Source organism: Synechococcus sp. LTW-G, from assembly GCF_054459035.1.
Genome location: NZ_JBTKYW010000002.1, coordinates 1 through 57671, shown reverse-complemented (window position 1 = coordinate 57671; position 57671 = coordinate 1). Strand labels below are relative to the sequence as shown.

40 protein-coding genes, 1 tRNA gene and 1 pseudogene (1 of these 42 running past the window's edge) are annotated in these 57671 nt (G+C 56.6%); 29 read left to right on the top strand and 13 right to left on the bottom strand.

What is annotated here, in order from left to right:
* A protein-coding gene (gene rfbD, locus ACXIQ9_RS04290; protein ID WP_459015852.1) for a dTDP-4-dehydrorhamnose reductase crosses the window boundary here: on the top strand, positions 1-468 show its 3' portion. The gene continues 432 nt to the left of window position 1, outside the view; the window shows 468 of its 900 coding nt (coding positions 433-900); its start codon lies off the left edge, out of view; its stop codon occupies positions 466-468.
* A gap of 149 nt (positions 469-617) precedes the next feature.
* Here rfbD and ACXIQ9_RS04285 read toward each other — a convergent pair whose 3' ends face one another.
* Both ACXIQ9_RS04285 and ACXIQ9_RS04280 read right to left on the bottom strand, forming a co-directional pair.
* Entirely contained in the window at positions 618-1832 is a 1215-nt protein-coding gene (locus ACXIQ9_RS04285) for a glycosyltransferase family 4 protein (RefSeq protein WP_459015851.1), read from the bottom strand.
* Positions 1829-3109, bottom strand: coding sequence for a glycosyltransferase family 9 protein (locus ACXIQ9_RS04280; RefSeq protein ID WP_459015850.1), 1281 nt, complete (start codon positions 3107-3109; stop codon positions 1829-1831). The genes ACXIQ9_RS04285 and ACXIQ9_RS04280 overlap by 4 nt, the downstream gene beginning before the upstream one ends.
* Before the next feature lie 30 nt (positions 3110-3139).
* Here ACXIQ9_RS04280 and ACXIQ9_RS04275 point away from each other — a divergent pair, with 30 nt between their 5' ends.
* The 8 genes from ACXIQ9_RS04275 to ACXIQ9_RS04240 all read left to right on the top strand — a co-directional run bounded on the left by ACXIQ9_RS04275 (position 3140) and on the right by ACXIQ9_RS04240 (position 22288).
* Positions 3140-3937: a hypothetical protein gene (locus ACXIQ9_RS04275; RefSeq protein WP_459015849.1), complete on the top strand. Its 798-nt coding sequence runs from the start codon at positions 3140-3142 to the stop codon at positions 3935-3937.
* Entirely contained in the window at positions 3930-4859 is a 930-nt protein-coding gene (locus ACXIQ9_RS04270; protein WP_459015848.1) for an exostosin domain-containing protein, read from the top strand. Before ACXIQ9_RS04275 ends, ACXIQ9_RS04270 begins: the two co-directional genes overlap by 8 nt.
* Before the next feature lie 12 nt (positions 4860-4871).
* On the top strand, positions 4872-6086 hold the full coding sequence (locus ACXIQ9_RS04265) for a glycosyltransferase (RefSeq protein ID WP_459015847.1): 1215 nt from the start codon (positions 4872-4874) through the stop codon (positions 6084-6086).
* A gap of 266 nt (positions 6087-6352) precedes the next feature.
* Positions 6353-7237, top strand: a complete 885-nt coding sequence (locus ACXIQ9_RS04260; RefSeq protein ID WP_459015846.1) for a hypothetical protein — start codon at positions 6353-6355, stop codon at positions 7235-7237.
* Positions 7218-8468: a glycosyltransferase gene (locus tag ACXIQ9_RS04255; RefSeq protein WP_459015845.1), complete on the top strand. Its 1251-nt coding sequence runs from the start codon at positions 7218-7220 to the stop codon at positions 8466-8468. The genes ACXIQ9_RS04260 and ACXIQ9_RS04255 overlap by 20 nt, the downstream gene beginning before the upstream one ends.
* 108 nt (positions 8469-8576) lie before the next feature.
* Positions 8577-14327 (top strand): beta strand repeat-containing protein, encoded by a 5751-nt coding sequence (locus ACXIQ9_RS04250; protein WP_459015844.1) that lies wholly within the window; start codon positions 8577-8579, stop codon positions 14325-14327.
* Positions 14328-14340: 13 nt separating this feature from the next.
* On the top strand, positions 14341-16542 hold the full coding sequence (locus ACXIQ9_RS04245; protein WP_459015843.1) for an O-linked N-acetylglucosamine transferase, SPINDLY family protein: 2202 nt from the start codon (positions 14341-14343) through the stop codon (positions 16540-16542).
* Positions 16543-16579: 37 nt separating this feature from the next.
* Complete coding sequence (locus ACXIQ9_RS04240) at positions 16580-22288, top strand: beta strand repeat-containing protein (protein WP_459015842.1); 5709 nt, start codon at positions 16580-16582, stop codon at positions 22286-22288.
* 188 nt (positions 22289-22476) lie between these two features.
* Here ACXIQ9_RS04240 and ACXIQ9_RS04235 read toward each other — a convergent pair whose 3' ends face one another.
* A complete protein-coding gene (locus ACXIQ9_RS04235; protein ID WP_459015841.1) occupies positions 22477-24702 on the bottom strand; it encodes an O-linked N-acetylglucosamine transferase, SPINDLY family protein in 2226 nt (741 codons plus the stop codon).
* Between ACXIQ9_RS04235 and ACXIQ9_RS04230 the strand changes: the two genes are divergently transcribed.
* The 4 genes from ACXIQ9_RS04230 to ACXIQ9_RS04215 all read left to right on the top strand — a co-directional run bounded on the left by ACXIQ9_RS04230 (position 24681) and on the right by ACXIQ9_RS04215 (position 31694).
* The gene (locus ACXIQ9_RS04230) at positions 24681-26402 is read left to right on the top strand and encodes a tetratricopeptide repeat protein (protein ID WP_459015840.1); all 1722 of its coding nucleotides are present in this window, start codon (positions 24681-24683) and stop codon (positions 26400-26402) included. The genes ACXIQ9_RS04235 and ACXIQ9_RS04230 overlap by 22 nt on opposite strands.
* Before the next feature lie 339 nt (positions 26403-26741).
* On the top strand, positions 26742-27413 hold the full coding sequence (locus ACXIQ9_RS04225) for a peptidylprolyl isomerase (RefSeq protein ID WP_459015839.1): 672 nt from the start codon (positions 26742-26744) through the stop codon (positions 27411-27413).
* On the top strand, positions 27410-30424 hold the full coding sequence (locus ACXIQ9_RS04220; protein ID WP_459015838.1) for an ABC transporter transmembrane domain-containing protein: 3015 nt from the start codon (positions 27410-27412) through the stop codon (positions 30422-30424). The genes ACXIQ9_RS04225 and ACXIQ9_RS04220 overlap by 4 nt, the downstream gene beginning before the upstream one ends.
* A gap of 88 nt (positions 30425-30512) precedes the next feature.
* Positions 30513-31694 carry an HlyD family secretion protein gene (locus ACXIQ9_RS04215; protein WP_459015837.1) on the top strand — a complete coding sequence of 394 codons (1182 nt, stop codon included), beginning with the start codon at positions 30513-30515 and terminating at the stop codon, positions 31692-31694.
* Here the strand turns inward: ACXIQ9_RS04215 and ACXIQ9_RS04210 are convergent, their stop codons facing one another.
* Positions 31695-32939 carry a glycosyltransferase family 4 protein gene (locus tag ACXIQ9_RS04210; protein WP_459015836.1) on the bottom strand — a complete coding sequence of 415 codons (1245 nt, stop codon included), beginning with the start codon at positions 32937-32939 and terminating at the stop codon, positions 31695-31697.
* Between ACXIQ9_RS04210 and ACXIQ9_RS04205 the strand changes: the two genes are divergently transcribed.
* On the top strand, positions 32898-34022 hold the full coding sequence (locus tag ACXIQ9_RS04205) for a glycosyltransferase family 9 protein (protein ID WP_459015835.1): 1125 nt from the start codon (positions 32898-32900) through the stop codon (positions 34020-34022). The two genes, ACXIQ9_RS04210 and ACXIQ9_RS04205, sit on opposite strands and share 42 nt — an antisense overlap.
* 23 nt (positions 34023-34045) lie before the next feature.
* On the opposite strand, the gene ACXIQ9_RS04200 is transcribed toward ACXIQ9_RS04205, so the two are convergent.
* Entirely contained in the window at positions 34046-34912 is an 867-nt protein-coding gene (locus ACXIQ9_RS04200) for a hypothetical protein (protein WP_459015834.1), read from the bottom strand.
* A 4-nt stretch (positions 34913-34916) separates the two neighbouring features.
* Positions 34917-35783 carry a sulfotransferase domain-containing protein gene (locus ACXIQ9_RS04195; RefSeq protein ID WP_459015833.1) on the bottom strand — a complete coding sequence of 289 codons (867 nt, stop codon included), beginning with the start codon at positions 35781-35783 and terminating at the stop codon, positions 34917-34919.
* A gap of 42 nt (positions 35784-35825) precedes the next feature.
* Here ACXIQ9_RS04195 and ACXIQ9_RS04190 point away from each other — a divergent pair, with 42 nt between their 5' ends.
* From ACXIQ9_RS04190 to ACXIQ9_RS04165, 6 genes and pseudogenes are all read left to right on the top strand, one after another.
* Positions 35826-36767: a hypothetical protein gene (locus tag ACXIQ9_RS04190; protein ID WP_459015832.1), complete on the top strand. Its 942-nt coding sequence runs from the start codon at positions 35826-35828 to the stop codon at positions 36765-36767.
* Positions 36767-37270: pseudogene (locus tag ACXIQ9_RS04185) on the top strand (glycosyltransferase family 4 protein); the annotation flags it as partial. The gene ACXIQ9_RS04190 and the pseudogene ACXIQ9_RS04185, both read left to right, overlap by 1 nt.
* Before the next feature lie 24 nt (positions 37271-37294).
* Entirely contained in the window at positions 37295-37882 is a 588-nt protein-coding gene (locus tag ACXIQ9_RS04180) for a glycosyltransferase (protein ID WP_459016086.1), read from the top strand.
* A complete protein-coding gene (locus tag ACXIQ9_RS04175; protein WP_459015831.1) occupies positions 37846-38973 on the top strand; it encodes a glycosyltransferase family 4 protein in 1128 nt (375 codons plus the stop codon). The genes ACXIQ9_RS04180 and ACXIQ9_RS04175 overlap by 37 nt, the downstream gene beginning before the upstream one ends.
* Entirely contained in the window at positions 38970-39725 is a 756-nt protein-coding gene (locus ACXIQ9_RS04170) for an ABC transporter ATP-binding protein (RefSeq protein ID WP_459015830.1), read from the top strand. The genes ACXIQ9_RS04175 and ACXIQ9_RS04170 overlap by 4 nt, the downstream gene beginning before the upstream one ends.
* Positions 39726-39745: 20 nt before the next feature.
* Positions 39746-40537: an ABC transporter permease gene (locus tag ACXIQ9_RS04165; RefSeq protein WP_459015829.1), complete on the top strand. Its 792-nt coding sequence runs from the start codon at positions 39746-39748 to the stop codon at positions 40535-40537.
* Here ACXIQ9_RS04165 and ACXIQ9_RS04160 read toward each other — a convergent pair.
* A complete protein-coding gene (locus ACXIQ9_RS04160; protein ID WP_459015828.1) occupies positions 40534-41706 on the bottom strand; it encodes a glycosyltransferase in 1173 nt (390 codons plus the stop codon). The genes ACXIQ9_RS04165 and ACXIQ9_RS04160 overlap by 4 nt on opposite strands.
* Before the next feature lie 456 nt (positions 41707-42162).
* Here ACXIQ9_RS04160 and ACXIQ9_RS04155 point away from each other — a divergent pair.
* Both ACXIQ9_RS04155 and secA read left to right on the top strand, forming a co-directional pair.
* Positions 42163-42234, top strand: a tRNA-Gly gene (locus ACXIQ9_RS04155).
* A gap of 265 nt (positions 42235-42499) precedes the next feature.
* On the top strand, positions 42500-45367 hold the full coding sequence (gene secA, locus ACXIQ9_RS04150) for a preprotein translocase subunit SecA (protein WP_459015827.1): 2868 nt from the start codon (positions 42500-42502) through the stop codon (positions 45365-45367).
* On the opposite strand, the gene ACXIQ9_RS04145 is transcribed toward secA, so the two are convergent.
* The 3 genes from ACXIQ9_RS04145 to ACXIQ9_RS04135 are packed head-to-tail and all read right to left on the bottom strand — an operon-like array spanning position 45364 to position 48172.
* Complete coding sequence (locus tag ACXIQ9_RS04145; protein ID WP_459015826.1) at positions 45364-46356, bottom strand: glycosyltransferase; 993 nt, start codon at positions 46354-46356, stop codon at positions 45364-45366. The genes secA and ACXIQ9_RS04145 overlap by 4 nt on opposite strands.
* Positions 46357-46400: 44 nt before the next feature.
* Positions 46401-47159, bottom strand: a complete 759-nt coding sequence (gene cysE / locus ACXIQ9_RS04140) for a serine O-acetyltransferase (RefSeq protein ID WP_459015825.1) — start codon at positions 47157-47159, stop codon at positions 46401-46403.
* Between the two features lie 23 nt (positions 47160-47182).
* Positions 47183-48172 carry a GntR family transcriptional regulator gene (locus ACXIQ9_RS04135; RefSeq protein ID WP_459015824.1) on the bottom strand — a complete coding sequence of 330 codons (990 nt, stop codon included), beginning with the start codon at positions 48170-48172 and terminating at the stop codon, positions 47183-47185.
* Positions 48173-48278: 106 nt separating this feature from the next.
* Between ACXIQ9_RS04135 and ACXIQ9_RS04130 the strand changes: the two genes are divergently transcribed.
* Positions 48279-49028 (top strand): dienelactone hydrolase family protein, encoded by a 750-nt coding sequence (locus ACXIQ9_RS04130; RefSeq protein ID WP_459015823.1) that lies wholly within the window; start codon positions 48279-48281, stop codon positions 49026-49028.
* Here ACXIQ9_RS04130 and infC read toward each other — a convergent pair.
* Complete coding sequence (gene infC / locus ACXIQ9_RS04125; RefSeq protein ID WP_459015822.1) at positions 49025-49666, bottom strand: translation initiation factor IF-3; 642 nt, start codon at positions 49664-49666, stop codon at positions 49025-49027. The genes ACXIQ9_RS04130 and infC overlap by 4 nt on opposite strands.
* 42 nt (positions 49667-49708) lie before the next feature.
* A complete protein-coding gene (miaA, locus tag ACXIQ9_RS04120; RefSeq protein WP_459015821.1) occupies positions 49709-50623 on the bottom strand; it encodes a tRNA (adenosine(37)-N6)-dimethylallyltransferase MiaA in 915 nt (304 codons plus the stop codon).
* 183 nt (positions 50624-50806) lie between these two features.
* Here miaA and gyrB point away from each other — a divergent pair, with 183 nt between their 5' ends.
* From gyrB to ACXIQ9_RS04100, 4 genes are all read left to right on the top strand, one after another.
* Entirely contained in the window at positions 50807-52768 is a 1962-nt protein-coding gene (gene gyrB / locus ACXIQ9_RS04115; RefSeq protein ID WP_247476534.1) for a DNA topoisomerase (ATP-hydrolyzing) subunit B, read from the top strand.
* Positions 52769-53102: 334 nt separating this feature from the next.
* The gene (locus ACXIQ9_RS04110; protein WP_459015820.1) at positions 53103-54788 is read left to right on the top strand and encodes a glycosyltransferase family 4 protein; all 1686 of its coding nucleotides are present in this window, start codon (positions 53103-53105) and stop codon (positions 54786-54788) included.
* Entirely contained in the window at positions 54778-55146 is a 369-nt protein-coding gene (locus ACXIQ9_RS04105; RefSeq protein WP_459015819.1) for a fluoride efflux transporter FluC, read from the top strand. The genes ACXIQ9_RS04110 and ACXIQ9_RS04105 overlap by 11 nt, the downstream gene beginning before the upstream one ends.
* 4 nt (positions 55147-55150) lie before the next feature.
* On the top strand, positions 55151-55546 hold the full coding sequence (locus ACXIQ9_RS04100) for a FluC/FEX family fluoride channel (RefSeq protein ID WP_459015818.1): 396 nt from the start codon (positions 55151-55153) through the stop codon (positions 55544-55546).
* On the opposite strand, the gene ACXIQ9_RS04095 is transcribed toward ACXIQ9_RS04100, so the two are convergent.
* A complete protein-coding gene (locus tag ACXIQ9_RS04095; protein WP_459015817.1) occupies positions 55543-56010 on the bottom strand; it encodes a glutathione peroxidase in 468 nt (155 codons plus the stop codon). The two genes, ACXIQ9_RS04100 and ACXIQ9_RS04095, sit on opposite strands and share 4 nt — an antisense overlap.
* Before the next feature lie 72 nt (positions 56011-56082).
* Here ACXIQ9_RS04095 and mgtE point away from each other — a divergent pair, with 72 nt between their 5' ends.
* Positions 56083-57468 (top strand): magnesium transporter, encoded by a 1386-nt coding sequence (gene mgtE / locus ACXIQ9_RS04090; protein ID WP_296416638.1) that lies wholly within the window; start codon positions 56083-56085, stop codon positions 57466-57468.
* A gap of 83 nt (positions 57469-57551) precedes the next feature.
* On the top strand, positions 57552-57671 hold a 120-nt coding region (locus ACXIQ9_RS04085; protein ID WP_459016085.1), incomplete at its 3' end, for a sigma-70 factor domain-containing protein.

Below are 57671 nucleotides of genomic sequence, written 5' to 3'. Positions count from 1 at the left end.
CAGGCGGCGTCTGTTCTTGCGGCCGAGCGGCTTTGCATTATGCGCACCAGCTGGGTCTACGGCCCGGTGGGCCGCAACTTCCTGCTCACCATGTTGCGTTTGCTGAGGGAGCGAGAGGAGTTAGGGGTGGTCGCCGACCAGGTGGGCTGTCCCACTGCAACGGCCGGCTTGGCGCTTGCCTGTTGGTCAGTGCTGGAGCGTGAAATCAGTGGAATCCATCACTGGAGCGATGCGGGGACCGCCAGTTGGTACGACTTTGCTGTGGCGATTGCAGAGCTTGGCCAAGAATCGGGCTTGCTTACGAATCCGGCGCAAATCCGCCCGATCGGCACAGCGGACTACCCCACGCCAGCCCAGCGCCCGAGTTATTCCCTACTGGACTGCACGAGCACCCGTGATGCCTTGGCAATGGCCCCCTTGCATTGGCGCTCGTCCCTGCGGCAGGTGATCGCCGAGCTCATCCCATGAGCGGAGGTACGGCAAGCACCACTGCATCTAGTGTGCAAGCTTGAGATCAGACGCTAGGATTGGTAGATGGCGGTTCCCGCCTGGGTCCGGCGGAGGACAAACACTGACCCCACGATGCCAATCGTGGGGTTTTTTGTGTCTCCTTTTGGTTAGAGCCACAGCACGTCCCCATGGCTTTGGACCGTTTGGCTGAACAAGGCTTCCAGTTGCTGCGCTGAGGCACGCACTGAGAAACGTTCTTGAGCAACGCGTTCACCCTCTTTTGCGATGGCGATCAAGCGTTCCGGGTTGTGGCACAACCATTCGAGTTTGTTCGCAAGATCGTCGGCGTTTCCTGCTTGGAACCGCAGTCCGCTCACTTGATCGTCAAACAGTTCTGAGGCGCCTCCAACCCCACTGCTGATTAGGGCAAGTCCGCTCGCCATGGCTTCCGCTCCAACAATGCCGAAGGCTTCGGGATGAATCGAGGGAAACACGCACACATGGTGCAAGCGGAAGAGCCGAGCCAAGCTGTCTCGATGGAGTTGTCCAACCAGACGGACATCGCTGAGCCCATGGGCGTCCAGAACAGCCTGAAGCTGTTCGCTGTACCCGCTTTGAAAACGGCCACCGGCCAAATGGCCCTGCAGGTGTAGACCGCGTTTCCGCAGGAGTGCCAGGGCGGAGACCAGTGTGTGGGCACCTTTGCTTCCCATGAGCAACCCGGCAAAGCAGACTTTCAGCGGTTGGGCCCGTGTCCCGAGCTGGCCAGGCGCAGCTTGTCGTCCGTCAAGGGGAGGGGGCAGCGCCCGCCCCGTCGGCTCCTGGCCAAAGAGTTCGCAGCGTGCCCCTGGATAGACCACAGGCAGATCGGCGGGGAAGCCAGCGTGTTCCAGGGATTCGCGGACGCAGTGGCTCGCGGCGACAAGCTGGTAGTGCTGGCTTTTGGGAAGCCTTGTGGCGGGAAATGGAGCAGTCACAAATCCCACGTGGTGAAGCAGTGGGATACCGAATGGGAGTAACGGTTGAAGACTTTCAAGTCCTAAAAGATCGAGATTGCCGACCAACACTCCATCGAATGGCCCTGCTTTCTCGAACAACACCGAGATGGCGAGGGCATTGCTCTGATTGATCGCGGCACAGGCGTCTGGATCCTGTAGTGGGCTGACCCCGCCCTGGTAGGTCCCTTTCAGTCGCAGTTCACGATGCACCCTCTCCCCAGAGGGACCGTGCGTCGATCGCTCACCCAGGTGGGGCTCATCGCAGGTCAGCACTTCGAGATGATGCCCCCGCTCCTGCAGACCCCAAACAAAATCGGCGATGCATCGTCCATAGCCACCTAACTCTTGAGGTGGGTAGAGATTGGTCAGCGCTAGGAGTTTCATGCTGGGTATTGCTGTTGCCAGCTTGTCTGCATCGCTTGAATGACGACATCCCAACGACCGTGGGTTGGCTGACGGTAGAGCCGAACACTGGGGTACCAGGGTGTTCGATCACCGTGCAGACCCCACCTCCATTCTGGAATGTGGCGCAAAGCAACCCAAGTCGGGATGCCCAGTGCTCCAGCAAGATGCACGACACCGCTATCGGCGCTGATCACCAGATCACAATTGCTGATGATCGCTGCAGTGTCGATGAAGTCCATGCTGTGACTGACGCCATCTTGTCCTCTGACGAAAGGGAGCTGGCACGTGTCGGTGCGTTGTTCGCTGCCAAAACCTTTCTGAAGGCTGACAAATTCAACATCGTTGAGCTGTTTGAGCGGTTCGAAGTGCTTGAACGGCATTGACCGGCCTCGCGTATAGAGCGACCCCTCATGGTTTGGATTGCCTTGCCAATGCAAGCCGATGAGACGCCGTCCAGGTTGACGTTGCAGCCGTTGTCGCCAGAGCTCGACCATTGAGGGATCGACCTGGATATAGGGCCCATCAGAGCTCAGAGTGCTCGGATCAAGCTTGAGGCGATGGGGCAGGCTCAATAAGGGACACCAAAGGCTGCCGGGTTCCTTCAATGTTGGGTCGTTGCTGTTTGAGACCACAGCATCAATCCCCGTGCCCCGATCAAGCAGATTCACCAGTGCGTTCTGACAGACCAGCGAGACGGGCACGTCTAGGCGGTTTTGAAGTTGCGTCGCAAAGCGACAGAACATGAAGGTGTCTCCAAGCCCTTGCTCCGCAAACAAGACCAGTCTTGTGAGTGGACGTTGATCACAGACTCCACTCCATGGGGCATCGCAGCGTGAGTGAAAGAGGCTGTTTTGGCTTGTTCTTAGGCGATCCTCATAGCGTTGCCAGCCCTCCTCAAATTGACCGATTAAGAGAAGATCCTGTGCCAGATTACGGTTCGCTGATGTCCAGGTTGGACTGGGTCTCTCCTCATGCCCAGACAGTTGCAGAGCCTGCCGATAGGCGCGGATCGCCGCTGCGATCTTCCCTGAATGATGCAGACTGAGCCCAAGGTTGAAATAGGAGGTTGGCAAGGTTGGATCGATCTGGATTCCAACCCCGATGAGCCTGCTTGCGTCATGGGATCTCGACCCCAGTAGCGCCTCCGCCGCATTCACCCAGTTAGAGGCCGTTAGCGTCACCGGCAGAGACCTCCTTGCATGAAGATTCTGGTCGCCATCCTCCACCACTGGAACCCAGAGGGAAGTGGTCGCCATCAGTCCCTACGGCCTGACCCGGAGCCTCGCATGGCGGCTCTCCGTGAGCAGATTCTTGGCTTGTCACGCTTGGGTCGTTGCCAGTTCCATTTCCATCTGGCTGACCAGGCTGCCTATGCCGCCAACCATTCCCAGCGTCATGCTATTGATATTCATGTGGTCACTGACGGCAAAAATCACCTCGTCGACAAGCTTCACCCTAATTTTCGCAACCGTATTCAGCATGTTGTAGCTCAACCGAAGGATCCTCTTTTCCTTGGTTTTGAGCTGCAACGGCACCTGCAGAGTCAGCTTGAAGAGGACTACGATCTATACGCCTACTTTGAGGATGATCTGATCATCCATGATCCATTTTTCTTTATTAAAATCGCTCGGTTTGTCGACGTCCATGGCGCAAATTCCGTTTTATTGCCCCAGCGATTTGAGCTGCTCCCAATCCCGTCTTTCGTGGATAAGTTGTATGTGGATGGGCCACTGGCTAAGGCTGATCTTGATCCATTAAGGCTTCAATCTGCAGAGTCATTAACCCTTAATGATTCTTTCTTGGGTGAGGTCTGCTTTGAGACTCCATCGAACCCCCATGCTGGTTGTTTTGTCTTGACCCATGCACAACTTCAGCATTGGTCCTCCCAGGATTGGTGGCTCGACCGTGATTGTTCCTTTATCTCTCCGCTCGAAAGTGCGGCGACGCTTGGCCTCGTCAAGACGTTTCAGCTGTTTAAGCCCACCTATGCCCATGCTTCTGCTTTGGAGATCCAGCATTGGGGGGCTGGGTTTCTCAGCTTGATGGCCAATGCAAAACCGATGGCGCCTGCCGAGCATGGTTAACCAGGCTGACGTGCTGTCGGTGGTTTGGGGTTGTGATCCCACCCGGCAATTGGAGCGGGGCTGGATCAACGCACTCGTGGCCCCTGCTTCTGAAGAACAGCTGTTGACGGCGTCAGCTCGTTCTTCTGCCTTAGGCATGCCGGTCATTCTGGTTGAATCCGGTTTGTTGCGTCTACAGCGCGCTCCGGATCCCGCCCAGCTTGCGCACCAGAAGTCCCAACGCCATCAACGGATTCAGAGCCTGGCGTCGACGGGTCGCTTTGGCCTGATTCATCTCAGCGATGAGGAGGGTTTGGATGGAGATGACCTTTATCCGATGCTGCCTGAGGGAACGCCAATTTGGCGCAACTTTTCCTATCCCAGGCATCGCCACGCCCATGTCTTTCCCATCGGACCGCGCGTTGAGTTTCTCTTGCCAGAACTCGACCAACGTTCCCGGCGGCTTGCATCAGCAAGGCCCTACCCCTGGACGTTTATGGGGACGTTGTGGGCTAGCGGTCAGCGCCTCAAAGCAGCATCACTCTTCCTGAGGTCTCTTCCCCATGGTTATTTCTATGGCGGGAGAGGGTTTTCCCAGGGGTTGCCACTGCCTGTCTACCAAGAGCACTTATTCGAAAGCTGTTTTGCGTTGTGTCCCGACGGGGATCGTCATTTTGACACCTTTCGTTTGTACGAGAGCCTGCAGTGCGGCTGTATCCCTGTCGTCGTCGATCAACGGGACATGGCTTCTCTAACCCTTGGAGGGGCCAACCCCTTTCCTATTTTTAAAACCTGGGAGGAAGCCCTGATTTGGGTCCAGCAACTGCTGCAATGTCCCGAGCAGCTTGATGCGCTCCAGGCCCTGGTGCAGCACTGGTGGCGGCAGAACCGGACCAACCTCAGACTCGCCATGCGCCAAACTCTTGGCAGAACGTCGAGCTGAGCGCCCTGATCCGTGCGTTTGCTTCTGATCCATCAGAACTTTCCTGGGCAGTTCCGTCAGCTGGTCCCTTACCTCTTGCAACAGGGACATGAAGTGGTCGCGATCTGCTCGCACGAGCGGCCCGTTCACTTGCCTGTACGCATCCTCCGTTACGCCAAGCCGGCGAAGACCAACGGACTCAGTCATTTCGGCGCCACCATGTGGGAGGAGGCTCTCCTGCGTGCTGAAGCCGTTGCCCGTTGTGTCACGGGGTTGATAGCGGAAGGTTGGCTTCCAGATTGCGTGTTAGCCCATAGCGGATGGGGTGAAACGCTCGCGTTGCCCCAGGTGCTGCCGGGTGTTCCGCAGGTGATCTGGCCTGAGCTCTGGGTGAGGCCTGAGCATGGCGGGCATGGCATCGATCCACTCAAGCCCACTGTTGGTTTGGATCAGGAACTGGAGCAGGTTGGCCGGCATGCCCTGACCCGTGTGGCTTTGGATTTCGCTAGTGCCTGGATTTTGCCCACACGGCATCAGGCGAATAGTTTTCCGCCTGAGTTCCAGGGAGAACGCATGCATGTGATCCATGAGGGGATTGATGCGTCCGTTGCCAAGCCAAGGGACGACGTGAACTATGAAGTGCGTGGGGTTGCGATCAACCGTTCCGTGCCGACGATTACGTTTGTCAATCGCAACTTGGAGCGTCTTCGTGGTTTCGATACTTTCATGCGTGCGCTTCCACGCATTCAGGCCTCCCACCCAACCGTGCGCATCTTGATCGTTGGTGATAATGAGGCTGGCTATGCGGGGGGCACTGGCGCGGGACGTCCTCTGCGGGAAATGATGCTTCAGGAATTGGACGGTCAGTTAGACCTGAACCGAGTTCATTTCCTGGGCCGCATCCCCCACGATCAGCTCATGGCTCTGTTTCAGGCGAGCTGGGTGCATGTTTACCTCAGCTATCCATTTGTGTTGGGGTGGAGTGCCCTGGAGGCGATGGCCTGCGGCTGCTGCATTGTCGGCAGCAGCGGAATGCCCGTAGCGGAAGTGATTGAAGACGGGGTAAATGGAGTATTGATCCCGATTCAAGACCCCAACCGCTTAGCCGACCGTGTGTTGCGTCTTCTAGGTGCGCCTGAGCTCAGGCAGCGCTTGGGCCAGCAAGCTCGCCAAACAGCACTCCGTTGGGATCAGACGCAAACATTGCCGAAAATGATGGCGGTGATCAATCAGGTGGCGACGGCGTGACGATTCAACTCACTCGGCTTCAGCGGCTCCGCCATCGGCTGATAATCAGCCGATGGAAGCGATGGTTGCTGCCATCGCTTTGTGCCCTTCCCTATCTAGCCTCAATCGTTTGGCTAATCGTTCTCGGCGAGCTGTGGATTGCTCAAGTCTTGCTCGCACCCTTGCTGATGGGTCTCATGCTGGGGGCGCTCACCCTCTGGTTGGCCAAGCAGGAGTTCCGGCGATGAGGCCCTTACCCTAAAATCGAACATCATCGCGTTTGAACCGTGGAGCTCCCCACTCAGCCGTGGTACCTCGATTCAGGTAACGCTGAGAGTCGTGATGCTCTGATGCGGTTTTGGCTTGCTGCCCCATCAGATCGCCTGCAGCAGCTGTGGGACGGAGAATTTGGCAGTCGTACACGCTCCCTGGTTCAACAACTTAATTCCCAGTCCCAGTTCAATCCTGATCAGCTTCGTCTGCGCGATTCTCTGAATCAGTCCATTCAGCGTCTGGGTTTGTCGCATCCAATGGGGCAGCAGCTGTTGGTTGCAGCGTTTTTGTTGTCCCCTCCTGGATTATTCAAGGTTGCCAATCCCGAGCAACAATTGCCTGACTGGTTAACCCAGGCCTACCGCAGTCTGTACGAAGCAGCATCTCCTGCGCAAGCTCCAGCTTCGACTCCTGCGCTGCCCAAGCCCGACTTTGGCGCGTTCCCCGGCTCATTGGCTGAGCTGGTGGGTCATCGAATCCAGCTGAACCGCCTGCTGGGCTTGTCTAATCTCTACTACATCGATCCTGACGATCGCGAAATTGCATCTGAGTTGATCGAGTTGCGTCACTCCTTGGCACAACTTGTTGCTTCTGCTCCTCCCCATGACTTGGAGCGGATTTGGGCGACTGATTTTGGTGATCGTTACTGGGCACTCGTGCGCTCCGGCATTCAGAATGAGCCGCGATCCCCCCGTGATCAACAGGTCCTTGATCAGTCCTCTCAGTTGTTATCGGTTCATTCGTTTAATCACTCCCACTCCATCAACGCCCTGCTGGTGGTGATGATGTATCTCAAGCCCGGTTCCATGCGTGTGGAGGGTGCTATCCAGAAGCTTCCACAATGGCTCCTTCCGACGTATCAACAGGTTTTCGAACTCGTTGCTCCAGCTAGCGCCTAGCGAGTGTGGATCGTTGCGGTTCCTGTTTTCACATCACAACTATCCGGCTCAGTTCCGTCGGCTTGTTCCCGCCCTTGTTCAATGCGGCCATGACGTTGTCTTCCTTTGCCGCAGTAGGGAATGGCACGCGCCAGACGTGGATGGCGTAAGGATCATTCCCTACGAGCCCCACCGTGGCGGCGGTGGGGCTGTGATCCACCCCTATCTGCGGCGTTTTGAGGAGGCGGTTCTCCACGGTCAGGCTGCCTACCGCGCACTGCAGCCTCTGGTGGAATCCGGCTGGAAGCCCGATTGGATCGTTAATCATGTGGGTTTCGGCAATGGCCTCTACCTCAAGGATGTCTTCCCTGATGCCAAGCGCATTGGTTTATTCGAGTGGTACTACAACGCCAGTGGTTGCGATGTGGATTTTCTGCAGCAAGCGCCCGTCGACCCTGATCGGCGGCTGAAACTGCGGACCTGGAACGCCCATTCCCTGCTTGAACTCGCGGCTTGCGACTACGCCGTGACGCCAACGGAATGGCAGCGACGTCAATTTCCCCAGCGTCTTCGCTCTCTCCTTCAGGTCATCCATGAGGGCATTGATCTGCCGCTCATGCAGTCTCTGCGGCTTGATCCGCCTCCCCGTCCGAGTTGTCTACCTGCTGAGGGTGAGATCGAGGTTCTGACCTACGTCAGCCGCGGTTTTGAGGAATACCGCGGCTTTCCGCAGGCCATGCGCGCGATTGAGTTACTCCAACAGAAGCGCCCCAATCTGCACGTCTTGATTGTTGGACATGACGGTGTTGCCTATGGGGCGAACCGTCCTGACGGTCTGAGCTGGGGTCAGTGGGCGAAGCAGGAGGTCGCACTCGATCCGGCACGCACCCACTGGCTTGGCATCTTGCAGGACGCTGAGTATCAACAGGTGCTCGCCCACAGCACGGTTCATCTCTATTTGACTGTTCCGTTTGTGTTGAGTTGGAGCCTGCTCGAATCGATGGCTGCAGGCTGTGCGCTCGTCTCCAGCGCCACCCCCCCTGTCCAAGAGGTCCTCGAGCACAACAAGCAGGCGCTCCTGGTGGACTTTTTCGATGTGGAGGAGCAGGCCAATGCGATTGACCAACTCCTGTCTCAACCGGAGACCCGGTCGAGACTCTCGGCGGCAGCGCAGCGCCGTGCCGCTGACTATTCCGCCGAGCAAGGGCGGAGCGCCTGGATGGAGCTGTTCGGTCAGGGTCTGGTCACTTAAGGGCAGCTCCACAGCTGTCTGTATTGACCGTAGGTACATGTACGTCTATTTTCTTAGTCGTATGTGGACTTTTTGTCCTCAAACCCGCCGCCCCCTGTGTGGGAGCGGATGACCCGTCAACCGTTCCCGCACTCGATCCAACCTGAGATGAGCGACCACTTCAACGTCATTGAAGGCAACGACCTTCAGAACTACGTTTCGGCCACGCGAGGACAGTCCGACTCGATCCTCGTTTACAACGCAGACGACGTCGTTTCCGGCGTTTCCGAGGATGACCGCGTGGTCCTCGGTCTCGGCAACGACACCCTCCAAATTTTCAACGCGCCCGATCCGAACGGCTTTGCCTTCTCCCTTGATGGGGCAGAGCTGTACGGCGACGGTCAACCCAATTCCCAGCTCGGTGGCTCCGTTTCCACCCCGAGCGGCAATGACCTTCTTGATATCACCCTTCCGGGTCGTGGCCCCCAGGTGTTCCTGGGCGCAACCCGCACCCTGATCGATGCCGGTGCCGGCACCGACACGATTGATGGTTGGAGCAACCTGTTCGCTTCCACCCTTCGTGGCGGCGAAGGCACCGACAGCATCGGTTGGGGCTCCGGCATCACCATCAATGGTGACCGGATCAGCGTTTCGATCAGCGGCAGCTTGATCGAAGGTGGTCTTGGCGATGACACCACGACCCTGAGCGCCAACAGCGTCCTGAACACCACGGTGTGGGGCGCCAGCGCTGCCGATGGCGCCATTGACGGCGATGACAATCTCTTTGTGTACGGCTATTGCGGTACCAATGAAACAGTTAATGCTGTCGTTGACGGCCTAATTCTCAATGGCAATGCCGGGGCTGACAACATCTCGGTAGGCCTACTCCGGGTTCTGGGCGGCGCAGGCAATGATTCGATAGGAGCTCCGGCTGCAGCGCTGAACATCAACAACTCGTTGATTCGTGGCGGTAAGAACAACGACCTGATCACCGTTGGTGCTCGCTTCGACATCAGCAACAGCACCATCTACGGCGATGGCAATGCTGATGTTCTGCGGGTGAGCGCTGGTCGCGATATCCTGGCGAGCAGCATCTGGGGTGGCAGCACCACTGACACCACCAGCGATCTTGCTGACGAAGTCGTCATTGATGCCGCTGAGAACATTTCCGGCACCTATGCCCAGGGCAACGCTGGAAACGACAGCTTCACTGTCACCTCTGACTTCCTGCTTGCTTCCACCATCCGCGGTGGTAAGGACGACGACAACCTCACCGTTACTGCAACCACTGACATCAGCAGTGGCGTGGTCTTTGGTGACAACGGAAGCGACTCGCTGACTGTGAATGTCGGTCGTGACATCACCTTTAGCTCGCTGTTTGGCGGCAGCTTTGAGGACACCACCAACGATGGTGCTGACTTCATCCAAATCACTGCTGGCACCAAGGTCAGCTCGTCGGTGATCCGCGGCAATGGCGGTAACGACTCGATCGATATCAATAGCCCGCTGCTGAGCCGCTCGAGTGTTCAAGGCGGCAAGGACAACGACAGTATCGTTATCCAAACCGGCACGTCTAATTCGAGCTACGAGATCCGCAATTCGTCGATCTCTGGCGACTTAGGGAACGACACTCTGTATATCGGTGGTGCAACCACCGGCGTGATCAACACCAGCAGCGTCTATGGCGGTGTTGGCAACGACCTGATCACGATCCAGTCGTCGGTGACCCAGTCACTGGTCTCTGGTGGCGAAGGTTTAGACACCATCCTCATCAACAACAGCGTTGATCGCTCCACCATCGACGGCGGAGCCGGTGCTGACACCGTGATTCTTGGCAGTCTCACCAGCAGCTCGCTCTATGGCGACGCAGCTGATGACTCCTTGAATATCACTGGTGCCATCACTGCCTCGCTGGTGGATGCTCAGGCCGGTAACGACACCCTCGTGATCGGAGGCCGTATTGGTGGCTCGACCCTGATCGCGGGTGAGGGTGATGATTCCCTCAGCAATGGAAGTGGCAGCACTATCGGTGTGATGATCACTTCTTCTGTGATCGGTGGTTCCGGCAACGACACCCTGCAGTTCGGCCAAGTTGACCGCAGCACGATCGACGCAGGCATCGGTAACGACACCATCACCTTCGCCGGCAGCCTGACTGGCAGCTCGGTGGTTGCAGGTCTCGGAAACGACACCGTGGATGTCGTCTCTGACTTGCTCACCAGCAGTGTTGAGCTGGGTGAGGGCACCAACCTCATGGAGGTTGGTGGTGAGGTCAGCAGCAGCACCGTGACCGGTGGTGCTTCGTCTGACACCCTGCTCGTTACGGACGTTGTGACCAGCAGCTCGGCTGATCTGGGTGCCGGGGCTAACTACGGCTCCTTCACCGCCAACGTCCAGACCTCCACTGTTGTCTCGGGTTCTGGCGATGACACCTTCCTCTTCGCTCAGTCCATTACGAGCTCGAGCGTTTCAGTGGGCGATGGCACCAACCTGGTTGATGTGGGTGGTGAACTTCTGTCCTCGACGGTGACCTCCGGTTCCGGCGCTGACACCCTGGATATCGTCGGTGCTGTCACCAGCAGCTCGGCCAGCTTTGGGAACGGCAACAATTACGTCACTATCGGCGGCATCGTCAGCCTCAGCACCCTGACGGGCGGCACTGGTAACGACACGGTTCTGCTGGACAAGGCAGTTGACCGCAGCACCATCACCACGGGTGATGGCACTGACGTCATCCAGGGTGCGTCTTCGATCACGTTGTCCTCTGTGACGACTGGAGAGGGTGTTGATTCGGTCCTCTTCAGCGGCGCTGTGAGTGGCAGCACGATTGATCTGGGTGCAGCCAATGACACCCTGGCGATCGACGGCAATGTGGTCACTGCTGCTTCTACCGCTGGTATCAGCAGCATCACTAAGACAAGCAATCTGTTGCTCGGAGAGGGTGACAACTACGCCACCATCGGTGGCCTGGTGACCAGCGCTTCTGTGACCGCAGGAGCCGGCAACGACACCCTGCTGGTTGGCGGCCGCGTCGGCGGCAGCACCGTTGATGTGGGTGCTGGCAACAACACCCTCAACTTCTCCAACAACGGCCAAAGCAACGTCGCTGTGATCACCTCCACGGTGACGGGTGGCAGCGGCAACGACAGCTTCACGTTCGCTGGCATCGCTAGCTCCGCCTCTGTGGTGCTCGGCGACGGCGACAACGTGTTCACTGCCGGCACGACTGCTGGTGGTGCGATCCAACAGAGCACGGTGACCGGCGGTGCTGGCAACGACTCTGTGACGGCCGGCAGCCTGCTGAACGACACCCTGTCCCTGGGTGCTGGTGCTGACAGCCTGTCCGTCCTGAACGGCGTGTCCAGCAGCAGCATCACGATCGGCAGCTCCAGCTACGTGAGCGTCGGCGGTGTGGTGACGGCCACCACGATCACCGGTGGCAGCGGCAACGACAGCATGCTGTTCGGCGCAGCCGTGTCCCAGTCGGTGATCACCCTGGGCGACGGCGACAACCTGGCCCTGGGTGTGACCGCGAACGCCGGTCTTACCAGCTCCACTTTGACTTCGGGCTCTGGAGACGACTCGATCGTCTTCTGGGGTGGCCAGCGCAACTCCAGCGTTAATTCTGGTGCTGGTAACGACTCGCTGCACTACGGAAGCTGGGGCACTACTTCCTCTTCCGGTGACGGCTCCGTCTCGGTGAACCCAAGCTCGATTCAGACGGACCTGGGTAACGACACCCTGTCTGTTGTTGGCGGCATCAAGTTCACGACGATCGGCATGGGCGAGGGTGACAACAAGGTCACCATCGGAAGCTGGATCTCCAGCAGCACGCTGACGGCCGGAACGGGTAACGACACCGTTCAAATCGGCGGCGGCGTGACCGGCAGCTCGATTGCTCTGAGCACTGGCACCAACGTCCTGTCCCTGGCTGCGAGCGTGAGCAGCAGCACGGTGACGACCGGATCTGATGCCGATAGCTGGACCGTTGGTAGCGGCTCAAGTGACTACATCACTGCTAGCTCCCTGAACTCCGGTGGCGGCGCTGACACTGTTGTGATCAACACCGGCAACATCACCGCCAGCACCATTACCGCTGGCAGCGGCGCCGACACCCTGTTGGTCTCCGGTGGTGTGACTGCTAGCTCGATCACCTTTGGCGACGGCAATGCCTACGCCTCGATCGGTGGTCTGTTGACGAACTCCACGATCACTGCAGGAGCCGGCAACGACACCCTGCTGGTTGGCGGACAGGTCGCCGGTAGCACGGTTGATTTGGGTGCTGGCAACAACACGCTCAACTTCTCCAACAACGGTCAATCCAACGTTGCTGTGATCACTTCCACGGTGACGGGTGGCATCGGCGACGACAGCTTCACGTTCGCTGGCATCGCCAGCTCCGCCTCTGTGGCGCTGGGTGATGGCAACAACGTCTTCACTGCCGGCACGACTGCTGGTGGTGCGATCCAACAGAGCACGGTGACCGGCGGTGCTGGCAGCGACTCTGTGACGGCCGGCAGCCTGCTGAACGACACCCTGTCCCTGGGCACTGGTGCTGACAGCCTTTCCGTCCTGAACGGCGTGACCGGCAGCAGCATCACGATCGGCAGCTCCAGCTACGTGACCGTCGGCGGTTCCTTCATGACCTCCACCTTGATCGGCGGCGACGGCACTGACACCTTCGCCTTCGGCGCAACGGTGACTAACTCGGTGATCGCCCTCGGTGACACCGGCGCCAACGTTGTCAATGCCACCCTTGGCATTATCAAGACCAACATCACTGGTGGTAGTGGTGCCGACTCGATTACGGCGGCTGCTCTGGACAACGACACCATCTCCCTGGGTGCTGGTGCTGACAGCCTGTCGGTCACTGGCGGCGTCACCCGCAGCAACATCACGATCGGCACCTCGAGCTTCGTGACGATCGGCGGCAACCTTGTCACCAGCACCTTGACCGGTGGCGACGGTATTGACACCTTCTCCTTCGGTGGAACGGTCACTAGCAGCCGCATATCCGTCGGCAACACTGCGGCAAACACCATCAACGGAGTCACCTTTGCAAAAACCACCTTCATCGGTGGCGATGCGAGCGACACCCTCTCGCTGACAGGTACCTCATCCGTTGACTCCCTGACCCTCGGCGCTGGTGACAACTACGTCACCATCGGTGGCACCGTGAGCGCCACCACCCTGATTGGTGGCGGTGGTGCAGATCTGGTGAAGTTCGCGGCGACAAACACCTCGAACATCCAGTTGGGCAGCGGTGCTGACTCGCTGTACTTCAACGGATTCCAGACCGGAGTTCGCGTGGAGCTCGGGGCTGGTGCCGATTACATGACCGCCTCTGCGGTTGTGAACGGCGGCACCATCCTTGGTGGTGCTGGTGCTGACACCATCGGCTTTGGGGCGGCAGTCACCACTTCTCTGTCGATCGACGCCGGTACAGACGCCGACAGCCTCTACTTCGGCAGCGCAATCTATGGTTCGACCGCCAGTAACACCATCCTTGGTGGAAGCGGCGCTGACACCATGACGTTTGCTGCAGGTGCGACCGGCATCATTGCCGGTGGTGATGGCGCTGACTCACTGGCGTTCACCTCGGTTCTCAGCCAATCCGCTTCTGTCACCTACTACTTCGGTGGCAGCGACACCGGTATCGACACCATCTGGCTGGGTGGTTTGTCAGAAACCAACGGCAGCATCACGGTTGCTTCCTACGGCAGCGATTCACTTGCCATCAACTACCAGGGAACCTTCTCCAGGTCTCAGGTCCAGTTGACCAATGCCGCTGGCGACACGAGCACTGTTGGATACGTCTTCGGCGTCACTGCAGGTTCTGTTGCGACAACAACGCTCGGCTCACTTCCCTCTGTGTCCTGATCACACTGACAACTTGCAACTCCTGGGAGGGCTTCGGCCCTCCTTTTTTCTTGCTATGTGGTTTGAGCATCTGTTCCAGTGGCCTGATGAACTGCCAGAGCAGATCAGTGTTCCTCAGCTTTCATTGGAAGCTGTGGCCATTGATCTAAGGCAGTGCCGCTACTTGGAGGCTGAACGCAGGCTTAGGGCTTTGGCTGTTTGCCGTGGCTTAATTAGCAGTGCTGAGTTGCTGCTGGCCCAGGCTTGTCTTTCCTTCAGCCGTGGCCAGTTTGCGAGTGTTCTTTCACTCCTCGAGGCTCCTGAGTTTCAGGAGACCGATGCGCCCCTTCGGCGCCTGTTGTTCTACATGCGGGTTAACACGTCTCTTCAGCACTCGCGCCCGATCGATCCCTCTTGGATGAGCTCGCGCGTCTGGGCGTGCGATCTTCATTGGCCACCGTTTCTAACGACCCAAGCCGCCATCGCTCTGAGGACCGGTCAGCTAGATCAATGTTCCCAGCTGTTGCAGAGTCTTGTTGGGCCCCTCTCGCTGGAGGCGGTTCGTCTGAAGTCAGCCTTGCTTATCCGCCGGCAGCAGGCCGTGGAGGGCTCGCAGCTGCTTGAGCAGGCTGTTCAGCGTGCACCCCTTGACCTTGAACTCCGGGCTGACTACCTCAATTCCTTACTTGAGGCACGCTCCCAACAAGGCACAATTCCCGCGGCCCGCGAGGCACTTGCCCGTTTCGGTGAACACCCGCGTCTGCTTGGATCCCTCTGCACCATCAAGCTGCTACAGCGCCAGCCTTCACTGGCGTTGCGCGCGGGGTTGGCGCAGCGATTGTCTCAGCGTGCAGTTGCGCTTGATGGCATTCGTCTCTCCAATCTGTTTGTCGGCTACGAACAGACTGGACATCCCGATTGGATGCAGTTTCTCTCTGCTCAGGCACTTGAGAGCATTGCAGGTAACCTTTCGCTTCAGGAGAACAGGTGCTTGCAGCTCGCCAGTGTGCAATCTGATCTTGCTCCTGAACAAACGCGTCAGGTCGTCAATTCCTACAACACCCTCCCGCTGGGCCAGCCGTGGCGGCCGGAAGACTGCCCTCGTTCAGCACCAGATGAACCTCTGCGGATTGGCTGGGTCACAGGTGACGTTTGTCAGCACCCCGTTGCTCGCTTTCTACTCGGCTTCTTTGAGGCCTATGCCGGTCGTTCACGGCATACGCATATCCTGGTGAACCTCAAGGATCACGGCAACGAAAGCTATCAAGATAAATTTGCCAGTGTTCCTGGTTTGCATCTTTTAGATGCTTCTCAGAACGACAACCTTACGCGGCTTTCAACCATTCGTCGCGCCAAGCTTGACCTCGCGATTGATCTCTCCGGGTGGACCGGTGGTCATTTCATGCGCGGTTTCCTTTCGCGCCTGGCTCCGGTTCAGGTTAATTATCTCGGTTATTTCGCGAGCACCGGTCTTCCCAGCATGGATGCCTGGTTGGGTGACACCTCCCTCTTCCCGACGCCGATGGTCGAGTGGAGTTCGGAACGCATTGTCCGGTTGCCGAGATGTTTTATCGCCTGGCAGCCCAGTCGTCTGCTCGACGACTTTCACGCGCGGGTCACTGAGGCGCCCACAGGTGATATCAGATTCGGCTGCTTCAATCACAACCGCAAGCTCTCTAACGATGTTCTTGCTCTCTGGGGCCGTCTTCTGTCATCCATCCCCGGTTCGAGACTAGTCCTCAAAGCGAATGCGTCATCAGATCCCTACACGCAAACCCTTTTAGTGCGTCGTATGCGACGCGTTGGTCTTGATCCTGACCGGGTGATCTGGCTCCCCTTGGCGCCTTCGCATCGTGAGCATCTTGAGCAATACAGACATGTAGATGTGGCCTTGGATTCTTATCCCAATGGCGGCTGCACGACCACCTGTGAGGCCTTATGGATGGGCGCCCCTGTGATCACGCTGACAGGAACTCATTATGTGAGTCGCATGAGTACAGCTGTGCTCAACGGTGCCAATCTTCCGCACTTCTGTGCCTCTACGCCTGAGGAGTACATCGCTATCGCTCAAGATCAGGCCATGCGGCTGCATGAATTACGACAAAGTCGTGATCAATGGAGGCGGCAGATTCTGTCTTCTCCGCTTGGTGATGCTGCTGACCTGATGGGCCATCTTGAGGATGCTTTTAGTTCATTGGTGAACGTACAGCTTGCCAGCAATCGCTATGTAGTCTGATCCTTGATAGAATCGTCACTAAACATTGTTTGCTTTTGTGGCCGATTTCAACGTCATTGAAGGCAACGACCTTCAGAACTACGTTTCGGCCACGCGAGGACAGTCCGACTCGATCCTCGTTTACAACGCAGACGACGTCGTTTCCGGCGTTTCCGAGGATGACCGCGTGGTCCTCGGTCTCGGCAACGACACCCTCCAAATTTTCAACGCGCCCGATCCGAACGGCTTTGCCTTCTCCCTTGATGGGGCAGAGCTGTACGGCGACGGTCAACCCAATTCCCAGCTCGGTGGCTCCGTTTCCACCCCGAGCGGCAATGACCTTCTTGATATCACCCTTCCGGGTCGTGGCCCCCAGGTGTTCCTGGGCGCAACCCGCACCCTGATCGATGCCGGTGCCGGCACCGACACGATTAAAGGCTGGAGCAACCTGTTCGCCTCCACCCTTCGTGGCGGTGAAGGCACTGACAGCATCGGTTGGGGCTCCGGCATCACCATCAACGGTGACCGGATTAGCGTTTCGATCAGCGGCAGCTTGATCGAAGGTGGTCTTGGCAATGACACCACGACACTGAGCGCCAACAGCGTCCTGAACACCACGGTGTGGGGCGCCAGCGCTGCCGATGGCGCCATTGACGGCGATGACAATCTCTTTGTGTACGGCTATTGCGGTACCAATGAAACAGTTAATGCTGTCGTTGACGGCCTAATTCTCAATGGCAATGCCGGGGCTGACAACATCTCGGTAGGCCTACTCCGGGTTCTGGGCGGCGCAGGCAATGATTCGATAGGAGCTCCGGCTGCAGCGCTGAACATCAACAACTCGTTGATTCGTGGCGGTAAGAACAACGACCTGATCACCGTTGGTGCTCGCTTCGACATCAGCAACAGCACCATCTACGGCGATGGCAATGCTGATGTTCTGCGGGTGAGCGCTGGTCGCGATATCCTGGCGAGCAGCATCTGGGGTGGCAGCACCACTGACACCACCAGCGATCTTGCTGACGAAGTCGTCATTGATGCCGCTGAGAACATTTCCGGCACCTATGCCCAGGGCAACGCTGGAAACGACAGCTTCACTGTCACCTCTGACTTCCTGCTTGCTTCCACCATCCGCGGTGGTAAGGACGACGACAACCTCACCGTTACTGCAACCACTGACATCAGCAGTGGCGTGGTCTTTGGTGACAACGGAAGCGACTCGCTGACTGTGAATGTCGGTCGTGACATCACCTTTAGCTCGCTGTTTGGCGGCAGCTTTGAGGACACCACCAACGATGGTGCTGACTTCATCCAAATCACTGCTGGCACCAAGGTCAGCTCGTCGGTGATCCGCGGCAATGGCGGTAACGACTCGATCGATATCAATAGCCCGCTGCTGAGCCGCTCGAGTGTTCAAGGCGGCAAGGACAACGACAGTATCGTTATCCAAACCGGCACGTCTAATTCGAGCTACGAGATCCGCAATTCGTCGATCTCTGGCGACTTAGGGAACGACACTCTGTATATCGGTGGTGCAACCACCGGCGTGATCAACACCAGCAGCGTCTATGGCGGTGTTGGCAACGACCTGATCACGATCCAGTCGTCGGTGACCCAGTCACTGGTCTCTGGTGGCGAAGGTTTAGACACCATCCTCATCAACAACAGCGTTGATCGCTCCACCATCGACGGCGGAGCCGGTGCTGACACCGTGATTCTTGGCAGTCTCACCAGCAGCTCGCTCTATGGCGACGCAGCTGATGACTCCTTGAATATCACTGGTGCCATCACTGCCTCGCTGGTGGATGCTCAGGCCGGTAACGACACCCTCGTGATCGGAGGCCGTATTGGTGGCTCGACCCTGATCGCGGGTGAGGGTGATGATTCCCTCAGCAATGGAAGTGGCAGCACTATCGGTGTGATGATCACTTCTTCTGTGATCGGTGGTTCCGGCAACGACACCCTGCAGTTCGGCCAAGTTGACCGCAGCACGATCGACGCAGGCATCGGTAACGACACCATCACCTTCGCCGGCAGCCTGACTGGCAGCTCGGTGGTTGCAGGTCTCGGAAACGACACCGTGGATGTCGTCTCTGACTTGCTCACCAGCAGTGTTGAGCTGGGTGAGGGCACCAACCTCATGGAGGTTGGTGGTGAGGTCAGCAGCAGCACCGTGACCGGTGGTGCTTCGTCTGACACCCTGCTCGTTACGGACGTTGTGACCAGCAGCTCGGCTGATCTGGGTGCCGGGGCTAACTACGGCTCCTTCACCGCCAACGTCCAGACCTCCACTGTTGTCTCGGGTTCTGGCGATGACACCTTCCTCTTCGCTCAGTCCATTACGAGCTCGAGCGTTTCAGTGGGCGATGGCACCAACCTGGTTGATGTGGGTGGTGAACTTCTGTCCTCGACGGTGACCTCCGGTTCCGGCGCTGACACCCTGGATATCGTCGGTGCTGTCACCAGCAGCTCGGCCAGCTTTGGGAACGGCAACAATTACGTCACTATCGGCGGCATCGTCAGCCTCAGCACCCTGACGGGCGGCACTGGTAACGACACGGTTCTGCTGGACAAGGCAGTTGACCGCAGCACCATCACCACGGGTGATGGCACTGACGTCATCCAGGGTGCGTCTTCGATCACGTTGTCCTCTGTGACGACTGGAGAGGGTGTTGATTCGGTCCTCTTCAGCGGCGCTGTGAGTGGCAGCACGATTGATCTGGGTGCAGCCAATGACACCCTGGCGATCGACGGCAATGTGGTCACTGCTGCTTCTACCGCTGGTATCAGCAGCATCACTAAGACAAGCAATCTGTTGCTCGGAGAGGGTGACAACTACGCCACCATCGGTGGCCTGGTGACCAGCGCTTCTGTGACCGCAGGAGCCGGCAACGACACCCTGCTGGTTGGCGGCCGCGTCGGCGGCAGCACCGTTGATGTGGGTGCTGGCAACAACACCCTCAACTTCTCCAACAACGGCCAAAGCAACGTCGCTGTGATCACCTCCACGGTGACGGGTGGCAGCGGCAACGACAGCTTCACGTTCGCTGGCATCGCTAGCTCCGCCTCTGTGGTGCTCGGCGACGGCGACAACGTGTTCACTGCCGGCACGACTGCTGGTGGTGCGATCCAACAGAGCACGGTGACCGGCGGTGCTGGCAACGACTCTGTGACGGCCGGCAGCCTGCTGAACGACACCCTGTCCCTGGGTGCTGGTGCTGACAGCCTGTCCGTCCTGAACGGCGTGTCCAGCAGCAGCATCACGATCGGCAGCTCCAGCTACGTGAGCGTCGGCGGTGTGGTGACGGCCACCACGATCACCGGTGGCAGCGGCAACGACAGCATGCTGTTCGGCGCAGCCGTGTCCCAGTCGGTGATCACCCTGGGCGACGGCGACAACCTGGCCCTGGGTGTGACCGCGAACGCCGGTCTTACCAGCTCCACTTTGACTTCGGGCTCTGGAGACGACTCGATCGTCTTCTGGGGTGGCCAGCGCAACTCCAGCGTTAATTCTGGTGCTGGTAACGACTCGCTGCACTACGGAAGCTGGGGCACTACTTCCTCTTCCGGTGACGGCTCCGTCTCGGTGAACCCAAGCTCGATTCAGACGGACCTGGGTAACGACACCCTGTCTGTTGTTGGCGGCATCAAGTTCACGACGATCGGCATGGGCGAGGGTGACAACAAGGTCACCATCGGAAGCTGGATCTCCAGCAGCACGCTGACGGCCGGAACGGGTAACGACACCGTTCAAATCGGCGGCGGCGTGACCGGCAGCTCGATTGCTCTGAGCACTGGCACCAACGTCCTGTCCCTGGCTGCGAGCGTGAGCAGCAGCACGGTGACGACCGGATCTGATGCCGATAGCTGGACCGTTGGTAGCGGCTCAAGTGACTACATCACTGCTAGCTCCCTGAACTCCGGTGGCGGCGCTGACACTGTTGTGATCAACACCGGCAACATCACCGCCAGCACCATTACCGCTGGCAGCGGCGCCGACACCCTGTTGGTCTCCGGTGGTGTGACTGCTAGCTCGATCACCTTTGGCGACGGCAATGCCTACGCCTCGATCGGTGGTCTGTTGACGAACTCCACGATCACTGCAGGAGCCGGCAACGACACCCTGCTGGTTGGCGGACAGGTCGCCGGTAGCACGGTTGATTTGGGTGCTGGCAACAACACGCTCAACTTCTCCAACAACGGTCAATCCAACGTTGCTGTGATCACTTCCACGGTGACGGGTGGCATCGGCGACGACAGCTTCACGTTCGCTGGCATCGCCAGCTCCGCCTCTGTGGCGCTGGGTGATGGCAACAACGTCTTCACTGCCGGCACGACTGCTGGTGGTGCGATCCAACAGAGCACGGTGACCGGCGGTGCTGGCAGCGACTCTGTGACGGCCGGCAGCCTGCTGAACGACACCCTGTCCCTGGGCACTGGTGCTGACAGCCTTTCCGTCCTGAACGGCGTGACCGGCAGCAGCATCACGATCGGCAGCTCCAGCTACGTGACCGTCGGCGGTTCCTTCATGACCTCCACCTTGATCGGCGGCGACGGCACTGACACCTTCGCCTTCGGCGCAACGGTGACTAACTCGGTGATCGCCCTCGGTGACACCGGCGCCAACGTTGTCAATGCCACCCTTGGCATTATCAAGACCAACATCACTGGTGGTAGTGGTGCCGACTCGATTACGGCGGCTGCTCTGGACAACGACACCATCTCCCTGGGTGCTGGTGCTGACAGCCTGTCGGTCACTGGCGGCGTCACCCGCAGCAACATCACGATCGGCACCTCGAGCTTCGTGACGATCGGCGGCAACCTTGTCACCAGCACCTTGACCGGTGGCGACGGTATTGACACCTTCTCCTTCGGTGGAACGGTCACTAGCAGCCGCATATCCGTCGGCAACACTGCGGCAAACACCATCAACGGAGTCACCTTTGCAAAAACCACCTTCATCGGTGGCGATGCGAGCGACACCCTCTCGCTGACAGGTACCTCATCCGTTGACTCCCTGACCCTCGGCGCTGGTGACAACTACGTCACCATCGGTGGCACCGTGAGCGCCACCACCCTGATTGGTGGCGGTGGTGCAGATCTGGTGAAGTTCGCGGCGACAAACACCTCGAACATCCAGTTGGGCAGCGGTGCTGACTCGCTGTACTTCAACGGATTCCAGACCGGAGTTCGCGTGGAGCTCGGGGCTGGTGCCGATTACATGACCGCCTCTGCGGTTGTGAACGGCGGCACCATCCTTGGTGGTGCTGGTGCTGACACCATCGGCTTTGGGGCGGCAGTCACCACTTCTCTGTCGATCGACGCCGGTACAGACGCCGACAGCCTCTACTTCGGCAGCGCAATCTATGGTTCGACCGCCAGTAACACCATCCTTGGTGGAAGCGGCGCTGACACCATGACGTTTGCTGCAGGTGCGACCGGCATCATTGCCGGTGGTGATGGCGCTGACTCACTGGCGTTCACCTCGGTTCTCAGCCAATCCGCTTCTGTCACCTACTACTTCGGTGGCAGCGACACCGGTATCGACACCATCTGGCTGGGTGGTTTGTCAGAAACCAACGGCAGCATCACGGTTGCTTCCTACGGCAGCGATTCACTTGCCATCAACTACCAGGGAACCTTCTCCAGGTCTCAGGTCCAGTTGACCAATGCCGCTGGCGACACGAGCACTGTTGGATACGTCTTCGGCGTCACTGCAGGTTCTGTTGCGACAACAACGCTCGGCTCACTTCCCTCTGTGTCCTGATCACACTGACAACTTGCAACTCCTGGGAGGGCTTCGGCCCTCCTTTTTTCTTGCTATGTGGTTTGAGCATCTGTTCCAGTGGCCTGATGAACTGCCAGAGCAGATCAGTGTTCCTCAGCTTTCATTGGAAGCTGTGGCCATTGATCTAAGGCAGTGCCGCTACTTGGAGGCTGAACGCAGGCTTAGGGCTAAGTCACATCATGCGCAAGGCATGCTTCTTTGTAGATTCGCTCGAGCTCCTGGGAAACCCTGCGAGCATTGCAAAGATCTGAGCGAAGAACGGAATCCCGTAGGTCTAGTCTATCTTGGGTTGTTCGAACTCCTCTTTTGAAAAACTTGCCCGCAATCCGCAGGTATTCTTTGCTGTCATGGGCAACCATCTTTTTTAAGCCAGCAGAGTGAAGAATGCTGCTGCTTAGGCGACCAACCATGCCAGCACCGGCAAGCGTGACAACGGGTACTCCCATGATAAGTGCTTCGCATGTAGTTGTGGCTCCTCCATAGGGAACGGGATCAAGAACGAGGTCGATTTCGTTGTACTTCTCCAGATGGTCGCGTGCTTCTTTTGTTGGTTCCAATAGCTTGATCCGGCTTGAGTCGATTCCAAATCTTTCAAAACAATGCCTCACTCTTTGAGTTTCTTCTGGCTCAACAAAGGAAATGCTCTTTAGCCTCAGCTCGCTATCTGTGTACTTTTGCAGAACATCGGCGTAGAGCTGAACCGTTTCGGGAGTTAACTTCCTGGAATGATTAAAGCTGCCGAAGCAGAATCGCTTCCTAGAAGGAGTAGCGCAATCGCTGATGATTGGTGGATCTCCTAGTGTGTCATAAGCCATGTATCCCTTCTTGATATGCCAGAGCTGATGCGCCTCTTTTTCGCGCTGACTCAGGCCAGCGAATAGCTCCTTGTCGCCGATCCAGCCGTCAATAGAATTCAGATAAGTTGGAGCAAAGTATCCCAGGTAGCTGAGCTGAATCGGTGCGGGTCTTTCGATGAGGCTCCCAAGTCTTGAGTGACCTGTGTAGCCACCTAGCTCGACAATCACATCGAGCCTTAGATCTGCCATCACGCGCGCTGCTTCAGTATCCGTCGCATGGCGGATATCGAGCCATTGATCGCAGTATGAGCGTGCTAGCTCCGAGAGTGAATCCTGCTTGGGACTGCTGCTGATTCCAAAGACTTCAACCTTTTCTCGATCATGCGACTTCAGTATTGGCAGCATAAACCTGCACACTGGGTGATTTGCCCAATCGGCAGATAAGTAGCCAACTCGGAGTTTTCTTTGATCGGGGCGATTGCGAATGGCATCTTTCCAGGCAGGGTAGATCTTGGTTGAGTTCTTTTGGTTCTCTTCCCACTTGCTTGCCATTAAAGCAAGCTCTCTTGGTTTAATGAGATGGTACGCCGAACCTAGAAACTGTAAATTAAACAGGTGATCAAGATTCTGAACTTCGCCGTCTTTGTTTGAACGTCTCAGGAGTGCTAGAGCGACTTTTGGATTGCCCAGCTCTGCGATGCACTGACCAAGAGCGTGTAACAGGCTTAGATTATCAGGACTTAAGACTAGTCCTTGTCTTAGGACATATCGAGCACTGTTGTTGAATCTGAGCTCTCTCAGGCATGCCCCCAGGTTTAGCCAGAGCCCTCCATCGCTTGGCTTCCGTTCACAGAGCGGTACGAGTTCATTTATAGCCTCCAACACTCTTCCCTCTGCGAGAAAGGCAGTTGCAGCGGCAGATCTAATTTCAGTAGAGTCGCGTATCGCCGGACTCAGTGAATCTAAGAGTTGTTGAGCATCCTGATACTTTCCCCTGTCTTTTAGAATGGTAAGCCGATTTGCCAGTGCGTTCTTGTTGTTTGGCTCTAGATCGCTTGCTTTATTAAAGGAGCCCAGTGCATCGACGAACTTTTCCTGTCTGTGCTGGCATAGACCTAACTCCATCCAACAGCTGACATCGCTTGGGTCTTCCTTCGTCAACTGGAATAGTTCCCTCTCTGCAGCCTGATGTCGCCCGAGATCAGACCAGCACCTTGCCAACGCCCATCGAGCCCTCCTCTCTTGAGGAAATCGTTTCAAATACTCTTGCAGCAGATCCGCGCTGTGCTGATGCTCCTTGAGGTCTTGAAAGCAGTTCGTGGCATTAAGAAGCAGATGAAGTTCATCAGGAAAAAGGGCTATGTAGTATTTGTACAGTCCGCTTGCTTCATTCAGTCTTCCTTGCTGCCTCAGCAATGCTGCCAGATTCAGAGCATCATCCGCTGCTGGCCGCGCCTCGAGCAGTTGTCTGTAGAGTGACTCGGCCCGACTCAGGTCACCTTCTCGATGAGATTTCCATGCATCATCACGTAATGGTGTGCTCATCTTCTCTGACTCCCTGAGCTCCGTCATCCATGATTCAACCATCATATCCATCGCTTCCACAAGATCCTGCTGACTGCCTGCGGTTTTTGTCTGAGCTGCCTGATGGATTTGATTTCAGTGGTGTTCTAACTCAATTGCAAGGTTTTATCAATACAACTACACCACCTTATTGGACAGCTGTTCTTGGATTCACATACTGGCGCCATGGCAATCCCGAGTCGGCCCTCGCGTCGTATGAAAAAGTGCGTAGAGAGCTCGACTCTGATTGCACGTACCAGCTCTTGCGTGGCATGGCCGCTAGAAAAATATCAGGCTGCGAACACATAGCGCACGAAGCATATTCACGTGCCGTCGAGCTAGATCCATGTCGTTCCGATGCATTGTATAATCTTGGCAACCTTATGCGAGAAGACTCGCCTAATAAAGCTGAACAATATTATTTAAGAAGTCTTAGGCTGGACCCCCATCAGCCAATGTGTTGGCATAATTACGGCATATTATTGCTCCATGCGTCACGTATTAAAGAGTCGCTCTTTGCTCTCCGAGTCAGCATAGTTCTGGACCCCAAGGTCCCATCGGTCTGGTGTAACCTTGCTCTAGCACTATTTGCCGACCGCAGTATTAGGTCGGCAAAATCATCATTGAACCAAGCCATTACTTTCGAGCCATCTCTAATATCACCTTCTGCAGCACAGGCTATCGAGGCCTGGGAGATCGGGCGCCCTCTTGCAAAAGATACGATCGACGCCATCTGGGATCTTGCATTAATCTCCCTCTCCGAAGGTGATTACATTAATGGCTGGCGGTATTACGAGATTCGTCCAAGTACTTCGAACAATGTTCCTTCAGAGGTTCCGTCTGCAGGGCCTCGACTGACCTCACTACAAGACGCACCGCGCCACTCTGAGCCCCCGTTGCTCGTCTGGTGTGAACAAGGGCTTGGAGATGCGATTCAATTCGGTCGATATTTACCAATTTTAGAGCAGGCAGGAATCTCATTCGAATTCCGCTGCCGTGAGTCCCTCTTCACCCTTTTCCGTGACTGGTTTTCCCTCGGTTCGAAGGTTGTTGTGGAATCGAAAGCGACCGATTCTCAGGATTTCCGACCGCATACCTCACTGATGAGCTTGCCTCATCTATTCGAGACAACTTTGGCCACTATTCCTGCCGTGTGTCCATACATCCGCCCTCCTTGCCCCTGTCCTGAACATCTCAAGGTAAAGCCACCAGCTGGAGGACTGTCTGTTGGGTTGGTTTGGGCTGCAAATCCTGTCAATAAAGCGATGTATTCCCACAAATCCATTGCCCTAGAGCTTCTAATGCCCCGCCTTTTGGATCTGCTTTCTATTGACCTAGTCGAGTTGCATTGCCTTCAGTTCGGCGATGACCAGAGGCAGCTCCATCCTTATGAAAAGCTCGAAAGAGTTCACGACTGGTCATCGATCATTCATGATTTTTCAGACACCGCATTCGTACTTAATCAGCTTGACCTAGTCATCACAATAGATACTGCTGTTGCCCATCTTGCCGGAGCCCTCAATCGCCCGACATGGCTGCTGCTTCATAAAAACTGCGATTTTCGTTGGCTGAACACGAGATCTGATTCTCCTTGGTACCCGGAAAGCATGCGCCTATTTCGGCAGCAAGAGCATGGTGACTGGAGCCATGTCGTCCACGACCTGCATGCTTCTCTTGACCAACTCTTCTTGCTTGATATTGAAAAGGTCTCGAAGGCATCGTTCTCAGGGTAGTTCGGGTAAGAACAACTATGAACACGCTCTTTATGCTGATCTTAGTAAAATCACAGGCTTGTTCTCAGTTGTAAGTCTTTTATCCGTTGAAAGCCTTCTTTACTGCTCCGCTACCGGCTCAAGCACCGCTTGATATCTATTGATAGGTCTGGATGTGGTTTGCGAGCGACTTGGCCCTGGTGCGTGCCCAGTGACCAGCTGTAGCTTCTCGCCGATTTGAGCAGGGCCCATCAACCCCCGTCTGTTGCGTGAGATAATGGACATTCTCGTTCTAGTTATTGGCTCTTGACCAACCAAAGCCCCCTGGATGCGCGGACTGTCGAGGGCTTGGTCCGTCGCATGAGTCTTTACCCCAGCTTGGTTAGACGTCTCGAAGAGGAGACGATTGCCGAAGTCGTCGCCCTTCCAGAAGAGTGGGTGCAAACAGCGATACGTGACACGCTTGGAGAGACCCAGCTGGATGCTTACCTTTCGGAGCGAGGATGGACTGAGGCTGATCTTCGGACCCAGGTCGTACTTGCAGAGTCCCTGCGAAGATTTTCTGAACAACGGTTTGGACCTGGAGTAGAGGAGCAATTCCTGGCGTCTCGTGGAGCATATGACACGATTATTTATTCCTTGATCAGATCTCGAGATCATGCGTTGATTCGTGAACTGTGGATCCGCATCGAGGAAGGTGAGACATCATTCGCAGAAGCCGCCAAGGCCTTTGGTGAGGGCCCTGAAGCGATCAGAATGGGATTGATTGGACCGTTGCCAATTGGCCAGCTGGCACCACCCCAATTTGCAGACTTCCTCCGCGGCCTCCAGCCGGGCAGTATTTCACCTCCGAAGCGCCTGGGTGACTGGTCCCTGCTTCTGCGCTTGGAGGAGCTGAAGCCCGCATGTTTTGATGCAGAGATGAGGAGTAAACTTGTTCGAGCCAGTCTGGATGAGTTCTTGGAACGGCGTGTCCGACAGCGCCTGGCTGGGGAGTCTCTTGAAACTTTGACGTATCACCAGGATCCATGACTTCCAGCCAAACCACGACGTTTCAAGCATTATTGGCTCGTTTCGCCGCATTTGGATCACTCGAGCCTGAAAATCTTGTTTGGCTAGCTGAGAGGGCTAAACCCTTCCACTGTTCCGTCGGGCAGGAGCTGCTTTTGCCCGATCGTAGTCCCGAATATTGCTACTGCATTGTTGAAGGCCAAGGCCGGGTCCTGCATAACGATCCCGGCTTGCAGCGTCCCGTCACACTCGCCTATTCCAGGCCAGGAGATCTGATCGGCTGGTCGGGTCTGGCTCGCCGTAGTCCTTGCGAATGGATTACTGCCTCAACCCCGATGCGGTTGATTGGCTTTTCGGCGGAGGACTTTTACGAGCTGGAGCGTCGATCCAGTCGCTTTAGGGATTGGATTGATTCCAACAATTCTCCTGCAGAATTGATGGCGGTGCTCGCACCGGCCTTGCATGCTCGGCCCCAAGCAGATCCACCAGAGCGCGAGGTACTTGGTCGATTAGTCCGAGGGATCCGTCTCATTTCTGCTCGAGAAGAACGCAATAGCCCTGTCAACGACGGTGCGATCTGGCTCTGGAACGCTCAAATATCAGATCAGGTTCTCCCCGTCGGTCAGCCGGTTGATCCCGACATTCTTTCTTCAATTCCAGTTGGTTTGCCATTAAGGCTCATACGCATTGATCCAGTGTTATGGGAAAGCGAGCTTAAGCCTTCCCTTGCTGAACCAGATGCCTCACCCTCCCTCACTTTAAATGACCCTTGGGGAGCGGACGATCGATATGCTGATCTTTTGGCCCCTGAACCTCAAGGTCAGCGTGCATTACAGGCCGAATTAACGGCATCCGATGACTCCTCTAGGACGATTGCATTCAAGGGTCAGTCACTACCAGTAGTAACCGGTGTTGGTTCTGTAGAGCAGGCTCTTGCTTGCCTTGAAATGCTTTCGCGATACCACCGCGTACCGTTCCGGCGCGATGTACTTGAGCGTGCAGCAAAAGAGTTCCTGAAAGGTAAACAATGCAGTCTTGAGCAACTTGGTAACCTCGCAACCTGGATGGGCTTTGTTGGAAACTTAGCCGATGTTCCTAGAGCTCAGCTCCATAGACTTCCTTTCCCCTGTTTTGCACTGGTATACGACCAGCCGGCCATCGTCTATGACATTGACCGGGATACCGTCAAAGCAGTGGTTCCAGAGTATGGAAGTCTGTCTCTCCCTTTAGATGAGATTCTTCACGATGAACCCGGCGTACGCATACTGACTCTGGCACCCGGTCGTGATGCTCAGCGCCAAAAGCTCAGTCTCCGCTGGTTTCTTCCTCAGATTAAGAAATATAGGCGAAGTCTGATTGAGGTCTTGGTTGCATCACTCATCATGCAACTCCTCAATCTCGCTCAGCCTCTCGTTCTGCAGCAGATCTTCGATAAGGTTATTGTTCAGCAAAACCTCGACACCCTTTACACACTCGGCATCATTTTGCTGGGTGTCAGCCTTGCCCAGGGCCTAATTGGTGCTGTTCGCACTTATTTGTTTGCTGATACCACGAATCGTATTGATATTGCTCTTGGTGCGCAGGTGATCCAACATCTTCTTCGTCTTCCCCTTCGATACTTCGATAAGCGTCCCGTTGGTGAACTCCAAACGCGTATCGCTGAACTTGGCAATATTCGTGGTTTCTTGACCGGCAGCCTGCTCACCCTCGCTCTTGATGCCTTGTTCTCGGTTATCTATATAGCCGTGATGGTTGTTTACTCAGGAGTTCTTACAGCAGTCACTCTTTCAGTTGTCCCTCTCTTCTTGGGGCTAACCATTGTGGCCTCGCCAATTATCAAGGGTCAGCTCCGTAAGGCAGCTGAAAAGAACGCCAGGACGCAGTCTTTACTGGTTGAGTCACTCAACGGAGTTCAAACAATCAAAGCTCAGAGTGCCGAAAATAGTGTTCGCTGGCAGTGGCAGAAGCGGTATTCCTCATACATGAGCGAGAACTTCCGCACCTTGATGATTGGCGTTTCATCCGGAACGATTGGTAGTTTTCTCAATCAGCTGACTGGCTTACTGACTCTTTGGGTCGGCGCTTTCCTTGTGATTAAAGGCGATCTTACGATTGGTCAACTCATCGCATTTAGAATTATCTCGGGATATGTTGTTGGCCCTCTTCTCAACCTTGCGACAAGTTGGCAGTCTTTCCAAGGCGTCTCCCTCTCGCTTGAACGCCTCAGCGATGTGATTGATGCAGAACCTGAAGGCTCTGATGATGAGCTTGATCAGCTCCCGCTGCCTCCAATCCATGGTGACGTTGTCTTTCAAGACGTCGACTTCCGATTCTCAGATGGAGCCGCTCTTGTCGTCAACAAAGTTGCTTTCACAGTTTCAAGCGGTTCTTTTGTAGGGATTGTCGGCCGAAGCGGCAGTGGCAAGAGCACCATCATGAAACTTCTGCCGCGTTTGTATAAACCTGAGGCTGGACGGATTTTAATTGACGGCTTTGATATTAATAAACTGCAGATGTCTTCAGTCCGACGGCAGATCGGTATTGTTCCTCAGGACTCGCTTTTGTTCGAGGGAACAATACGGGATAATATTTCTTTGACATCACCCGATTCAACCAGCGAAGAAATTGTTGAAGCAGCCAAGGTCGCATGTGCCCATGACTTTATTATGGAACTACCAGAAGGCTATGCAACGCGAATCGGTGAGCGTGGTGCGGGATTGTCCGGCGGGCAGCGTCAACGGATTGCTATTGCACGCTCAGTTTTGCAACGTCCAAAGCTTCTGATCTTGGACGAGGCCACCAGCGCCTTGGATTATCTCACTGAACGTCAAGTCTGCATCAACCTCAAGGAACACTTTATTGGTTCGACTGTATTCTTTATCACCCACCGCCTTTCAACTATCCGTGGAGCCGATCAAATTCTCATGATGGATTACGGATCCCTAGTCGAGCAAGGAACACATCAAGAGCTACTCGAGATCAAGGGACGTTATTTCGCTCTGTATTCCCAACAGGAGGCCAACATTGACTAACCAAAACTCACCTTCCGATTCACAGCAGAACACGAAACCCTCCACCCCAGCAAAGGGTAACTACGAGTGGGAGGGCTCCCTTGCAGTGGTGCAGCAGGGTCGTCACTGGTCATCCTCCCTGGTCTGGATCTCCTCTGGCTTAATCAGCGTTGTTTTCATCTGGGCGTTCACAGCCAAAGTCGATCAGACGATCAGTGTGCGAGGTCGACTTGCTCCGACAGGCAGTGTTCAAGAGGTGGATTCACCGAGTGGCGGCGTTGTCAAGAAGGTTTTCGTCAAGGACGGAGACCTCGTCACTGCTGGCCAGCCGCTTCTTGACGTTGAAGCGAAGGGTCTTGCTAGTCGTCGGCAGGCATTAGAGCAGACCCTCCAGATTCTGAAGCTACAAGTTGATTCCCTTCGAGCGATTGAGCGTAGCGGTGGAGACTATCGACAGATCAAGGAGTTGCCTCCCTTGCCGCCCGTTGATGACCCCGACCTCTCCACCAAACTCTCGACAGCTAGGAATCAGACCCTTCAGATCAAGGCCCAACTCAAGCAGATTGCGAGCAGGCTGGAGAGTCGCACTGAATCTCTTCGCATTCAGCAACGGATCACCGATGATCTCACCCCTCTCTATGAGGCGGGTGGTATGTCCAGAAACAACTATTGGTTGCAGTTAGACAAGATCCAAACTCTTAAGTCGGAAGTCTCCAGTCTTAAGGAAGAAAAGACCCGCATTCTTGGTGCTGCTGTTTCGCAACTGAATGACCTCAACCGACAAGCCATTACGCTTCAGTCTGAGCTTGTAGGTCTCAAAGAAACGATCGATTATCGAACCATTCTTGCCCCAGCATCAGGACGCATCTTTGACGCCAAAGTTGCTCCATTCTCAGTCGTCAATACCAATGAAGTTCTCCTAAAAATTGTCCCTGAGGACAAGCTGCAGGCCAACGTAGAAATTCCAAATGCTGATGTCGGCTTCGTCAAAGTCGGTATGCCGGTTTCAATCTCCGTCGATTCCTTCCCTTCCGGTGAATTTGGTTACATCAAGGGCACTCTTTCGAGTCTTGGCTACGACGCACTCAAGCCTGATCAATTGAGCCAGCAATACAGGTTTCCTGCGGTCGTTTCTCTCTTGCAGCAGCGCGTACAGTCCGGAGATCAGCAGCTCAACCTACAGAGTGGTATGTCAGTGACGGCAAATATCAAGCTTCGTTCTCGCCCTGCCATATCGATCGTCACCGATCTCTTTACGAAGCAGTTTGAGGGTGTCAAGAGATTTCGTTAATCATCCAACGATCTCTTGGTACATCCTCTCGGTTCGGTCAACGGTCACCTCCCAGCTGAATCTGGTTAGCGCTTTTCTCTTTAAGGAGAGTGCTCTTCCTTGGTTGCGCGGGCAGTCCCATGCTTTCTCGACAGCGCCACGAATGCTGTCTGGATTCGCAGGGTCCGCAAGCCAAGCATCATTCTCCAGGTACTCCAACTCATGACCGAACGTACTCCCAACGACTGGCGTCCCGCTAACGGCCGCCTCGAGGCTGACCAGTCCGCAGGTATCCATCCAGCTCACGAGACAATGCACGCGTGATGCGGCAAAGGCGGATGCCAGCATTTCCTGCGGGAGATGCTCGATCACCCGTAGCCGATCTCCGCTTATCTGTTGACACAGCTGGGTGTAACTTGGCCAATGGCGACTCGAACCAATTAGCACAATCGGCAACTGTGTCTCTCGCATCGCCCAACACAGCATCGCTTGGTTCTTTGCTGGTTCGATTCTTCCTGCCTGCATGACAAAAGGCCCATGGATTCCACTGAATTGACGGAACGGCTCCGGATCCGCATTCAGAAAGATCTTGGGGTCCACGCCATAGGGGGCAACGTCATAGCAGTCACCCCACCAGCCCAAATCTGTCTGCAAGGCTTTCAGCTCGAGCCAGCTATTTGGAAGCATCCCATGACAGGTCTTCAGCAATTGGCCAACACGCTCCTGCCAGCTCAGATCAAAGCTGCCCTGCCCCTGTGCATCGATCGTTCCCTGTGGCAGGGAAACCACCATTCTCCTTCCTATGAATGATTCCACTGATGCCGCTACCGCAGTCTGACCCTCTCTAGCGGCTTGTTCCAGAACTCCGATACTCCCGCGGCTGCCCCAAATTGCCCTCCCAATTGAGATCCAAATGGGTGAAACAACAATCGGTTTACCCGCTTCATGGCATCTCGCAACCTGCTGCGTAAACGAATGTGGAACCCTACAATTAAAAATATGTACGATATCCACATCATCGACCTCAGGCCGATCACTGTTTTGAATACTGACAGTGTGGCCGCGTTGCTTCAAGCGCTTCGCGGTTTCTTGGATCTGTACACTATCCCCGCCCCCCCATTCGGCGGCGCTTCCGTGATTGACAAGGGCAACACGCAACCTGGGAACCTGCTCTGTCACATTCATACCATAGATTGCTACGCTTAAACAAGCTTTCTGGCCGCTGTGCTTCGTTACGCTGGTGAGGACCTCGGCGAAAGACCACATATCGTTGTTCTTGGCTCCTGCAAGGTTGGCAATCTCATCGTTTCTCTTCCCGCACTAGAGGGTCTTAGACAGCGTTTTCCTGCTGCGGTAATTGGCTTCCTTGGAAGTGAAATTACAGCTGACTTTGAAGCGTCACTCAGCTGCCTGGACTGGAGGCATAGTTGGGACTCCTCATCATCCGGCTCATTTCAGAAGCTAGCTAGTTGTATTTCTGACCAGATAGGAATTAACGGCCGGGTGACCCTTGCCATCAACTTTGATGGTTTCAATCCTGTGACACAAGTTCTTGCTAGCTTTCTGGAGCCGACTTATATCTCTGGTCTCTCGTTGGATCCTAGCCGCCGTTCTTTCTTTGACCTTGGTTCTGATCCCTCTCAAGCATTTCTTGCTGACAATGACTGGGACTCCCCCGAATTTGCCGAGCGCTATTCTCCATCTATCCAAAGTAATTATATCGCAGAGCTCTTTTGCTTTCAAGCGGGCGTGATTCATAATTCTGATGTTACCTCTGTATGCATTCCTCATGAACAACCCGCTTTTTCAGTGCCAGATGTACTGATCCACTGCACAACTGCTCGCCAAGCCAAGGTCTGGCCTTTTGCGCATTGGAAGATCGTTGTAGACGAACTGATTAGCCGTGGATTTTCTGTTGGATTGGTTGGTGCCCCACCCAAGTCTCAGCAGGATCGCTATAACAGCGGCGACGGCGAGACCTGGCTCCTCAGTGCGACCCAACTCACTGACCTGCGGGGCCAGACAACCTTGTTGCAACTCGCCGGTGCCTGTGGCTTGGCTCGTGCTGTCATCAGTGTCGATGCCGGACCCATGCACATCGCTGCTGCCATGGGCACACCGACTCTTGCTGTTGTCGGCAACGATGCTGCCGGCGTAGGACCAAGCCCGATCCGCCTATGGTTACCTCGTTCACCGAACGTACAGAGAACCACGTCGGCGGTGACCTGTTCGTTGTGCGCTGATAATCGATTCAAAAATGATAACTGTCTCGCCGATGAGCATGACTGCATGAACGCTGTTGCGCCCAGTCAGGTCATCGAGTGGCTTAACAGTGTCTTAACCCAATAGCGCAACTGCTGATTCCTGTCTCATCACCCCACTGTCTCGAACTGGTGCCTCTTCCACAGTTCGTCCTGATGTCTGACCATCAAAAAACGATAATGTTCTGGTACCGGCTTCATCAACTTGAGTATCGGAAGCAACACGCCACTGCCGGCCTGCTCTAGCGGTCCTGACAGCACCATGGTGGGTTCCCAGTTGCAACCCTGCCAATAGGTACGAACGTTGACCGCCTGGTCACGCGTCAGAAAGTAGCAACCCGAATGCGGATTTGTTGCTCTGTAAAACCTTCTGGCGCCCAGCGGCCACGCAATTTCTATCTCCTCACCTGTATCCCAAAACAGGTCCGGCCTACCCCCATCCGGGTCCCCGGAGAGGATGACATCCCCTTCCCCCGGAATTTGCTCACATCGATGGGGAATAAAGGCGTATTCTCCTCCGGTGATGCTGACAAGTGCCCTGACTTTTTCAAAGAATTCTGGGTCTTCGATCACACAGTCATCTTCCATGTACCCAATGACGTCATAGTCTTCCGCCTGCTCAATGGCTCGGCGTGATGCGATGCCCGGTACTCTCTGAAGGTCGTCCACCCTTGTTTCGATGATCTTGAGCCCCGGCCCAGTTGTTTCCAGCTTGTCGCTGAGGGTTGCGGTTTTTGGCGTATAGAGTTGAATCTCGATGTCATGACCCATCGATGTGGATTGTCTACGGGTCACGACTGGCCTCCCCTTTCCAAGCGAGGCGTGAATACAGTAGTTCTGATGATGCCTGTCTAGGTTCTCTACTGTGGCTCTTTGTAGTGCTCTCGACTTGACTTCCCTCTTTGCTTCGTTCTGAGATGAATACAGCGAACCTTCGCTTGGTGCAAAGACGTGGGGAATCACGATCAGAATGCGCATGGTCTCAATTCACTTTCCAGCTGGCGCAGTCCCAGCCCAGCATTGATTCAAGCTCCTCAATCTCACTCTTGAAACGCTCTGTCAGCTTTTTATGAGTCTGAAGATCCATCTTGCGTTCGTAAGAGCCCAGATGACTTTCCAGTGGTCCCACTTTGCTGGTGCTTCCGACCCCGAGGTGCTTCCAGACCTTTATCAGGCAGTCATTTGGATTATTCCTTAACTCTTCTTGCTTGAGCGTCAAAACCCTCTCCTGGCCAAATAAGTGCCAAAGGCGCCTGATCTGCGCGCTGTAAAAACCACGGTCCACATATGAGTATATACGGTGTTGCATGGGTGTCTGTTCTCGGCAGCGCTCCTGCTCGTGATCTATCGCTTCTTCAAAAGAGAGGACTTCGTTGCCACGATTCTTCTCCATGGCCCAGTGTGAGTAGGCGCGATCAACTGGATTTCTCAATATTACGATTATCTTCATTTCTGGATTATATTCCCAAATGCGCCTTGGTGCTTCTTGCCAGTACATATAGATAGGAGTTGCTTCCCCGAGCATTGCATTCGGTGGCGCCTGTCTGAATTCCCTGTGGTATCGACCTTCATTCAAGCGACGAAAAATGCCCTTTCGATTCCATGAGAGCTCTTCGTTATCGAAATAATGGAGCTCCTTCCTGTCGGGTATGAATAGATCAGGGTGCTTCCTGATGTAGTCTGACAGTGCTGTCGTTCCTGCTTTCTGTGCTCCGCAGATTAGAAATGACACACGTTTACGGACGCCCTGCACCTCTTCATCACTCTTTCTCTTCCGCCGGGCCAACCGCTTCGTTTGCTTAGGTTTTCGATCACAGTTTAAACAATGGTATTCGTCACTGGCTGCCACCGGTCAGGCACTTCGCTTCTGGCTTCCATTCTTGTGGACGTGATGGGGCTGTCCCGCGAGGATGACCTCTCGCCCGCGCCTGACAATCCTGCCGGCTTTTTCGAGAGCCGCCAGCTCACCCAGTTCAACGACGAACTTCTTGCCATGCTCGGTGGCGACTGGTGCCACCCTCCTCTCCTGCGACCCCGTTGGTCAGAGCCTCCCCTGCTGGACCGCATTGCATCCCGTCGTGGGGATTTCCTCTCTTGCGCCAACATTGATAATTGGGTCGACAAGGACCCTAGGCTTTCACTGACTCTCCCCGCCTTTCAACATCTATTTCTTAAATCTATTCCAGTTCTCGTCTCTTTGCGTGAACCCTTAGCGGTTGCTCAATCTCTTCACCTTCGAAACGGGTTTTCCCTCGAACGTGGCCTCGTCCTTTGGTTTCTCTATAATCATCATCTCAGTCTTTCTCTCAGATCTACTGACCAAGTCCTCACCTACTCTGATCTCCTCTCAACTGTCCACGACCGATCGGCTTTTCTACGCTTCAGCGCAAGCCTGCAGTCCTTTCTTTCCGTTCATGTGCTTTCTTTTGTGCAGCCCTCGTCTTGGGAGGAGATCCTCAACCGACGTATCCAGCCTCGTCTGAACCGAGCAGAGTGCAGCGGCAGTGATACGTTCCCTGGTCCGGGTTCAAGCACCCCAGACCTGGTCGAGTTCGTTCAATCCTGTTATGCCTCCGCCGAGACCGGTCTGGACGGTTTTCGTAGTGCTTTCTCCTCACTTCCTCCGATCATTCTCGAATTCTGTGAAGTCCTGCAGATTTATGCGCCTGGTGCCCTGATGCATCAACGGTTTTCCTCACTTGAGCATTCACTTTCAGAAACCACCCAGGCTCTTCACCAGAATCAGCAAAGACTGACCGCCCTCGAACATTCAACGATCTGGAGTCTGGCATCACCTCTACGCCGGTTGATCGACTCCCGGCGCTCTCGCTGATGCTTCAGCTTCTCCGCGAGACTCCCCCCGGTTATGGCGGCGTGGAGAGGGTAGCCCACGAGTTGGCCAGTGCTTTCCACGCCCACGGCGATCTTTCTTTGGTCTATTGCTTGCGACCCCCTTCGCGCTCACAGGGTGACCCCCTTCCGGTTGCCTATCGAAGAGTGCCCTTGCCGAGTCTGGCCTTTGGTCAACTACTGCTTCCTTTGCCCACATCCCAGCTCCTGCACGTCCTGCTTGACTCAGAACCCTTGCATGCACATCTTCCTTGTCCGGCTGTTCTGTCACTGGCTTGTCTTGCAAGGCTGATTCGCCCGTGTCGTCAAATCACTATTCACTGGCACTCTTTTCTGGATCCCGCCCCAACTCCCTTCGGTCTACTCATTGCTCTTTATCAGAACCTGGCTCAACGTCTTCTCTCTCTTTTCTCTTTCACCGTCACCACCTCACCTGTTCTCCGGGACACGCTTGTAGACCGTGGCGTGAGGAGTCCTTTAATCCGGGTCCTCCCATGCAGCCTGCCTGCAATGTTTGAGCAACGGGCTGACCTGATCGCGATGACGCGTTCAGCTGCACTGACGTCCACTTCTTTTCGAGTGGTCAGTATTGGTCGCCTCACCAGCTACAAGCGTGTTGACTGGCTGATTCAATCCATTGCAGCTGTTTCTGATCTGTCCGTCACTCTTCATGTCGTCGGTGATGGTCCGGACCGCGCGTTTCTGGAGTCTCTTGCCGAATCCCTGATCCCTGGGCGAGTCCATTTTCACGGTGTCCTTGATGAAGCCGACAAGATCGAGTTGCTCAGCAACTCCGACCTACTCGTGCTTGCGGCCAATCGCTGCAACGAGGCGTTTGGCATTGTCCAGCTTGAGGCGATGGCCTGTGCTGTTCCTGCTGTGGCGTTCACTGTTCCGCTCAGCGGCATGGCCTGGGTCAGCCGACTTCAATCCTTGCCCTGGGCCGAGTCGAAGGCGGCATTACCGGCTCTGATTAGCCGTTTGGCGACTGACCCGGAACTGTTGAAGACCGTACGAAGCGAAGCACGCCAGCGTTATCAACTCGAGTTCCAGCGCTGTTTATGGCTTCAACGTTTTCAGCAGGTCTTCAGCATTTGAGTACTGGTCTCTGCTTGTTCAATCTTCTGCCTTATCGACCCAGCCCTACAGGTCTGAGCCGATACGTGCAACGCTTACTTGCAGCCTGGCCCGAGCAGCCCCTTCCTCAGCAGTTGAGGCTTGATGAACAGGGACACGCCGTCCTGAGCACGAGCAGTGAGCTCCCCCAGAAGCAGCATTCCCCCTGGATGCGCAAACTCCAGGCACAGGCTCTGGTGCAGCACGCTGTTCCCGTTCAGCGCCTTGTCCGGCATGCGTATCCAGACCGTATCTACAGCCCATACACCGATTGGCTTTGGGCTCTTCCGGAGGTGCCCCAGGTGATCACCTGCCATGACCTCACTCCCCTCCATTACCCCAATAGTCGACGGGCCTATTGGCGAAGTCGGCTCTGGCTTCCGCTTCATCTGCATCGAGCCCGTCTGGTTGTCGCCATTAGTCAGACCGTGGCTGACCAGCTCCTGCAATCCGGTATGCATCCCCGCCGAATTGTTGTGGTCCCCAATGGTGTCGAACCATCAGCCTCACCCATCAGCTCCCCTAGCGGTCACGACTGCGTCGTGATTGCTCGTCATGCCCGTCACAAAAACCTCAAATTGGCCCTTGATGGTTTTGCTGCCTTCCTTGCCTTGGTGCCGGACTGGCCTGGAAATCTTGTGGTTGTGGGCAGCGCTGATCGCTGCACAGCGGCTCTGTTGCGTCAGCAGCGTGAATTGGGTTTGCACAGCCGGGTGTTCTGGCTGGATCGTTTGAGTGAGCAGAGGTTGCACATGCTCCTGCGCTCGGCGTTCTGCCTAATCTCCCCGAGCTTGATGGAGGGTTTTGATTACCCCTTGCTGGAGGCGCAGGCCTTGGGCTTACCAACCCTCGCTAGCCGTATCCCCGTCCACGAAGAGCTGCATCGCGATGTGGCCTTGTTTTTCGACCTTCTGGACCGTGGGGATACGCTGGCCCATCAGTTGTCGCGCCTCTCCCGCGACGCTGCTCTTTGGCGGCAGCTCTCCTTAGCAGGCCTCTGCAATGCAGCGGCTCACACCACCCAGCGCCAAGCACTCTCATTGCGTCAGTTGTTGCAGGATCCGCTTCCATGAGCTCGGCACGCCCCGTACTGCTTCTGGAGAATGTCGGACTGCAGATTCCTGTCTTCAGCACTGAAACCCGTAGCTTGAAGTCTGCACTGATCCGCTCCGTCACCGGCGGGCAGCTCAAGCGGGGTCGCAGCGGTGCCGTGATTACCGCTCTCCAGAACGTTAACTGTGCGATCTTCGAGGGAGAGCGCGTGGGTTTAATTGGCCACAATGGTGCCGGTAAATCCACCTTCCTTAAGCTCATTTCAGGTATTTATACGGCCACAGCTGGTCGTCTAGAGCGAAGGGTGCACGTCTACCCAATGATCCAAAAAAGTTTCATTACCAGCCCTGAACTCAGTGGACTCCAGGCCATTAAGGCCCACTACCTGATGATGCAAGGAAGCCTCCGTGGATTTGATCAATTTTGCTCGGGTGTGATCGAGTTTTCAGGCCTCGGTGACTTCATTCACCTTCCTGTCAAAACCTACAGCGAAGGAATGGCCGCTCGTCTTGTTTTTTCGATTCTTACGGCCGGGCGGCATGAGTGCCTCGCCATGGACGAAGGCTTCGGTGCCGGTGATCTGAGTTTTTATGAGAAAGCACGCCAACGGATGCAGGATTTTGTGAATACAGCGGGAACCCTCTTGCTCGCCTCCCATTCGGATGCGCTCCTTCGGCAGTTTTGCACGCGAGGTCTGGTCTTTGACCAGGGATCGATCGTCTTCGATGGTGACCTTGGCTCAGCGCTTGATTTTTACCGCTCTCGTGTCTGATGCCTCGTAAACTTCTTGGAATGGCTGATTGGACCCTAGTGAGCACGCTTAGGGAAGCTTGGTCTTTGCGGCGTGTTTGGTGGTTCACGGCCACGGCCCGCACACGAGCACGATTTGCACGAACTCTGTTTGGCGGTTTTTGGTTGGGTTTATCAAATCTCCTATCGATTGCTGTTCTCGCTTTGGTCTACGGCACTGTGTTCAAGGTGCAAGACTTCAACGGTTACGTCGTCTATTTGGGCCTTGGCCTGGTGGCCTGGAATAGTTTGGCCGGGGCAATTGGTTCTGCACCAAACTTGTTCGAGCACAACGCGCAGCACCTGCATAATACAAATATCAATCCAATCTTTTACACGTTAGAAGAATGGGCCTTTCAGGTCCAAACGTTTCTTCAGTCGTTTCTTTTGGTCATCCTTGGCTTGTCTTTCTTTCAGGCCAATCTGATTCCAAACCTGCTTGTCGTGGGCTGGCTTCCTCTGATTAATCTGATGTTGTTTATCTACTGGGTGCCTGTATTAGTCTGCCTGCTGGGATCGCGATATCGAGATGTCTATCAGTTAGTTCCGATCGTCCTTCAGCTGGTGTTTCTGCTTTCGCCGATTCTTTATCAGAAGAAAAATCTAGGAGCATTGGCTTGGACTGCTGACCTCAATCCCGTCTACCGTGTCCTGAGCCCCTTGCGGCATGCTCTGATTGCAGGAGGTCTATCAGGATGGCAGGATGTTGTCCTTTTTGTTTCAAATCTTCTGGGGGTTTTGCTTGCAGTCTGGTTAGTCGACCGTGAGCGCAAGAATCTACCTTTTTTAATTTAGGCTCTGTCTTGGAAGCCGTTTAGAACTTGTTGGCAAACTTTCATTCTGAATTTCTCTGTTATGAGTTGGTTCAGTTCCTCGTAGCGTTCAAGGCGCATCTCTCGTTCTTGCTTGGGATTCTTGATCTGCAATAGTTGCGCGCGGGTCAAGTCCTTCATGGCAACAGCCCAGTCCATGGGGTCGCGGGTATCGCAGATCCAGACGCGTGACTGAAAGTCGTGCAAGCCTTGGATTTCTCGGTGAGACAAAGATGGGCTTGCGATGACGGGCGCACCAATGCAGGCTGCATCCAGTACAGGGATGCCGAAGCCTTCTACCAAGGACGGGCTTAACACCCCAAGGGTGTGCAAAAAGAGGTTGGCCTTTGTCTGTTCGTCGATGTATCCCGTCAGCAGTACCGAGTCATCGGCCTGCTCAGCGACTGCTTTGCTGTAGTCATCGCGTTTCAGCTGACCCGTGACGCACAGGCGAATTCCTTGCTCAGCCAGCCCTGACTGCCTGTAGGCACGGATCACAAAGAGAAGATTCTTTCTGGGTTCTACGGAAGAGTTGAATAAGAGATATCGGAAGGCATGCAGAGTATTGCCGTTGGCCTTTGCACGTCGCGAGGGATGGAGAACATCACTCTCTAGCAGTCGTCTTTGATGCGGCTTGGGCATCTGCAGTGATGGCGGCTGAATGACGACCGCTGAGGTTGTACTTGCGTGATGTTCGAAGCAGGCTTCATATTTTTGGCGCGTCGAGCTTGAGACGAATAAGCGTTGAGCTTGGTTGCAGCTAGCCAGCCTTCTGCTGAAAGCACCGGCGTGATCCGTTGTTTGGACAAATTCCAGTGGGATCAGATCGTGCACCGTTTGCACGAAGCTTTTTGAATCCTCAATGTGCAGATGAAGCGGGCAGGTTGTGATGAGCCCATCAAAGCTCCCGAGCTGAATTCGGATCGGTTTCGCCTGCTTTCGCAATGCTGCCCTGAAGCTGTTGACGAACACATTGCGTGCACTGATGATTCCCGAGAGCTCATCGAGATACAACAGGCGCTCAACTCTGCTGTAAGGACTGTCCTGTAGCTCCGCTAAATCAATCGCTTTTGCGCGCTCAAGGTTGTAGGAGCCACGGAAGACCATCGCTCCTAAATCTTCGAGCACCTGCCAGCCACGCAGAAGCTTCATCAGCATCGGAAGACGTCCGACGGCGCGGCTTGAGGCCAGAGGAAAGGGCCTCGGCGGATAGCCCTGCCTCAAGCTCTCAAGAACCCTTGCGGCAAACACAAGCCGTTTAACGCCCCTTGGGGCTGCCTTAAGGCTGGAACCAGTCAGCTTTGGCTCAAAATCCGTGAGCAGCCAGAGCTCAGCACCCGACTCTCGCAGGGCCCTCAGAAGTGCCTTGCTGTAGACGGCGATGCCTCTGTGCTCAGCCTGTTGAAGGTCTAGGCCTGTCACCACCAGACGCAGGCCCCGGAGGGGTTCAGCGGTTGTGGCAACGGGACTTTGGCTCTGCGTCAACGGCTGGTTGTGGCTCTGCTCAAGGTCAGCCTAAGGGGCTTTCAGTGCCGGGCTTGACCCTGGGGCCGGCGATAGTGCATGCTTTCAGAGCCGGAGGTTCCGGCCAGCTGCCCACAAGCCGCTGCGGATGTAGCTCAGTGGTAGAGCATCTCCTTGCCAAGGAGAGGGTCGAGAGTTCGAATCTCTTCATCCGCTTAATTGTTGTCGTATCAACAACAAACTTCTTCTGCTTCAAATCAACAGCAGATTGTCGACCACCTTCACTCTCCTCCGGTTCCTACTCGTCCAGAGGTGTTAGTGATTCCCCTCAAGTGGGCCTGGTCCCTGCTTTGATCACGAGCGAGACGCTCGTCTCTGTTTCACCTGGATTAAGGGGTGCAGACCCGCCCATTTCGGTCTTCCCCCCTCAGGCTCAGAAACGAGCCTCAGTAGGCTGCCGTGAGCTCAATCGGCCCTCTCCATGCTCAAGCTGCTGCTGGGTGATCCCAATGCCCGCAAGCTGAAGCGCTACCAGCCGATTGTGTCCGACATCAATCTGCTCGAGGAGGAGGTCGCCCCCCTCTCCGACGATGAGCTGCGCGGCTTGACTTCGGAATTCCGGCAGAAGCTCAGCAGCCTCCAGGACGATTGCCTCCAGCGGGGCCTCAGCCGCGAAGCCAGCCTCGAGCGCGAGCGAAAGCTGCTGGATGAGTTGTTGCCCCAGGCCTTCGCTGTGGTTCGCGAAGCCGGCAAACGCGTGCTCGGCATGCGCCACTTCGATGTCCAGCTCCTCGGCGGGATGATCCTGCACGACGGCCAGATCGCCGAGATGAAAACCGGGGAGGGCAAAACACTCGTCTCCACGCTGCCCAGCTACCTCAACGCCTTAACGGGCCGTGGCGTTCATGTGGTGACCGTGAATGACTATCTGGCACGCCGGGACGCGGAGTGGATGGGCCAGGTCCACCGCTTTCTGGGGCTGTCGGTGGGTCTGATCCAGCAGGACATGGATCCCTCCAGCCGGCGCCTGAACTACGGCTGTGACATCACCTACGCCACGAACTCTGAGCTGGGGTTCGACTACCTGCGTGACAACATGGCGAATGACATCGCCGAGGTGGTGCAGCGCGACTTCCACTACTGCGTCATCGACGAGGTGGATTCGATCTTGATCGATGAGGCGCGCACACCCTTGATCATTTCCGGTCAGGTGGAGCGTCCCCAGGAGAAGTATCAGCAGGCGTCGGAGGTGGCGGCCCAATTGGTGCGCGCTGCGGAGATGGGCAAGGACGGCATCGACCCTGAGGGTGACTACGAGGTCGATGAGAAGCAGCGCAGCTGCACCCTGACCGATGAGGGCTACGCCAAAGCGGAGCAACTTCTGGGCGTGGCTGATCTGTTCGATCCCCAGGATCCTTGGGCGCACTACATCAACAACGCCCTCAAGGCGAAGGAGATGTTCATCAAGGACGTGAACTACATCGTTCGTGGTGATGACGCCGTGATCGTCGATGAGTTCACCGGCCGGGTGATGCCCGGGCGCCGCTGGAGCGATGGTCAGCACCAAGCGATTGAAGCCAAGGAAGGTCTGCCGATTCAGCCGGAGACTCAAACCCTTGCCTCGATTACCTACCAGAACTTCTTCCTGCTCTATCCCCGCTTGGCGGGCATGACCGGCACCGCCAAAACGGAAGAGGTGGAATTCGAGAAGACCTACAAACTCGAGGTCACGATCGTTCCCACCAACCGCACCCGGGCGCGTCAGGACTGGACGGACCAGGTCTACAAGAACGAAACGGCGAAGTGGCGGGCCGTGGCGCTCGAGACCGCCGAAGTGCACAAGCAGGGTCGGCCGGTGCTGGTGGGCACCACCAGCGTTGAGAAGTCGGAGCTGCTCAGCACCCTGCTGGCGGAGCAACAGATTCCCCACAACCTGCTGAACGCCAAGCCTGAGAACGTCGAGCGCGAGGCGGAAATCGTGGCGCAGGCCGGCCGCACTGGCGCTGTGACCATTGCCACGAACATGGCCGGCCGTGGCACCGACATCATTCTCGGCGGCAATGCCGACTACATGGCGCGCCTGAAGCTGCGCGAGGTGCTGTTGCCCAGGCTGGTGCGCCCGGAAGATGACCACAAGCCTCCGGTTCCCCTGCAGCGAGCACCGGAGGCCGCCCCTGGTTTTGGTGCTGCGTCAGCGACTGAATTAGCCAAGGCTCCCTCGGAAGCCAAGGCGATCGGTACCCTCTATCCCTGCAGGCTCACAGTTGGCACGGACCAGGCCCTCTCCGGTTTGGCCCAGGATCTGGTCAAGGCCTGGGGGGATCGTCAGCTCAGCGTTCTGGAACTGGAAGACCGCATCGCCCAGGCGGCAGAAAAGGCCCCGACAGAGGACGCCCAGATCCTGCAGCTGCGGGACATGATCAAACGTGTTCGCAGTGAATTTGAGGTGGTGACCAAGTCGGAAGATTCTGTCGTTCGGGAGGCCGGTGGTTTGCATGTCATCGGCACTGAGCGCCATGAGTCCCGCCGGGTTGATAACCAGCTGCGGGGCCGGGCTGGCCGTCAGGGCGACCCGGGCAGTACCCGATTCTTCCTGTCCTTGGAAGACAACCTGCTGCGCATCTTTGGCGGCGACCGGGTCGCTGGCCTGATGAATGCCTTCCGCGTCGAGGAGGACATGCCGATCGAATCCGGCATGCTCACGCGTTCGCTGGAAGGGGCTCAGAAAAAGGTCGAGACCTATTACTACGACATCCGTAAGCAGGTCTTTGAGTACGACGAGGTGATGAACAACCAGCGCAAGGCCGTCTATGCCGAGCGCCGTCGTGTGCTCGAGGGACGGGAGCTCAAGGCGCAGGTGGTTGGCTACGGCGAGCGCACGATGCAGGACATCGTTGATGCTTACGTCAACCCTGATCTCCCGCCCGAGGAGTGGGATCTGGTTCGCTTGGTGGCCAAAGTCCAGGAGTTCGTCTATTTGCTGGAGGACCTCAAGCCTGAACAGCTCAGTGGACTCTCCGTTGATGAGCTCAAGGCCTTCCTGCAGGAGCAACTGCGCAACGCCTACGACATCAAAGAGGGCCAGGTCGAGCAGCAGCGTCCGGGCCTAATGCGTGAGGCCGAGCGCTTCTTCATCCTTCAGCAGATCGATACCCTTTGGCGTGAACATCTCCAGGCGATGGATGCTCTGCGGGAGTCTGTCGGCCTGCGGGCCATCGGTCAGAAGGACCCGCTGATCGAGTACAAGAATGAGGGCTACGACATGTTCCTCGAGATGATGACCGGCATGCGCCGCAACGTCATCTATTCGATGTTCATGTTCCAGCCTGCTTCGTCTGGGGAGGCCTAGGCTCGATCCGGCGAGCGTTGCTCTCTGGCCAGGTTCTCAAGCTGCTGCACCCTGGCTCGCAGGCGTCTGTTTTCTGCTTGGAGCAGAGAGCTCTCCAGATGCTCCTTCGTCAAATGTGCTTGATGCAGGGTTTGAGACTCGATCTCCAGGGCTAACTTATGGCAACTTGTGATTGCCTCTGAGCAGAGGCCGCGTAGGTCCTCCGCCTCGACTTGGGCTGCATTCAGTTCGATCAGGACATCCGCTTTATCGGCTCGCTGGATCATCTCGAGCCAGCTCGTACGCATCCTCTTCATGTCATCCGCGTTTTCCTGCTGCTGTTCAAATTTGCTCCGGGTTGACTCGGCATCGTGAATCCCGCTCATTGCCGGGCAATAGAGCACCTGCTTGTTGAGCCTCTCCCGTGTTTGCAGGCTCAGTAAGACGTCCTCACCGCAAACATTGAAGCTTTCCGTTAGCTCGATTTGGAGAAACTCCAGGCGACGCATCGCAAAGAAAGCGCCCGTGACGGCGGGAACCAGCCGTTCTCGTGCGCTGGCTGCATGATCGAATGGCGCAAAATGTTCAAGTTGATGATAAGGGGATCCATAGGCTGTGAAGTGAATGCCGGCGTGCGCAAGGCTGCCCGTGCTTGTGCGCAATTGTGCGCCGACAATGCCTACGTCTTCTCTTGATTTGAGGCGTTCAATGGCTGCGTCAATGGCGCCGGGATCAGCAATTAGATCGTCATTCGCAAAGACTAAAAACTCACCCTTAGCCTTCTTGGCTAAATTGTTCATATTGCTTGCAAAGTGATAGGGGTCGCGTTGGGCAATCTGTTGGCCAAACCGTCCTGCTTTGATCATCGCCTCGTCGTCCTGGGTTCCATTCCAGGACAACAGGACCTCGATGGAATCGTCAGCACCGCTATAGGCTTCATTGAGACTGTCTATCAATCTGTTTGCCAGTTCAGGTGTGCGCGAGACCACCAGAATCGATGCTTGCAGCATGCTGATATTCCAATCCGATTCTTGGCATACTGTAGGAGTTCCCATTAGTCCATCTGGTCGGAGTCTTCGCCAAGAAACTCGAGGATTTCTCGGTCCCTGAGGTTCTGTGACGCACCCCGGCAGGGTTCGAGCACCGGTCTTCCTGCGGCCAGTGCCTTCAGGAAGGCTTGAGTTCTTGCGAGCTCTCCTTCCAGCGCGTCGATGCGCTCCATGAGGTTTCGAATGACTCGCGCTTCCGCATCGGGCAAGGCTGAATGGGCGAGGGGGTCGATACGGACGCCGCTTTGGTGAATGACTCGCCCTGGAATCCCCACCACCGTGCTGTCAGGGGCGACGTCCCGCACCACCACCGAACCGGCGCCAATTCGAGTGTTAGCTCCCACTTGGATGGCGCCAAGGACCTTTGCCCCAGCGCCCACAACCACGTTGTCCTCAAGGGTGGGATGACGCTTCCCATGGGCTTTGCCGGTCCCTCCCAAGGTGACTCCTTGATACAGGAGGCACTGATCACCAATGACGGCGGTTTCACCAATGACCACCCCCATGCCGTGGTCAATGAACACCCCACGTCCGATCCGAGCGCCAGGGTGGATTTCAATGCCCGTTAACCAACGCCCGACCTGACTCAAAACGCGAGCTGCCAGCGGCAGCAGGGGGCCCTGAATGGTCCAGAGACGATGGCTGAAGCGATGCAGCGTCAGTGCGTGCAGGCCTGGGTAGCAGCAAAGGATCTCCAGCGGGCCTCGAGCCGCCGGATCACGCTCTCGGATGATCGCGAGATCGGCGCGTAGTGCTTTGAGCATCACAAGAGTTTGGCGTGGGATGCCTAGGCAGAGAGCAGACCGATTTCTTTGCGGAGCTGATCGATCGTTGCCGTGCCCAGGTAGCTCTGGGCGCAGTGCACCTGCGGCATCCGCATGAGCTGGGCGCGGTTTTGCCTCAGGCTTTGCTCGACCAGCGGCAGACTGGGGCGGTCGCAGAGCACATGGCTGGAGGCCCGCAGCAGAGCCAGCAGGCGACTGCTGACATCGGGGGTCGCGGTCATCAATAGCAGTTCGTTGCCTCGCATGCTGTGCAGGATCACTTCAGCGGCCCGCAGGATGCCCGGGCTGATGCTGACCAGCCCCACGCAGCTGCCGGTGCGCAGGTCCTTCAGCAGGTCCAGTTCATGGCGGAAGTCATTGAGATCCACGGGCACGGCCCTCACACCATGGCGTTTTGCGATCTCCTCCACGGGTTGGAGGAAGTAGCGGCTGGTGACCACGGTGCCGTTGCTGGAGTTCTCGAGCACCGCCTCCAGTTCCTCCATCGGAACGACCTCGACCGGGGCATCCAGGTGGGGGGTCAGCTCCTCGGAGATCAGCATCGAGGCGCCGATGTCCTCCCGCGGGGTGCTCACCAGCACCCGGGCGCCGCAGCGCAATCGCCAGTCGATCTCACGGGTCAAGAGCTCCCGGGCCTGCTGCAGGGTGCAGCCGGCGTTCAGCAGGCCATCGACGCTCTGCCTGACCTCACGATCGATATCAGGAAGGTGCCGTCCACGGGGACCTGGCGGCGGCTTGATTTCCCGTGGGTTCTGTTGATCCCGGACGTAGATGCCCGAGCCGGCCATGGCTTCCACCACGCCGTCGTTTTCCAGTTGCCGGTAGACCTTGCTGATGGTGTTGCGATGCAGGCCGGTCTGCATCGCTAGTTGGCGGGTACTGGGTAGTCGGTGGCCGGGCGGGAAATGCCGCGCAGCAATTGCAAAGCAAATTTGGTTGTACAGCTGGCTCGAGGCCGGGATATCGCTGTCCTGCTGAATGTGGAACCGCACGCCCGAGTGGCACAACCTGTTCGCGCCACCTTACGGACCTTTGTCCCCGGTGACAATTGCATTGTTGGCATAAAAGCCTGTGCCGGTTTCCAAGAGCGCGAATGCGATGACCATTGAGGCCAGCTGGGTTGAGATCGCTGTTCCAGCAACAGCGGGTGTGACAGCGACGGCCATGCCGTGTTGGTGGGTTCTGCCTCAAGAGCCCAGGGGGGCCGTCTTGGTCTTGCCTGAGGTATTTGGCGTCAACAGCTGGGTCCGCAGCGTGGCCGAGCGCCTTGGCCGGGAGGGCTATGCGGCCCTCGCCCTGAGCACGTTCTCCCGTTCCGCCCCTGATTTGGATGTGGGCTACGACGAGGCGGGGTTGGCGGCCGGCCGCGAGCATCGCGACCGGGTGACAGCTCAGCAGCTCTTGGCGGATGTTCAGGCAGCCGTGGCTTGGATCCAGCAGGCCCATCCGTCGCTGCGGCTGGGTTGCGTTGGCTTTTGCTTTGGTGGTCACCTGGCGATGCTGGCCGCCACGAATCCGGCGATTGCAGCGAGCTGTGACTTCTATGGGGCTCGGGTTTCGTCCTTCAAGCCTGGTGCGAGTGAGGAGATAACTCTGTCTGTCGTACCTGAGGTTGCAGGTCGACTCTGGTGTTTCTGCGGTGATCAAGATCCCTTGATGTCCGTTGAGGAGATCAAGGCCATTGATCAAGCACTGCGCTCAGCCGATCCATCCGGCCAGCGCCATCGCTTTGTTCTGGCCTCGGGTGCAGGTCACGGGTACATGTGCCAGGCCAGAGCGGACTTCCATCCTGAGGCTGCTGCCTCAGGATGGAATCAGATGCTGGAGCTCTTCGCTGAGGCGCTTTAGCCCTCGGCTTTGGCGGCCGCTTGCCGAGGAGTCTCGATCGTGCGCACCGCTTTGCTTGCTGCAGCCTCTGCCTCTTTCTCTTTGGCTAGCGGTGTTTTCCGAGGGCTGAGGAACATGATCATGTTCCGGCCCTCACGCTTGGGCTCCTGCTGGATCTCGGCCTTTTCTTCTAGGTCCTTGGCCATGCGGCGCAGGAGTTGTTCGGCCAAGGCAGTGTGCTGGATCTCCCTTCCGCGGAAGATCACGGTGCATTTGACTTTGTCGCCTGCTTTGAGGAAGCGAGAGGCCTGACCGAGCCGTACGTCGTAGTCGTGCTGGTCGATTTTGTAGCGCATCTTGACCTCTTTAACTTCGGTCTGGTGCGACTTTTTCTTGGCTTCTTTGGCCTTCTTCTCCTGCTCGAATTTGAACTTGCCGTAGTCCATGATCCGGCAGACCGGCGGGTCAGCCTTTTCACTCACAAGGACGAGGTCCAGCTCACGATCCTTGGCGACGTCGAGCGCTTCTTCCCTGGAGATCACTCCAAGCTGACTGCCGTCGGCATCGACCACCCGGAGCTGGGGGTAACTGATGCGGTCGTTGATGTTGGGGAGCTCCCGGACAGGAGCACGGCGGTCAAAACGAGGACGGGGTGGCATTCAGACGGGCGAGAGGACGGAAAAACAGTGGCTGTTCATCGTTCACCCTAGGACGTGCTCGATCGCCGACAACGCCTGCACCAGTGGATTGCTCTCTTGGCCTGGTGCATCCAGCCAAAGGGGTTGGTGTTGGCGGCGAAACCAGGTCTTCTGACGCTTGGCGAACTGCTGGGTGCGCTTGGTCGTCTGCTCAATGGCCTGCTCTTCGTTCAGCTCCCCTCGGAGCAGAGCCGCAGCTTCGGCGTAGCCAATCGTGTCCAGCAAGGGGCAGTCCTTGCCATAACGCTCCTGGAGCCCTTGGGTTTCCGTCACCAAGCCATCGGCGTACAGCCCCCTGCTGCGCTGGGCAATGCGCTGCTTGAGGTCGCTGGGGTTAAGCCCCAGCTCCAGGACCCGCCAGGGTGGTGGATTGGAGCCCTGTTGTGCACTCAGGGGGCGACCGGTGGCATAGAGCACCTCAAGGGCGCGCTGCGTGCGCACGGCGTCATTGGCCATGATCCGATCAGCGGCGTCTGGATCGGCTTGGCGCAGAAGGGCGTAGCACTGGCTTTGGCCCAGCCCCTCGAGGTCTGCCCGCAATTGAGGTTGCGGCGGGACCGCTGGCGGAGTCATCCCCTGGGTGATGGCCTTGATGTAGAGGCCGCTGCCCCCGACGAGAAAAGCAACCCCCCGCCGCTGGTGTTCCGCTTCGATCGCTTGATCGGCTTCCTGGCGGAACTCCTGAAGGTTGATCGGTTGGTCGGGTGCCCGCAGGTCCAACAGCTCATGGCGAACGGCGGCCCGCTGCTCGGCAGTCGGTTTGGCGGTGCCGATCGTCATCTCCTTGTAGAGCTGTCTGGAATCGACTGACAGGACAGCGAGATCCAGGGCCTGGGCGATCTCGATGGCCAGGGCGGTTTTGCCGCTGGCCGTGGGCCCCATCAAGGCGATGACGAGGGGCTGACTGGAGGGACTCATCAGCGCACTTTGCCGGTTGACAGCAAATGGAGGGGTGCCCCCCTTGCTGAAATTGCCCCTCAGTGAGCCCTGCAAGCGCCTCTACTGCAACGGTGGTAGATTGACCCTCAAAGGCTGGTCTTTGCTCGGCTTTTTGCCCTTGTCGAGCCTCCTGCGGGAGAGGTTCAGCTCCTGCAGGATTCCATGAGCGAAGCCACGAAAGTTCAGGCTGCCTACGGCGCCGAGCAGATCCAGGTCCTGGAGGGGTTGGAGCCGGTCCGTAAGCGCCCTGGCATGTACATCGGCTCGACTGGGCCGAGGGGCTTGCACCACCTGGTTTATGAGGTGGTCGACAACTCCGTCGACGAGGCCTTGGCGGGGCATTGCAACGAGATCCGGGTTGCGATCGAAGAGGACGGCAGCTGTTCCGTCAGTGACAACGGTCGGGGCATTCCGACTGATGTCCACCCGAAAACCGGCAAGAGTGCTCTCGAAACCGTTCTGACGGTGCTGCATGCCGGTGGCAAGTTTGGAGCCGGCGGCTACAAGGTTTCGGGTGGTCTCCACGGCGTTGGTGTGTCCGTGGTTAACGCTCTCTCCGAGTGGGTTGAGGTTGTCGTTTATCGCCAGGGCAAGGAACACCGGCAACGCTTTGAGCGAGGTGCGCCGATTGGCACTTTGGCGATTGAGCCCGCAGCGGATGCCAGCCGGACAGGCACCACGGTGCGTTTCAAGCCGGATCTTGAAATCTTTACTGTTGGGATCGAGTTCGACTACAACACTCTCTCAGCACGCTTGAGGGAGCTGGCCTACCTCAATGGTGGGGTCAAGATTGTGTTTCGCGATGAGCGTCCTGCTGCGCGCAATGCAGAGGGTGAGGCTCACGAAGAGATTTATCACTACGAAGGCGGCATCAAAGAATATGTCGCCTACATGAATGCGGAGAAGGATGCTCTGCACCCCGACATTATCTACGTCAACTCAGAAAAAGACGGAGTTCAAATCGAGGCCGCACTGCAGTGGTGCGTCGACGCTTATTCCGATAACATCTTTGGCTTCGCTAACAACATCCGTACCGTAGATGGCGGCACTCACATTGAGGGTCTTAAGACAGTCCTGACTCGGACACTCAACACCTTTGCCAAAAAACGCGGCAAGCGGAAGGAATCGGACTCCAACCTCGCCGGTGAAAATATCCGGGAGGGTTTGACCGCTGTGTTGTCGGTCAAGGTTCCCGAGCCGGAGTTTGAGGGTCAGACCAAGACCAAGCTCGGTAACACTGAGGTGCGCGGCATCGTCGACTCTTTGGTGGGTGAAGCCCTGGGCGAATACCTCGAGTTCAATCCTTCCGTCATTGACCTGATTCTCGAGAAGGCGATCCAGGCGTTCAATGCCGCCGAGGCGGCTCGACGGGCCCGTGAGCTGGTCCGCCGTAAGAGTGTTCTTGAAAGCTCAACCCTTCCGGGCAAGTTGGCCGATTGCTCCTCCCGCGACCCGGGTGAGTCCGAGATCTACATCGTTGAGGGTGATTCTGCAGGTGGCTCCGCCAAGCAAGGGCGTGATCGTCGTTTTCAGGCCATCCTTCCGCTGCGGGGAAAGATCCTCAATATCGAAAAAACCGACGACGCCAAGATCTACAAGAACACGGAGATTCAGGCGCTCATCACAGCCCTTGGTTTAGGTATCAAAGGCGAAGAATTTGACGACAAGAATCTCCGCTACCACCGGATCGTGATCATGACCGATGCCGACGTGGATGGTGCCCACATCCGAACCCTGCTGCTCACCTTCTTCTATCGGTACCAGAAGTCGCTGGTGGAAGGCGGCTACATCTATATTGCTTGTCCGCCGCTCTACAAAGTGGAGCGCGGCAAGAACCACACCTATTGCTACAACGAAGCTGACCTCAAAACCACGATCGAAGGCTTCGGCGAGAAGGCGAATTTCACGATCCAGCGCTTCAAGGGTTTGGGCGAAATGATGCCCAAGCAGCTGTGGGAAACCACCATGGATCCCTCCACCCGCATGATGAAGCGCGTTGAGATCGCAGACGCCGCCGAAGCCGATCGCATCTTCACGATCCTGATGGGTGACAAGGTCGCACCTCGCCGCGAGTTCATCGAAACTCACAGCGCTGAATTGGATCTTGCTCAGCTCGACATCTGATGGCTGCCCGGCCTTGGGAGGGCATGCGGTGGACCGCTTTGCTCGTGTTTGCACTGCTGGGTCCTATTGGTCTGCCTGCCGGTGGTGCAGATCGTCGCCAGCCTGAAGTCCGCCGTCGCAGCGTCAATGAACCCTTATTGACTGGTGGACGGTTGACTTTGCAAGCATCACCGGGTTTTGAAGCCCCGCAACTGGACATGGTTGAGATGGGTATGCCTCTCCAGGTTTTGAGGGCCTGGGTGACGTCAGCGGGAGAGCAGTGGCTGCAGGTCAGGACGTCTTCAGTTGGCCAGATTGAGCGGCCAACACGCGGATGGATCCGACTGCTCTCGTAATGGATCAGTACCCGGCTTCTCTTTTCCTGCCACAAGACGCTTACGACCTTTCAACCCATCAGGTTCTTGGGCGAAGAGTGGCTGGAGCACAGCTGGCTCAGTCCTTCGCTCGAGATCTCCAGGAAGGGGAGATGCTGACTGTTTTTTCTCCTGGAGATCGCTCTGGCGAGACGATCAAAAAACTCTTGTCGAATGTCATTCCAACGGCGGCCAAGGTTCGGTTGTGCGATCAAGTCAGACCTGACCTCTTGGCTGAGGTGGGAGCGCTTTACGTCCCAGACCCACTGATTGGCCGATGGACGCCTCTTCGTCAGTCAGCCGACCCATGGTCGTTTTCCCTTGCAGGCGTCATTCACACAGTCTGTTCTGAGGGTTCTCTTGGTGGTCTCGCCAATATCCCCCTTGCTCCTTTGTATCCATGGGATGCAGTTGTGTGTACTTCGCGCGCAGGGCGTGATGTTGTGGCCAAGGCCTTCGAGCATCGTGTCGATGTCATGGCCTCGAGGCTCAATGTTCCCAAGCCAGATCGCGAAACCCTGCGATTACCTCAACTGCCCATTATTCCTTTACCCATTGATTCAAGTCAGCCTTACCAGCCTCAGCTGACTCGTGAGGCGCGGCGAAAGCATGCACGCCAAGCTTTGCAGATTGACGCCGATTCGTTTGTCGTCGCTTTCATTGGTCGTCTTAGCTTCCATAGCAAATGTCATCCATCCAGTTTGTATCGTGCACTGGATGCACTGGCTTTGGAGTCTGCCTCCCGAGAAGTGGTTCTAATAGAGTGTGGTCACATCTTTAATTCATGGATCGCTGACTCGTACGATCAGCTGCGGACAGCTTTTCCGAGAGTCAACTTTCGCCTTGTTGGTGGTCTAACGCCTGCTACAGATGATGAGAAGTGGCAGGTTCTGGCCGCTGCTGATGTGTTTACTTCTCCATCTGACAATCTGCAGGAAACGTTTGGCCTCTCCTTATTAGAGGCAATGGTGGCTGAGCTTCCCTTGGTCGTGTCCGATTGGAGCGGTTATCGAGACTTGGTAGATGATGGTCGGAATGGTTTTTTGATTTCCACCTGCGATGTTTTTAAGCATCAGTCGAAAAGTGATGATATCGATTCTCGATACTTTTTGGGCGACATCGATTATGACTCAATGATAGGTGTGCGTAGTCTTGGTGTCGTTGTTGACCATGGTTCATATCTCGATTCCTTCAGGATCTTGATGATGAATCCTGATCGATGCACTGCAATGGCTCGTGAGTCCCTCGATCGAGTTCGGCGTTTTTACTCTGCTCAGGTTGTGGCTGCTTCCTATCGACGGCTCTGGGAGCAGTTGGCCGAATTGCGCTCAAAGGCTGCGTTGGAAGCTGCTTCGTCTACTCGATCCTTGCCCGAGTTTGCCCCTGCCTACGGTTCGATCTTTGATCACTATTCTTCATCAGGTTATGGTGAGCTTCGAGACATTTGTATTAGGCCTACGCGGCAAACTAAGGAGCAGTTTGAGATTCCAATGAATCAAGCATTGCTTGATCAGGCTTTATCGGGTCGTCTGAGTGACATTCATGTTTGGATTGACCGCCGGGAATCTTTTACGTTTGATTTTTTGAAGGAACAAGGTTTTTCGGATGTTCAAGCGCTCCGGGCTATGGCGGCATTGTTGAAATTGGGGCTATCCGATGCTTCGTGACGCTGTTCTGGTCGCGCTTGGAGCTGTAGTTGGAGCCTGGATGCGTTTTCGTATCGTGAACCACCTAATGCCAATGCTTCCGAGAAAGCATTGGGGAACATTTCTTGTTAACACGCTGGCTGCATTTGGCTTGGGCCTGATTGCATCGTTGATTTCTGCTGGTCGTGAGCCGAACCATCGATTAATGCTTTTTCTGGGTACTGGTTTCTTTGGGAGTCTCAGTACCTTTTCTACCTTCAGTGTAGAGCTGCTTCAGGCTTGGTGTTCTGGTGCTCGTCAGCAGGCGTTGTTGCTGCTATTCGGATCTGTATTGGTAGGTCTTGCGGCTGTGTTGTTAGGGATGTGGGTTGGTGGTTGATTCCTTGCGGTCCAGCCGTCTTCGATTTGCGCTTAGGGAATTGGCCCTGGTGGCTATTGGGGCGGTTCCAGGTGCTGTGTTGCGCTGGCAGGCCAGGGTCCACCTCGCTCCTGTGCTCGGAGGACCCGCTTGGGTCGATCTATTGGTCAATTTGATTGGGTCATTTCTACTCGGTTTTTTGGCGGGTCCGATTCCTAGGCGAGCCACATTGATGCCCCTGTTGGGGATTGGCTTTTGTGGCTGCCTAACAACTTTCAGTAGCTGGATGTTGGAGGTAGTCATGCTGCTGAAAGCCGGTCACCCCGCCGAAGGTCTATTGCTGATTGTCGTGAGTGTGTTGTTGGGGGTGGCGTCTGCAGCGGCTGGTTTGCAACTCAGCCGCCGCGTCTTGAAGGCCTAGGAGAGGGCGGCTTCGATCGCGCCTTTCAGCTCAGCTGAGTCGGGCTCCACGTTGCTCTTGAAGCGTTTGAGCACCGTGCCGTCCTTGCCGATCAGGAACTTCTCGAAGTTCCAGGCCACGGCACCGGAGGGCTCAGCTTGCGTGAGGGTGCTGAAGGGGGCCTCGCCGATGGCCACCTTGGCGTAGACGGGGAAGGTCACGCCGTAGGTGGTCGAGCAGAACTGCTTGATCTCATCAAGGCTCCCAGGCTCCTGGGCACCGAAGTCGTTGCAGGGGAACGCGATCACGCTGAACCCCTGGCTGCCATAGCTCTCTTGCAGGGCCTGCAGACCAGCGTACTGGCGGGTGAAACCGCAACGGCTGGCGACGTTGACGGCCAGCAGGACCTGACCATTGAGGTCGCCGAGGCGTTGCTGCTCGCCACTGCCGTTGGTCACCACAACATCGTTGACGCTGATGGCCATGAAATTGATCCGGGGGAGGCCGGACCCTAGCGGCCCTGCCCCATAAACTCGGCGTGTTGCAGCTGAGGGGCCATGGGTGAGGCGTCTACTGCAGCGATGAATCCAGAGGTGTTTATCCAGGAGCTGCGAGGGCTTCTGGAGGCAGGGAATTACGACGCGGTGAAGCTGCTGCTGCAGCCCGTGCAAGAGGTGGATATCGCCGAAGCGATCGGCGGTCTGCCGCGCACGCTTCAGGCTCTGGCCTTTCGGCTCCTGCCCAAGGACGAGGCGATCGCGGTTTACGAGTACCTCGAGCCCACGGTTCAGCAGACCCTGCTCGAGCGTTTGCGCTCCAGTGAAGTCCTGGAGCTGGTGGAGGAGATGTCCCCCGATGACCGGGTGGATCTGTTCGACGAGTTGCCGGCGAAGGTAGTCCGTCGCCTGTTGGCGGAGCTCAGTCCGGCGGAGCGTCGGGTGACGGCCCAGCTCCTGGGTTACGAACCCGAGACCGCTGGTCGTCTGATGACGACTGAGTTCATTGACCTCAAGGAGTTCCACAGCGTCGCCCAGGCGCTCACGATCGTGCGCCGCCGGGCCCGGGACACCGAGACGATCTATGCCCTCTACGTGACGGATGCCTCCCGTCACCTCACCGGGATCTTGTCCCTGCGGGACTTGGTGGTGGCGGATCCAGAGCAGCGGGTGGGCGACGTGATGACCCGCGAGGTGGTGAGCGTCGGAACCGACACCGATCAAGAGGAGGTGGCGCGGGTGATTCAGCGCTACGACTTCTTGGCGGTCCCGGTTGTTGACCGCGAGGAGCGGCTGGTGGGAATCGTCACCGTCGATGACGTGATCGACGTGATCCAGCAGGAGGCCACCCGGGACCTCTACGCCGCCGGTGCCGTGCAGGCCGGCGATGAGGACGACTATTTCCAGAGCAACCTCTTCAGCGTGGCCCGGCGCCGGGTGGTTTGGCTGTTGGTTCTGCTGATCGCCAACAGCGGCACCGCAGCGGTGATCGCTTCGATGGATGGGGTGCTCAAGCAGGTGGTGGTCCTGGCGGCCTTCATTCCCCTCTTGATTGGCACCGGGGGCAATGTCGGTGCTCAGAGCTCCACGGTGGTCATCCGCGGCCTGAGCACCCAGCGCATCCAAAGCCTGGGCCCTGCCTTGGCCATTGGCCGGGAAGCGATTGCCGGAGCCCTGCTGGGTCTGTTGATGGTGCTGGTGGTGGTGCCCTGGACGGCCTATGTGAGCGGCGGCAACTGGCTCGTGGCCTCGGCGGCTGGGATCAGCCTGGTGGCGATCACCACCTTGGCGGCGACCGCTGGAGCGGCGTTGCCGCTGTTGTTCAACAGCCTTGGCTTGGATCCGGCTCTCATGTCGGCGCCGTTTATCGCCACAGCCACCGACGTGGCGGGGGTCTTCATCTACCTGCAGACCGCCAGCTGGTTGCTGACTCGCGCCTCTGGCTAAGGGATTTGGCTTCCTGAGAGTCGCTTTACACTTCTTCAGGGTAGGCTTTACATCAGTTCACGTTTCGAGCCGTGGTCGTCGCAATCGCTTCGAGCCGACCCGCTGCAGCGGACCGAGAAACCGCCTTGGCCGGTGGAACGGACCTGGTGCGCTCGTATCTGCGGGATATCGGCCGGGTGCCGCTGCTGACCCACGAGCAGGAG

Bases quoted from the DNA above. Each gene is read 5' to 3' on its own strand.
- secA (WP_459015827.1), top strand. From the start codon at position 42,500: ATGCTCAAGCTGCTGCTGGGTGATCCCAATGCCCGCAAGCTGAAGCGC.
- ACXIQ9_RS04160 (WP_459015828.1), bottom strand. From the start codon at position 41,706: ATGAAGCTTCTGCGTGGCTGGCAGGTGCTCGAAGATTTAGGAGCGATG.
- ACXIQ9_RS04200 (WP_459015834.1), bottom strand. From the start codon at position 34,912: ATGCGCATTCTGATCGTGATTCCCCACGTCTTTGCACCAAGCGAAGGT.
- ACXIQ9_RS04275 (WP_459015849.1), top strand. From the start codon at position 3,140: ATGGCGGCTCTCCGTGAGCAGATTCTTGGCTTGTCACGCTTGGGTCGT.
- ACXIQ9_RS04105 (WP_459015819.1), top strand. From the start codon at position 54,778: ATGCTTCGTGACGCTGTTCTGGTCGCGCTTGGAGCTGTAGTTGGAGCC.
- infC (WP_459015822.1), bottom strand. From the start codon at position 49,666: ATGCCACCCCGTCCTCGTTTTGACCGCCGTGCTCCTGTCCGGGAGCTC.
- cysE (WP_459015825.1), bottom strand. From the start codon at position 47,159: ATGCTCAAAGCACTACGCGCCGATCTCGCGATCATCCGAGAGCGTGAT.
- miaA (WP_459015821.1), bottom strand. From the start codon at position 50,623: ATGAGTCCCTCCAGTCAGCCCCTCGTCATCGCCTTGATGGGGCCCACG.
- ACXIQ9_RS04175 (WP_459015831.1), top strand. From the start codon at position 37,846: ATGGCTTCAACGTTTTCAGCAGGTCTTCAGCATTTGAGTACTGGTCTC.
- gyrB (WP_247476534.1), top strand. From the start codon at position 50,807: ATGAGCGAAGCCACGAAAGTTCAGGCTGCCTACGGCGCCGAGCAGATC.
- ACXIQ9_RS04170 (WP_459015830.1), top strand. From the start codon at position 38,970: ATGAGCTCGGCACGCCCCGTACTGCTTCTGGAGAATGTCGGACTGCAG.
- ACXIQ9_RS04225 (WP_459015839.1), top strand. From the start codon at position 26,742: ATGAGTCTTTACCCCAGCTTGGTTAGACGTCTCGAAGAGGAGACGATT.
- ACXIQ9_RS04270 (WP_459015848.1), top strand. From the start codon at position 3,930: ATGGTTAACCAGGCTGACGTGCTGTCGGTGGTTTGGGGTTGTGATCCC.
- ACXIQ9_RS04165 (WP_459015829.1), top strand. From the start codon at position 39,746: ATGGCTGATTGGACCCTAGTGAGCACGCTTAGGGAAGCTTGGTCTTTG.
- ACXIQ9_RS04285 (WP_459015851.1), bottom strand. From the start codon at position 1,832: ATGAAACTCCTAGCGCTGACCAATCTCTACCCACCTCAAGAGTTAGGT.
- ACXIQ9_RS04250 (WP_459015844.1), top strand. From the start codon at position 8,577: ATGACCCGTCAACCGTTCCCGCACTCGATCCAACCTGAGATGAGCGAC.
- ACXIQ9_RS04220 (WP_459015838.1), top strand. From the start codon at position 27,410: ATGACTTCCAGCCAAACCACGACGTTTCAAGCATTATTGGCTCGTTTC.
- ACXIQ9_RS04230 (WP_459015840.1), top strand. From the start codon at position 24,681: ATGATTCAACCATCATATCCATCGCTTCCACAAGATCCTGCTGACTGC.
- ACXIQ9_RS04130 (WP_459015823.1), top strand. From the start codon at position 48,279: ATGACCATTGAGGCCAGCTGGGTTGAGATCGCTGTTCCAGCAACAGCG.
- ACXIQ9_RS04180 (WP_459016086.1), top strand. From the start codon at position 37,295: ATGTTTGAGCAACGGGCTGACCTGATCGCGATGACGCGTTCAGCTGCA.
- ACXIQ9_RS04280 (WP_459015850.1), bottom strand. From the start codon at position 3,109: ATGGCGACCACTTCCCTCTGGGTTCCAGTGGTGGAGGATGGCGACCAG.
- ACXIQ9_RS04145 (WP_459015826.1), bottom strand. From the start codon at position 46,356: ATGCTGCAAGCATCGATTCTGGTGGTCTCGCGCACACCTGAACTGGCA.
- ACXIQ9_RS04190 (WP_459015832.1), top strand. From the start codon at position 35,826: ATGGGGCTGTCCCGCGAGGATGACCTCTCGCCCGCGCCTGACAATCCT.
- ACXIQ9_RS04110 (WP_459015820.1), top strand. From the start codon at position 53,103: ATGGATCAGTACCCGGCTTCTCTTTTCCTGCCACAAGACGCTTACGAC.
- ACXIQ9_RS04095 (WP_459015817.1), bottom strand. From the start codon at position 56,010: ATGGCCATCAGCGTCAACGATGTTGTGGTGACCAACGGCAGTGGCGAG.
- mgtE (WP_296416638.1), top strand. From the start codon at position 56,083: ATGGGTGAGGCGTCTACTGCAGCGATGAATCCAGAGGTGTTTATCCAG.
- ACXIQ9_RS04235 (WP_459015841.1), bottom strand. From the start codon at position 24,702: ATGGATATGATGGTTGAATCATGGATGACGGAGCTCAGGGAGTCAGAG.
- ACXIQ9_RS04210 (WP_459015836.1), bottom strand. From the start codon at position 32,939: ATGTGGTCTTTCGCCGAGGTCCTCACCAGCGTAACGAAGCACAGCGGC.